Annotated in this window: 47 protein-coding genes, 14 tRNA genes and 2 pseudogenes (2 of these 63 cut by a window edge); 41 read left to right on the top strand and 22 right to left on the bottom strand. The window is 61.9% G+C overall.

Annotated features, from left to right (window positions below; all coding sequences use genetic code 11):
• The 16 genes from ybgF to nadA form a co-directional block, all read left to right on the top strand.
• Positions 1–403: the 3' portion of a tol-pal system protein YbgF gene (ybgF, locus tag EL255_RS03585; protein WP_042653375.1), read on the top strand. 398 nt of this gene lie to the left of the window's left edge; the window shows 403 of its 801 coding nt (coding positions 399–801); its start codon lies beyond the left edge, outside the window; it ends in the stop codon at positions 401–403.
• Between the two features lie 174 nt (positions 404–577).
• A tRNA-Lys gene (locus EL255_RS03590) sits at positions 578–653 on the top strand.
• A gap of 32 nt (positions 654–685) precedes the next feature.
• A tRNA-Val gene (locus tag EL255_RS03595) sits at positions 686–761 on the top strand.
• A 60-nt stretch (positions 762–821) separates the two neighbouring features.
• Positions 822–897, top strand: a tRNA-Lys gene (locus EL255_RS03600).
• A 21-nt stretch (positions 898–918) separates the two neighbouring features.
• Positions 919–994: transfer RNA gene (locus tag EL255_RS03605), tRNA-Val, on the top strand.
• 34 nt (positions 995–1,028) lie between these two features.
• Positions 1,029–1,104 (top strand) — tRNA-Lys (locus EL255_RS03610).
• 18 nt (positions 1,105–1,122) lie between these two features.
• Positions 1,123–1,198: transfer RNA gene (locus EL255_RS03615), tRNA-Val, on the top strand.
• A 21-nt stretch (positions 1,199–1,219) separates the two neighbouring features.
• A tRNA-Lys gene (locus EL255_RS03620) sits at positions 1,220–1,295 on the top strand.
• 18 nt (positions 1,296–1,313) lie between these two features.
• Positions 1,314–1,389: transfer RNA gene (locus EL255_RS03625), tRNA-Val, on the top strand.
• 21 nt (positions 1,390–1,410) lie between these two features.
• A tRNA-Lys gene (locus tag EL255_RS03630) sits at positions 1,411–1,486 on the top strand.
• Between the two features lie 18 nt (positions 1,487–1,504).
• Positions 1,505–1,580, top strand: a tRNA-Val gene (locus EL255_RS03635).
• 23 nt (positions 1,581–1,603) lie between these two features.
• Positions 1,604–1,679 (top strand) — tRNA-Lys (locus EL255_RS03640).
• An 18-nt stretch (positions 1,680–1,697) separates the two neighbouring features.
• A tRNA-Val gene (locus EL255_RS03645) sits at positions 1,698–1,773 on the top strand.
• Positions 1,774–1,796: 23 nt separating this feature from the next.
• Positions 1,797–1,872: transfer RNA gene (locus EL255_RS03650), tRNA-Lys, on the top strand.
• Positions 1,873–1,890: 18 nt separating this feature from the next.
• Positions 1,891–1,966 (top strand) — tRNA-Val (locus tag EL255_RS03655).
• Positions 1,967–2,171: 205 nt separating this feature from the next.
• Entirely contained in the window at positions 2,172–3,245 is a 1,074-nt protein-coding gene (nadA, locus tag EL255_RS03660) for a quinolinate synthase NadA (RefSeq protein ID WP_042651300.1), read from the top strand.
• Between the two features lie 103 nt (positions 3,246–3,348).
• On the opposite strand, the gene EL255_RS03665 is transcribed toward nadA, so the two are convergent.
• Both EL255_RS03665 and gap read right to left on the bottom strand, forming a co-directional pair.
• Positions 3,349–4,215, bottom strand: a complete 867-nt coding sequence (locus EL255_RS03665; RefSeq protein WP_042651299.1) for a D-hexose-6-phosphate mutarotase — start codon at positions 4,213–4,215, stop codon at positions 3,349–3,351.
• Between the two features lie 108 nt (positions 4,216–4,323).
• The gene (gene gap, locus EL255_RS03670) at positions 4,324–5,319 is read right to left on the bottom strand and encodes a type I glyceraldehyde-3-phosphate dehydrogenase (protein ID WP_042651298.1); all 996 of its coding nucleotides are present in this window, start codon (positions 5,317–5,319) and stop codon (positions 4,324–4,326) included.
• 339 nt (positions 5,320–5,658) lie between these two features.
• Here gap and malQ point away from each other — a divergent pair, with 339 nt between their 5' ends.
• The 4 genes from malQ (at position 5,659) to msrB (ending at position 12,695) form a co-directional block, all read left to right on the top strand.
• Entirely contained in the window at positions 5,659–7,848 is a 2,190-nt protein-coding gene (gene malQ / locus EL255_RS03675) for a 4-alpha-glucanotransferase (RefSeq protein WP_042651297.1), read from the top strand.
• Positions 7,849–7,930: 82 nt separating this feature from the next.
• Positions 7,931–10,108 (top strand): 1,4-alpha-glucan branching protein GlgB, encoded by a 2,178-nt coding sequence (glgB, locus tag EL255_RS03680; protein ID WP_042651296.1) that lies wholly within the window; start codon positions 7,931–7,933, stop codon positions 10,106–10,108.
• Complete coding sequence (gene glgX / locus EL255_RS03685) at positions 10,108–12,249, top strand: glycogen debranching protein GlgX (protein ID WP_042651295.1); 2,142 nt, start codon at positions 10,108–10,110, stop codon at positions 12,247–12,249. The genes glgB and glgX overlap by 1 nt, the downstream gene beginning before the upstream one ends.
• A gap of 56 nt (positions 12,250–12,305) precedes the next feature.
• Entirely contained in the window at positions 12,306–12,695 is a 390-nt protein-coding gene (gene msrB, locus EL255_RS03690) for a peptide-methionine (R)-S-oxide reductase MsrB (RefSeq protein WP_042651294.1), read from the top strand.
• 91 nt (positions 12,696–12,786) lie between these two features.
• Here the strand turns inward: msrB and chrA are convergent, their stop codons facing one another.
• The 3 genes from chrA to EL255_RS03705 form a co-directional block, all read right to left on the bottom strand.
• Positions 12,787–13,926 carry a chromate efflux transporter gene (gene chrA, locus EL255_RS03695; protein WP_042651293.1) on the bottom strand — a complete coding sequence of 380 codons (1,140 nt, stop codon included), beginning with the start codon at positions 13,924–13,926 and terminating at the stop codon, positions 12,787–12,789.
• 124 nt (positions 13,927–14,050) lie between these two features.
• Positions 14,051–14,497 (bottom strand): nucleotide triphosphate diphosphatase NUDT15, encoded by a 447-nt coding sequence (locus tag EL255_RS03700; RefSeq protein ID WP_042651292.1) that lies wholly within the window; start codon positions 14,495–14,497, stop codon positions 14,051–14,053.
• A 199-nt stretch (positions 14,498–14,696) separates the two neighbouring features.
• Positions 14,697–15,698, bottom strand: a complete 1,002-nt coding sequence (locus EL255_RS03705) for an NADP-dependent oxidoreductase (RefSeq protein ID WP_042651291.1) — start codon at positions 15,696–15,698, stop codon at positions 14,697–14,699.
• Between the two features lie 230 nt (positions 15,699–15,928).
• On the opposite strand from EL255_RS03705, the gene EL255_RS03710 reads away from it, so the two are divergent.
• The 3 genes from EL255_RS03710 (at position 15,929) to EL255_RS03720 (ending at position 17,074) form a co-directional block, all read left to right on the top strand.
• On the top strand, positions 15,929–16,354 hold the full coding sequence (locus EL255_RS03710; protein ID WP_042651290.1) for a MarR family winged helix-turn-helix transcriptional regulator: 426 nt from the start codon (positions 15,929–15,931) through the stop codon (positions 16,352–16,354).
• 25 nt (positions 16,355–16,379) lie between these two features.
• The gene (locus tag EL255_RS03715) at positions 16,380–16,610 is read left to right on the top strand and encodes a hypothetical protein (protein WP_042651301.1); all 231 of its coding nucleotides are present in this window, start codon (positions 16,380–16,382) and stop codon (positions 16,608–16,610) included.
• Positions 16,611–16,756: 146 nt separating this feature from the next.
• Positions 16,757–17,074, top strand: a complete 318-nt coding sequence (locus EL255_RS03720; RefSeq protein WP_042651289.1) for a hypothetical protein — start codon at positions 16,757–16,759, stop codon at positions 17,072–17,074.
• Between the two features lie 98 nt (positions 17,075–17,172).
• Here EL255_RS03720 and EL255_RS03725 read toward each other — a convergent pair whose 3' ends face one another.
• Together EL255_RS03725 and EL255_RS03730 are read right to left on the bottom strand one after the other, a co-directional pair.
• Positions 17,173–17,649: an Lrp/AsnC family transcriptional regulator gene (locus EL255_RS03725; protein ID WP_042651288.1), complete on the bottom strand. Its 477-nt coding sequence runs from the start codon at positions 17,647–17,649 to the stop codon at positions 17,173–17,175.
• 399 nt (positions 17,650–18,048) lie between these two features.
• Complete coding sequence (locus EL255_RS03730) at positions 18,049–18,669, bottom strand: helix-turn-helix transcriptional regulator (protein ID WP_042651287.1); 621 nt, start codon at positions 18,667–18,669, stop codon at positions 18,049–18,051.
• Between the two features lie 444 nt (positions 18,670–19,113).
• Here EL255_RS03730 and EL255_RS03735 point away from each other — a divergent pair, with 444 nt between their 5' ends.
• Both EL255_RS03735 and EL255_RS03740 read left to right on the top strand, forming a co-directional pair.
• Positions 19,114–20,352: an MFS transporter gene (locus tag EL255_RS03735; RefSeq protein ID WP_042651285.1), complete on the top strand. Its 1,239-nt coding sequence runs from the start codon at positions 19,114–19,116 to the stop codon at positions 20,350–20,352.
• A 176-nt stretch (positions 20,353–20,528) separates the two neighbouring features.
• On the top strand, positions 20,529–21,350 hold the full coding sequence (locus tag EL255_RS03740) for a Cof-type HAD-IIB family hydrolase (protein ID WP_042651284.1): 822 nt from the start codon (positions 20,529–20,531) through the stop codon (positions 21,348–21,350).
• Between the two features lie 40 nt (positions 21,351–21,390).
• Here EL255_RS03740 and EL255_RS03745 read toward each other — a convergent pair whose 3' ends face one another.
• Positions 21,391–21,954, bottom strand: a complete 564-nt coding sequence (locus tag EL255_RS03745) for a DUF2799 domain-containing protein (protein ID WP_042651283.1) — start codon at positions 21,952–21,954, stop codon at positions 21,391–21,393.
• 206 nt (positions 21,955–22,160) lie between these two features.
• On the opposite strand from EL255_RS03745, the gene EL255_RS03750 reads away from it, so the two are divergent.
• From EL255_RS03750 to EL255_RS03760, 3 genes are all read left to right on the top strand, one after another.
• Positions 22,161–23,000, top strand: coding sequence for an isopenicillin N synthase family dioxygenase (locus EL255_RS03750; RefSeq protein ID WP_042651282.1), 840 nt, complete (start codon positions 22,161–22,163; stop codon positions 22,998–23,000).
• 213 nt (positions 23,001–23,213) lie between these two features.
• Positions 23,214–24,527, top strand: coding sequence for a sodium-dependent transporter (locus EL255_RS03755; RefSeq protein WP_042651281.1), 1,314 nt, complete (start codon positions 23,214–23,216; stop codon positions 24,525–24,527).
• A 441-nt stretch (positions 24,528–24,968) separates the two neighbouring features.
• Entirely contained in the window at positions 24,969–26,282 is a 1,314-nt protein-coding gene (locus tag EL255_RS03760) for a sodium-dependent transporter (protein WP_042651280.1), read from the top strand.
• Positions 26,283–26,455: 173 nt separating this feature from the next.
• Here the strand turns inward: EL255_RS03760 and EL255_RS03765 are convergent, their stop codons facing one another.
• Positions 26,456–26,920 carry a hypothetical protein gene (locus tag EL255_RS03765; RefSeq protein ID WP_126623261.1) on the bottom strand — a complete coding sequence of 155 codons (465 nt, stop codon included), beginning with the start codon at positions 26,918–26,920 and terminating at the stop codon, positions 26,456–26,458.
• A gap of 10 nt (positions 26,921–26,930) precedes the next feature.
• Entirely contained in the window at positions 26,931–28,307 is a 1,377-nt protein-coding gene (locus EL255_RS03770) for an aminotransferase-like domain-containing protein (RefSeq protein WP_126623262.1), read from the bottom strand.
• A 118-nt stretch (positions 28,308–28,425) separates the two neighbouring features.
• Here EL255_RS03770 and EL255_RS03775 point away from each other — a divergent pair, with 118 nt between their 5' ends.
• From EL255_RS03775 to EL255_RS03785, 3 genes are all read left to right on the top strand, one after another.
• A complete protein-coding gene (locus EL255_RS03775; RefSeq protein WP_042651810.1) occupies positions 28,426–29,022 on the top strand; it encodes a LysE family translocator in 597 nt (198 codons plus the stop codon).
• Positions 29,023–29,124: 102 nt separating this feature from the next.
• A complete protein-coding gene (locus EL255_RS03780) occupies positions 29,125–29,715 on the top strand; it encodes a LysE family translocator (protein WP_042651828.1) in 591 nt (196 codons plus the stop codon).
• An 87-nt stretch (positions 29,716–29,802) separates the two neighbouring features.
• A complete protein-coding gene (locus EL255_RS03785; protein WP_042651811.1) occupies positions 29,803–30,495 on the top strand; it encodes an aspartate/glutamate racemase family protein in 693 nt (230 codons plus the stop codon).
• A gap of 92 nt (positions 30,496–30,587) precedes the next feature.
• Here the strand turns inward: EL255_RS03785 and EL255_RS03790 are convergent, their stop codons facing one another.
• Entirely contained in the window at positions 30,588–32,378 is a 1,791-nt protein-coding gene (locus EL255_RS03790; RefSeq protein WP_042651812.1) for an AMP-dependent synthetase/ligase, read from the bottom strand.
• Between the two features lie 183 nt (positions 32,379–32,561).
• Between EL255_RS03790 and EL255_RS03795 the strand changes: the two genes are divergently transcribed.
• Positions 32,562–33,104, top strand: a complete 543-nt coding sequence (locus EL255_RS03795; protein ID WP_042651813.1) for a thioredoxin domain-containing protein — start codon at positions 32,562–32,564, stop codon at positions 33,102–33,104.
• A gap of 13 nt (positions 33,105–33,117) precedes the next feature.
• Here the strand turns inward: EL255_RS03795 and rimI are convergent, their stop codons facing one another.
• Complete coding sequence (gene rimI / locus EL255_RS03800) at positions 33,118–33,567, bottom strand: ribosomal protein S18-alanine N-acetyltransferase (protein ID WP_042651829.1); 450 nt, start codon at positions 33,565–33,567, stop codon at positions 33,118–33,120.
• Positions 33,568–33,711: 144 nt separating this feature from the next.
• Entirely contained in the window at positions 33,712–34,128 is a 417-nt protein-coding gene (locus EL255_RS03805; protein WP_042651814.1) for a DNA polymerase III subunit psi, read from the bottom strand.
• A 299-nt stretch (positions 34,129–34,427) separates the two neighbouring features.
• Between EL255_RS03805 and EL255_RS03810 the strand changes: the two genes are divergently transcribed.
• Positions 34,428–36,035 carry an ATPase RavA domain-containing protein gene (locus EL255_RS03810; protein WP_042651815.1) on the top strand — a complete coding sequence of 536 codons (1,608 nt, stop codon included), beginning with the start codon at positions 34,428–34,430 and terminating at the stop codon, positions 36,033–36,035.
• Positions 36,036–36,124: 89 nt separating this feature from the next.
• Complete coding sequence (gene viaA, locus EL255_RS03815; protein ID WP_042651816.1) at positions 36,125–37,579, top strand: ATPase RavA stimulator ViaA; 1,455 nt, start codon at positions 36,125–36,127, stop codon at positions 37,577–37,579.
• A gap of 432 nt (positions 37,580–38,011) precedes the next feature.
• Here viaA and EL255_RS03820 read toward each other — a convergent pair whose 3' ends face one another.
• The 3 genes and pseudogenes from EL255_RS03820 to EL255_RS21420 form a co-directional block, all read right to left on the bottom strand.
• Positions 38,012–38,212 carry a hypothetical protein gene (locus EL255_RS03820; RefSeq protein ID WP_126623263.1) on the bottom strand — a complete coding sequence of 67 codons (201 nt, stop codon included), beginning with the start codon at positions 38,210–38,212 and terminating at the stop codon, positions 38,012–38,014.
• A 197-nt stretch (positions 38,213–38,409) separates the two neighbouring features.
• Positions 38,410–38,726: pseudogene (locus tag EL255_RS03825) on the bottom strand (IS5/IS1182 family transposase); the annotation flags it as partial.
• Positions 38,720–38,839 (bottom strand): annotated as a pseudogene (locus tag EL255_RS21420) (diguanylate cyclase); the annotation flags it as partial. The pseudogenes EL255_RS03825 and EL255_RS21420, both read right to left, overlap by 7 nt.
• Positions 38,840–39,034: 195 nt before the next feature.
• On the opposite strand from EL255_RS21420, the gene EL255_RS03830 reads away from it, so the two are divergent.
• Both EL255_RS03830 and prfC read left to right on the top strand, forming a co-directional pair.
• Positions 39,035–40,909 carry a diguanylate cyclase gene (locus EL255_RS03830; RefSeq protein WP_232018900.1) on the top strand — a complete coding sequence of 625 codons (1,875 nt, stop codon included), beginning with the start codon at positions 39,035–39,037 and terminating at the stop codon, positions 40,907–40,909.
• 257 nt (positions 40,910–41,166) lie between these two features.
• Positions 41,167–42,756: a peptide chain release factor 3 gene (gene prfC / locus EL255_RS03835; protein ID WP_126623457.1), complete on the top strand. Its 1,590-nt coding sequence runs from the start codon at positions 41,167–41,169 to the stop codon at positions 42,754–42,756.
• Between the two features lie 97 nt (positions 42,757–42,853).
• Here prfC and EL255_RS03840 read toward each other — a convergent pair whose 3' ends face one another.
• The 3 genes from EL255_RS03840 to EL255_RS03850 form a co-directional block, all read right to left on the bottom strand.
• Positions 42,854–43,315: an acyltransferase gene (locus EL255_RS03840; protein WP_042651818.1), complete on the bottom strand. Its 462-nt coding sequence runs from the start codon at positions 43,313–43,315 to the stop codon at positions 42,854–42,856.
• The gene (locus EL255_RS03845) at positions 43,308–44,237 is read right to left on the bottom strand and encodes a bifunctional helix-turn-helix transcriptional regulator/GNAT family N-acetyltransferase (RefSeq protein WP_042651819.1); all 930 of its coding nucleotides are present in this window, start codon (positions 44,235–44,237) and stop codon (positions 43,308–43,310) included. Before EL255_RS03845 ends, EL255_RS03840 begins: the two co-directional genes overlap by 8 nt.
• A 322-nt stretch (positions 44,238–44,559) precedes the next feature.
• Positions 44,560–45,597 carry an alkene reductase gene (locus tag EL255_RS03850; RefSeq protein WP_197720912.1) on the bottom strand — a complete coding sequence of 346 codons (1,038 nt, stop codon included), beginning with the start codon at positions 45,595–45,597 and terminating at the stop codon, positions 44,560–44,562.
• A 179-nt stretch (positions 45,598–45,776) separates the two neighbouring features.
• On the opposite strand from EL255_RS03850, the gene EL255_RS03855 reads away from it, so the two are divergent.
• Together EL255_RS03855 and EL255_RS03860 are read left to right on the top strand one after the other, a co-directional pair.
• Positions 45,777–46,346: a TetR/AcrR family transcriptional regulator gene (locus EL255_RS03855; RefSeq protein WP_042651821.1), complete on the top strand. Its 570-nt coding sequence runs from the start codon at positions 45,777–45,779 to the stop codon at positions 46,344–46,346.
• 128 nt (positions 46,347–46,474) lie between these two features.
• The gene (locus EL255_RS03860; RefSeq protein ID WP_042651822.1) at positions 46,475–47,860 is read left to right on the top strand and encodes a DUF2252 domain-containing protein; all 1,386 of its coding nucleotides are present in this window, start codon (positions 46,475–46,477) and stop codon (positions 47,858–47,860) included.
• A gap of 158 nt (positions 47,861–48,018) precedes the next feature.
• Here the strand turns inward: EL255_RS03860 and EL255_RS03865 are convergent, their stop codons facing one another.
• A complete protein-coding gene (locus EL255_RS03865) occupies positions 48,019–48,354 on the bottom strand; it encodes an endonuclease domain-containing protein (protein WP_042651823.1) in 336 nt (111 codons plus the stop codon).
• Positions 48,355–48,638: 284 nt separating this feature from the next.
• Positions 48,639–49,556 (bottom strand): LysR family transcriptional regulator, encoded by a 918-nt coding sequence (locus EL255_RS03870; RefSeq protein ID WP_042651824.1) that lies wholly within the window; start codon positions 49,554–49,556, stop codon positions 48,639–48,641.
• 146 nt (positions 49,557–49,702) lie between these two features.
• Here EL255_RS03870 and aguA point away from each other — a divergent pair, with 146 nt between their 5' ends.
• Together aguA and EL255_RS03880 are read left to right on the top strand one after the other, a co-directional pair.
• On the top strand, positions 49,703–50,800 hold the full coding sequence (aguA, locus tag EL255_RS03875; protein ID WP_042651825.1) for an agmatine deiminase: 1,098 nt from the start codon (positions 49,703–49,705) through the stop codon (positions 50,798–50,800).
• A 179-nt stretch (positions 50,801–50,979) separates the two neighbouring features.
• A complete protein-coding gene (locus EL255_RS03880; protein WP_042651826.1) occupies positions 50,980–52,683 on the top strand; it encodes an amidase in 1,704 nt (567 codons plus the stop codon).
• 80 nt (positions 52,684–52,763) lie between these two features.
• On the opposite strand, the gene EL255_RS03885 is transcribed toward EL255_RS03880, so the two are convergent.
• Positions 52,764–54,587: a cytidine/deoxycytidylate deaminase family protein gene (locus EL255_RS03885; RefSeq protein ID WP_084228230.1), complete on the bottom strand. Its 1,824-nt coding sequence runs from the start codon at positions 54,585–54,587 to the stop codon at positions 52,764–52,766.
• A gap of 529 nt (positions 54,588–55,116) precedes the next feature.
• On the opposite strand from EL255_RS03885, the gene EL255_RS03890 reads away from it, so the two are divergent.
• Positions 55,117–56,196, top strand: a protein-coding gene (locus EL255_RS03890; RefSeq protein WP_126623264.1) for an IS3 family transposase whose coding sequence is annotated in 2 segments (ribosomal slippage) — positions 55,117–55,435 and positions 55,435–56,196 — 1,206 coding nt in all (it continues 125 nt past the right edge of the window). Because the reading frame shifts where the segments join, the coding sequence is not laid out codon by codon here.

Raw genomic sequence — 56,196 nt, forward strand, 5'->3', positions numbered from 1 at the left:
CGCAGCTGCGGCCAACTACTCGACCAATCAGGACGAGAACCAGGCCTACGATGCTGCCGTGAACATGGTGCTCAAGGAGAAGAACTACGACAAGGCCATTCCCGCCTTCGAAGGGTTCATCAAGCAGTACCCGAGCTCCAGCTACGTGCCCAATGCCCATTACTGGCTCGGCCAGCTGATGTTCAACAAGGGTGACAGGAGTGGCGCCGCGGCCCAGTTCTCCACGGTGGCGAACAAGTACAGCAAGTCGCCAAAGCGGGCCGATGCCCTGCTGAAACTCGGCATGCTGGCACAGCTCGACGGCAAGAAAGCGGAAGCCAAGACCTTCTATGAACAGGTGATCAAGGGTTACCCCAACACCTCGCCGGCCCAGCTGGCCAAGCAGAGCCTGAGCAAGTTGTAGTATTGCTGTAGGTCACTGTTTTCGTAACAGTCTTGTAAATACGACGGCGCTTTGTATGCGCAGTGAACAAACAGATTTAATTTAAGAATTTTCTATTGCGCCAGGATGATAAATCCGTAATATAGGCCGCCGTCAGAGCCGGTGCAGTAATGCAGTCGGACCTGGTCGTGGTGAGGGTCGTTAGCTCAGTCGGTAGAGCAGTTGACTTTTAATCAATTGGTCGCTGGTTCGAATCCAGCACGACCCACCATTTCTTCACTCAGGGTGAAGACAGAATTCCCAGGTCGTTTAGCTCAGCTGGGAGAGCACCTCCCTTACAAGGAGGGGGTCACTGGTTCGAGCCCAGTAACGACCACCAGTTTTGTAAGTAAAGCGTTAGAGCTGTTTGCCGAAGGTGAGCAGTGTCAGGTGAAGGTGGGGGTCGTTAGCTCAGTTGGTAGAGCAGTTGACTCTTAATCAATTGGTCGCTGGTTCGAACCCAGCACGACCCACCAATCTGGCAACATAGAATCCCAGGTCGTTTAGCTCAGCTGGGAGAGCACCTCCCTTACAAGGAGGGGGTCACTGGTTCGAGCCCAGTAACGACCACCACTTTCTTGAAATAGAAAGAAAAAATGATACAGATGGGTCGTTAGCTCAGTCGGTAGAGCAGTTGACTTTTAATCAATTGGTCGCTGGTTCGAATCCAGCACGACCCACCATCATTTAGCCTTATCCCAGGTCGTTTAGCTCAGCTGGGAGAGCACCTCCCTTACAAGGAGGGGGTCACTGGTTCGAGCCCAGTAACGACCACCAGTTTGTAAAAATGATATAGATGGGTCGTTAGCTCAGTCGGTAGAGCAGTTGACTTTTAATCAATTGGTCGCTGGTTCGAATCCAGCACGACCCACCATCATTTAGCCATATCCCAGGTCGTTTAGCTCAGCTGGGAGAGCACCTCCCTTACAAGGAGGGGGTCACTGGTTCGAGCCCAGTAACGACCACCAGTTTGTAAAAATGATACAGATGGGTCGTTAGCTCAGTCGGTAGAGCAGTTGACTTTTAATCAATTGGTCGCTGGTTCGAATCCAGCACGACCCACCATCATTTAGCCTTATCCCAGGTCGTTTAGCTCAGCTGGGAGAGCACCTCCCTTACAAGGAGGGGGTCACTGGTTCGAGCCCAGTAACGACCACCAAGTTTGTAAAAAATGATATAGATGGGTCGTTAGCTCAGTCGGTAGAGCAGTTGACTTTTAATCAATTGGTCGCTGGTTCGAATCCAGCACGACCCACCATCATTTAGCCATATCCCAGGTCGTTTAGCTCAGCTGGGAGAGCACCTCCCTTACAAGGAGGGGGTCACTGGTTCGAGCCCAGTAACGACCACCAAGTTTGTAAAAAATGATATAGATGGGTCGTTAGCTCAGTCGGTAGAGCAGTTGACTTTTAATCAATTGGTCGCTGGTTCGAATCCAGCACGACCCACCATCATTTAGCCTTATCCCAGGTCGTTTAGCTCAGCTGGGAGAGCACCTCCCTTACAAGGAGGGGGTCACTGGTTCGAGCCCAGTAACGACCACCATATTTCGAGCCGATCGCTTGTGATAGAACGTCAAGAGCCCGCAGCATAGCGGGCTTTTTTGCATCCAGCGCCTGCCGGCCACCGGCGCGGCCGAGAAATTCACGAACCTATTTAGGCACTTGTATCTCGCCAGATTTGTTGGTGGGCTTGCGCTCGGCTTCTGGTTATAATTTTTGCCTTTCCAAGCGTTGATGGAACAGTCGCAATGAGCAATGCACTGAGCAGTGTCCCTCCGGCTATCGAGATGGACTACCCCTTTCCGGCCAAGCCGGCTCCGCTGACCAGCGAACAGAAAGCGGCCCTGATCACCGAGATCAAGGCCCTGCTCGAATCGCGTCAGGCGGTACTGATAGCCCACTATTATACGGACCCCGAGATCCAGGCGCTGGCCGAGGCCACGGGTGGCTTCGTCGGTGACTCCCTCGAGATGGCGCGCTTCGGCCGGGATCACGCGGCCCAGACCCTGATCGTGGCGGGGGTGCGTTTCATGGGGGAAACCTCCAAGATCCTGAGCCCTAACAAGCGGGTGCTGATGCCGACCCTGGAGGCGGAGTGTTCCCTCGATCTGGGTTGCCCCATCGACCAGTTCTCCGCCTTCTGCGATGCTCACCCCGATCACATAGTGGTGGTCTACGCCAACACCTCGGCGGCGGTCAAGGCGCGCGCCGACTGGGTGGTGACCTCCAGCATTGCGCTGGAGATCGTCGAGCATCTCGACAGCCAGGGTCACAAGATCATCTGGGGCCCGGACAGACACCTCGGGGCCTACATCGAGAAGCAGACCGGGGCCGAGATGCTGCGCTGGCAGGGTCACTGCATAGTGCACGACGAGTTCAAGGCCAAGGCCCTGCGCGAGCTCAAGGCCCAGAACCCGGACGCGGCCGTGTTGGTGCATCCGGAGTCACCGGCCTCGGTCATCGAGCTGGCCGATGCGGTGGGCTCCACCAGCCAGCTGATCAAGGCGGCGAGGGAGCTGCCCCAGCAGATGCTGATCGTGGCCACCGATCGCGGCATCTTCTACAAGATGCAGCAGGCCTGTCCGGACAAGGAGATGGTCGAGGCACCGACCGGGGGCGATGGTGCCACCTGCCGCAGCTGTGCCCACTGCCCCTGGATGGCGATGAACGGCCTGGTGGCGATCAAGGAGGCTCTGACCGATGGTGCCGAACGCCACGAGATCCTGGTCGATGAAGCGCTGCGGCTGAAGGCGTTGATCCCGCTCGATCGGATGCTGAACTTTGCCGCCGAGCTCAGGCTCAAGACCCAGGGCAATGCCTGATCCATTAAGGCATCGCATGTAGAGAGGGCACCCAATGGGTGCCCTCTCTTGTTATTGCTGTCGCTCGCAGCAGGGGCACATGGCGCGCCGCGGTTCCCTGGGATCAGATGATCACGGTGGAGAGGCTGTGTTCCTCGCCAGCGGCGACCGTGACACCGGCCTCATCGGTGATGGCGGTCTCGACACAGAGCATGGTGCGATAGCCGTCATCGCTCATGTCGGCCATGGCGGTGGCTCCTTCCAGCCAGGGGGTCCACACCACCACGCTGTCGTGATTGCCGCTGGTCACCCCGATGCGATGATCCCCATCCTGGACGACAACTGTGGTCTCTGCGTCCAGATAGATGCGATCCAGGGCGCCTGAGAGCGTCAGGGAACCCTGTTGCTGCGCGTGCTGGCCGCCGACCACCTTGTCCAGGTAGGGTTCGCCCAGACCGGTCACGCTGACGGCCTCTGGCGCGCTTATCTGCAGATAGGTATGCAGGGCTCCGCTGTAGACGAGGGGTTCCTGCCCGGTGTTGCGGGTGGTCAGCACCAGGGAGAGCTCCTTGCCGACCAGCACATCCAGATCCAGCTCGAAGGGGTGGGGCCAGAGGGTGCGGCTGGCATCGCTGTCGGTCAGGGAGAGGTGCACCAGAGTGCCCTCCTCGTGGTCGGAGACGCCATCCAGCGTCCACAGGCTGGTGCGAGCGAAGCCATGGGCAGGCTTGCCGCTGCCAACGCGCGCGGGGGCGGGGCCGAACCAGGGCCAGCAGAGCGGAATGCCGCCGCGGATGGGCTTGCTGCCATCCAGCACGGCCTTGTCGCTGAGCCAGAGGGAGGCGGGCTCGCCGTGGCGCTGATAGCTCAGCACATGGGCGCCAAACAGGCTGATCTCGGCCTTGGCGTAACCATTGTCGATAGAGAGCAAGGGTTGGCCCGTCTCGTGGCTGAGGCTGCAGTGGGCGGTCAGAGTGCGTGTCGGTTGCATGAAGACTCCTGTGCTCGCGCACATTCAAGGAAGAGGTCGGCGGATCCAGAATACAAAAAGGCGGCCAATGGCCGCCTTTTTTCAAGCTACTTGATTGCGCATCCCAAATTACTTGGAGATGTGAGCGATCAGGTCCAGAACTTTGCTGGAGTAGCCCATTTCGTTGTCGTACCAGGATACAACTTTAACGAACTTGTCGTTCAGTGCGATACCAGCTTTGGCATCGAACACGGAAGTCTGACGCTCACCCAGGAAGTCAGTGGAAACCACTTGATCTTCGGTGTAGCCCAGCACGCCCTTCATGGAGCCTTCGGAGGCTGCTTTCATGGCTGCGCAGATTTCGGCGTAGGTAGCGGCTTTCTTCAGGTTGACGGTCAGGTCAACAACGGACACGTCCGGAGTCGGTACGCGGAAAGCCATACCGGTCAGTTTGCCGTTCAGTTCCGGGATAACGACGCCAACAGCCTTGGCAGCACCGGTAGAGGACGGGATGATGTTCTGAGCCGCACCGCGGCCACCGCGCCAGTCTTTGGCAGACGGACCATCAACGGTCTTCTGGGTAGCAGTGGTAGCGTGGACGGTGGTCATCAGGCCGGATTCGATACCGAAGGTATCGTTCAGAACCTTGGCGATCGGGGCCAGGCAGTTGGTGGTGCAGGAAGCGTTGGAAACGATGTCCTGGCCAGCGTAGGTAGAGTCGTTAACACCCATGACGAACATCGGGGTAGCGTCTTTGGACGGGCCAGTCAGTACGACTTTCTTGGCACCGGCAGCGATGTGCTTACGTGCAGTCGCGTCGTCCAGGAACAGACCGGTGGCTTCGGCAACAACGTCAACACCGATGGCATCCCACTTCAGGTTTGCCGGGTCACGCTCAGCGGTAACACGTACGGTTTTGCCGTTGACAACCAGGTTGCCGTCTTTGACTTCAACGGTGCCATTGAAGCGGCCGTGAGTGGAGTCGTACTTCAGCATGTAAGCCATGTAGTCAACGTCGATCAGGTCGTTGATACCAACCACTTCGATGTCGTTGCGCTCAGCGGCCAGACGGAAGACGAAACGGCCGATGCGGCCAAAACCGTTAATACCTACTTTGATAGTCATAATTGGTTACCTAACTGTTCAGTAGTCAAAGAAAATTCCGTTTGTAAATTTACTAGAACTCACCCGTGAGTCAACCAACAATCTGCGCGAAATTGCGCTATATCATGAAAAACTGTGAAATTTATTTTCGGTTTATGTAACTGACTACCAACTTTTGTCGAAAGTGTCATCGGCTGGTTCGCGTCACAGAGATCAACAATAGTGCCTGTCTGGTCACACATCCAGCCAGGGAGATATGTAAAAATGTGCGCGGTTTAGCATGGCCAAAGAGCCACTGTTCAAGTACCACCCATAAAAATTAATCATATAGATAGAATCCACAGCGGGAATTCTCAAACTATGACCACCCTGATTGAACAGCTGGCTGCCGCCAAAGGTATCGCCAGCGAGTATGTTGATGCCTGGGGCCAGCCGGCTCTGGTATCCGAAGAGAGCAAGGCCGCCATGCTCGGCGCCATGGGTTACCGCGTCGATGACGAGGCCGCCCTGAGCGAGCAGCTTGAGCAAGAGCATCGCCAGCACTGGTTGCGTCCACTGGATCCCGTGATGGTGGTGCGCAGCGGCGAACCCATCAGCCTTGAAGTCCGTCTGCCCATCGAGTTCGTCAACGACGCCCTCCACTGGCAACTCAGCCTGGAGCAGGGCGCGCTCCTGACGGGCCAGATCACGCCGATCGAGGGTGAACTGGTCGGCGTCGCCGAATTTGAAGAGATGGAGTGCCAGGCCTATCGCGTGGCGTTGGCGGTGCAGCCCGAGCTGGGCTATCACCAGCTGACCCTGCTGGAAGAGGGCAATGACGAGCCGCTGGCCAGCATGCGCCTCATAGTCGCCCCCAAATCCTGTTACAAGCAGGCTCCCATTGCCAACGGCCGCAAGGTGTGGGGCCCGAGCGTGCAGCTCTATTGTCTGCGCAGTCGCCACAACTGGGGCATGGGGGACTTCAGCGATCTCGGCCAGCTGGTTGAGAAGGCTGCCGCCTGGGGGGCCCACTTCGTCGGCCTGAACCCCATCCATGCCCTCTATCCGGCCAATCCGGAGAGCGCCAGCCCCTACAGTCCCTCCTCCCGTCGCTGGCTGAATCTGGCCTACATCGACGTGGAGGCGGTGCCCGAGTTTCTGGCCAACGACAGCCTCAAGGCGGAAGTCGCCAATCCGGCGTTCCAGCAGCACCTTGCCGCCCTGCGGGCCAAGGAGAGCGTGGACTACACCGGTGTCATCGAGACCAAGCTCGGCATCCTGCGCCAGGTGTTCGACCAGGCCAGCCTGGGTGCCGTACGCCAGGCCGAGTTTGAGCGTTTCGTGGCCGCCGGCGGCGACAGCCTGCAACAGCAGGCGGCGTTCGATGCGCTGCAGGCGCACTTCTATGCCAAGGGCGAAAACGCCTGGGGCTGGCCGGTGTGGCCCGATGCGTTCCGCGATTATCACAATCCCGAGGTGGCGGCCTGGATAGCCGATCACAGCCAGGATGTGAACTTCTATCTCTACCTGCAATTCCTGGCGGACGAGCAGCTGGCGCAGGCGGATGCCCGTGCCAAGGCGGCCGGCATGGTGATGGGGATCTACCGGGATCTGGCGGTGGGTGTCTCCGAAGGATCCACCGAGATCTGGGCCAACCGGGATCTCTACTGCCCCAAGGCCTCGGTCGGCGCGCCGCCCGACATCCTGGGCCCGCTCGGTCAGAACTGGGGCCTGCCCCCGATGAACCCGAGCCAGCTGTTTGAGGCGGCCTATCAGCCGATGGTGGACCTGTTCCGTGCCAACATGCGTTCCTGCGGGGCGCTGCGCATCGACCACGTGATGGCCCTGCTGCGTCTGTGGTGGGTACCGCCCGGAGAGTCCGCCGCCAAGGGGGCCTACATTTATTATCCGGTCGACGATCTGCTGGGGATACTGGCGCTCGAATCCCACCGCAATCAGTGTCTGCTGATCGGGGAAGATCTCGGCACAGTGCCGGAAGGCATAGACGTTACCCTCAAACAGAACGGCGTGCACTCCTACAAGGTGTTCTTCTTCGAACGCTCCAAGGCCGACGGTGGCTTCATCTCGCCGGCGCACTACACCGAGCAGGCGATGTCGGCGCTGACCACCCACGACATGCCGACCCTGAAGGGGTTCTGGCATTGCGACGATCTGGCGTTGGGTCGCGAGCTGGGATTGTATCCGGATGAAGACGTTCTGAAGACACTGTATGCTGATCGTCATCAGGCCAAGCAGCGGATCCTCGACAGCCTGCATGCCCATGGCGTCATCTCTGGCAACATCAGCCATGATGTGAACTGGGTCGGCATGAACACCGAGCTCAACCATGGCCTGCAACTGCACATGTCCCGTGGCAGTTGCGCCCTGTTCAGCACCCAGCTGGAAGACTGGCTGGAGATGGACAAGCCGGTCAACGTGCCGGGCACCAGTTACGAGTACCCGAACTGGCGTCGCAAGCTCTCGAAGGATCTGGAAGATATTTTTGCCGATGAGGCACTCAAGGTGCTGGCAGGCAAGATGAGCCAGGCCCGTGATGAGGCCAGTCGTTGAGCCACTGTCGCCAACCTGTGACTCACTCTCACCCACTCCGGCTTCGGCCGGAGTGGGTGTTCAGCCATGAAAGGAAATGTCGATGCCCGTTGAACGTTTGGTTGCCGCCCGCTGTGCCGATCCCTTCTCCCATCTAGGCCTGCTGGCTAACCCGGATGGACCAGGCCTGAAACTGACCGCCTGGTTGCCCGATGCCCTCGAGGTTCGCGTCCAGGATCTCAAGTCCGGCAAGCTCGTTGCCACCCTGACTGCCGCCGATGAAGCGGGCCTTTTTGAAACTGTTTTCACCCGTCGCAAGAACCCCTTCCCTTATCAGCTGATCGCCAGCTACCCCGATGCCAGCACCGAGTGTGTCGACCCCTATCAGTTTCAGGCTGCCGCCTGGGAGGGACTGGCGGAGCTGACGTTCCAGCCGGAAAACCTCTATCACACCCTGGGCGCCCAACTGCGCACCGTGGAGCACCTCGGCCAGCGGGTGGAGGGGGTGCGCTTCGCCGTCTATGCGCCGAGTGCCACTGCGGTGAGCCTGATCGGCGACTTCAACTTCTGGGACGGTCGCCGCCACCCGATGCAGCGCAGCCAGTGTGGTCACTGGGTGCTGTTCGTACCCGGCCTCAAGGCGGGGGATCGCTACAAGTTTGAGCTCAAGGATCCGGCCGGCCATCGGCTGCCCCACAAGAGCGATCCGGTCGGCTTCTACTGCGAGCAGTATCCGTCCTTCGCCTCCGTCATCTATGACCACGAGCAGTACGGCTGGCAGGATGCCGCCTGGCGCGAGAGCCAGCGCACCGACAAGCGGGAGCAGCCGCTCTCCATCTATGAGCTGCACGTGGGCTCCTGGAAGCGTCATCCCAACGGCGACAGCCTGAGCTGGCGCGAGCTGGCGGTGGAGCTGGTCCACTACGTCACCGAGATGGGGTATACCCATATCGAGTTGATGCCGGTCTCCGAGCACCCCTTCAGCGGCTCCTGGGGCTACCAGCCGGTGGGCATGTTCTCGCCCACCAGTCGCTACGGCAGCGCCGATGACTTCAAGTATTTCGTCGACCAGTGCCACCAGGCCGGCATCGGTGTGATCCTGGACTGGGTGCCGGCCCACTTCCCGTCGGATGCCCACGGCCTTGCCCGTTTCGACGGCACGCCGCTCTACGAGTACGAGGATCCGCGCCGTGGCTGGCACCCGGACTGGAACTCCTACATCTACGATTTCGGTCGCAACAATGTGCGCCAGTTCCTGGTGGCGAGCGCCCTGTTCTGGCTCGACAAGTTCCACATCGATGGCCTGCGGGTGGATGCGGTCGCCTCCATGCTCTACCTGGACTACTCCCGCAATGCCGGCGAGTGGGTGCCGAACGTCGACGGTGGCAACCACAACTACGAGGCGATCAGCCTGCTGAAGTGGACCAACGAAGAGGTGTACGGCAAGTATCCCCACACCATGACCATCGCCGAGGAGTCCACCGCCTTCGCCGGCGTCTCCCGCCCCACCTTCCTCGGCGGGCTGGGGTTTGGCTTCAAGTGGAATATGGGCTGGATGCACGACACCCTGAGCTACATGCAGAAGGAGCCGGTGTATCGCCGCTATCACCACAACGACATGACCTTCTCCATGGTGTATCACTATGACGAGAACTTCATCCTGCCGCTGTCCCACGACGAGGTGGTGCACGGCAAGCACTCCCTGCTCTACAAGATGCCGGGGGACGAGTGGCAGCAGGCCGCCAACCTGCGCGCCTACATGGGCTTCATGTACGGTCATCCCGGCAAGAAGCTCAACTTCATGGGCACCGAGATAGCCCAGAGCAACGAGTGGAATCACGACGCCCAGCTGCCCTGGCACCTGCTGCAGTATCCCAAGCACGGCGGCCAGCAGCGGCTGATCCGCGATCTCAACCGGCTCTATCGTCATGAAGTTGCCTTGTATCAGGGCGATTATGAACAGCGCGGCTTCCGCTGGCTGGATCACAACGATGCGGACAACAGCGTCTTCGCCTGGCTGCGGGCCGACAAGCAGGGCGCTAATCCCATCATGGTGGCCTGCAACTTCACGCCGGTGCCGCGCCTCGCCTATCGGCTCGGGGTGCCGGCGGCGGGCCACTATCGGGTGGTGCTCAATACCGACAGCGAGCATTACTGGGGCAGTAACTATGATGTGGGTCTGACCTTCGTCGCCGAGCCGACCCCCTGGCAGGGGATGGCGCAGAGCATAGTGCTGGATCTGCCGCCGCTCGCGACCTTGTTCATCAAACAGGAGTCCTGATGTTTGCAATGGAAAAAGGGCAGGACCACCCGTTGGGGGCCCTGCTCGACGAGACAGGTTGTCACTTCTGCATCTGGGCGCCCCAATCGGACAAGGTGGAACTCTGCCTGTTCGACGAGCAGGAGCAGGAGCTCGCCCGGCTGGCCCTGCCCGGCCGGCGTGGCCAATACCGGTTCGGCTATGTGCGCGGCGTCAAGGCCGGCCAGCGCTACGGCTACCGGGTCCATGGCGCGCCCCAGGAGGGCATGCTGTTCGATCCCGAGAAGCTGTTGATCGACCCCTACGCCAAGGCGCTCAGCCGGGCGACCCACTGGGATGACAAGCTCTATCAGGGGGACAGCGCGGCCATGGTGGCCAAGTCGGTGGTGGTGGCTGACGACTTCGACTGGCAGGGGGTCGGCAAGCCCGGCATCCCGCCGGAGCGCGTCGTCATCTACGAGACCCACGTCAAGGGCTTCACCCGCCAGCACCCGGGCGTGCCGGCGGCGCTGCGCGGCAGCTACCTCGGCATCAGCCATCCGCTGATGATCGAGCACCTCAGCTCCCTCGGCATCACCTCGGTGCAGCTGATGCCGGTGGCCGCCTTCATGTCCGAGCCGAGGCTCGAACAGCTGGGGCTCACCAATTATTGGGGCTACAACCCCATCGCCTTCTTCGCCCCCGAGCCGCGCTATGGAACGGGGGAGGCGGTGACCGAGTTCAAGACCATGGTGCGCGAGCTGCACCGGGCCGGGCTCGAGGTGATACTGGACGTGGTCTACAACCACACCGCCGAATCCGGCTTCGATGGCCCGGTGCTGTCGCTCAAGGGCTTCGACAACGCGGGCTATTACGCCTTCGAGGCGGGCGCCCATGGCCCCGACTACCACCGTCACGCCAACGTGACCGGCTGTGGCAACAGCGTCAACCTGGATCATCCCAACAGCCTGCGGCTGGTGCTGGATGCCCTGCGCTACTGGGTCACCGAGATGCAGGTGGACGGCTTCCGCTTCGATCTGGCGGTCACCCTGGCGCGGGAGGCGGGGGAGTTCGATCCCATGAGCGCCTTCTTCAAGGCCATGATGGCGGATCCCGTGCTGGCACGGGTCAAGCTGATTGCCGAGCCCTGGGACATAGGCCCCTTCGGCTACCGGCTTGGCCAGTTCCCGAGCCAGTGGCTGGAGATCAACGACCGCTATCGCGATACAGTGCGCGCCTTCTGGCGCGGGGACGCGGGCAAGATGGGGGATCTGGCCACCCGGCTGGTGGGATCGCGGGATCTGTTCCCGAAGAACTGGCGCGCCCCCCATACCAGCGTCAACTACCTCTGCTATCACGACGGCTTCACCCTGGAGGATCTGGTCTCCTACAACCAGCGCCACAATCAGGCCAATGGCGAGGACAACAGAGACGGCCACGGCAACAACCTCTCCTCCAACCATGGCGTCGAGGGGCCGACGCTGGATCCCAGGATCAACAACCTGCGCCAGCAGCAGAAGCGCAACCTCATCGCCACCCTGTTGCTCTCCCAGGGCACTCCGCACTTCCTGGCCGGGGACGAGATGGGTCGCAGCCAGCTTGGCAACAACAACGCCTACTGCCAGGACAACCAGATAAGCTGGGTCAATTGGCAGTGGCGGCCGGAGGATGAGCGGCTGCTCGCCTTCACCCAGCAGATGATGGCGTTGCGGGCCGAGTCCGGGGTCTTCTCCAACCTGCAGCTGAGCGACGACAGCTGGAATGGCACTGCCACCAGCTGTCATAGGGTCAACTGGTACCATCCCGATGGCCATCAGCTGACGGATCAGGACTGGCACTCCCCCATGGGCCAGGCATTCGCCATGGACATCGGCATGATCGACTGCGAGGGGGAGCGCTGGTATGTGCTGTTCAACGCCAGCGACTACGACATCCAGTTCCGGCTGCCACCGCCCGGGGAGGGGCTGGAGTGGATCCAGACCATAGACACAGCCACCAACGATGGCCTGCCCTTCCTGCCCGACGACATCAAGCGGCAGGTGACGGTGGGACGCGCCCACTCCCTCAAGTTGCTGGAGCGGGTCGCCCTGTCGGCGGCGACCCTGGCCAAGGAAGGGGTGGTGGCCGTGCCGGATGTTGCCGTCTTGTTGCCAACGGGATCACAGTTCCCGCTGGCGGGGTAGAGTCGGGGCGTCCGAGTGGGTATGCTGGGCGCCGTGATAAATGGCAAGGAGTCAGTATGAGCGGCAACAATCCCGAGCAATGGCGCAATCGACTGAGCGCCGAGCAGTTTCATGTCTGCTGGGAGAAGGGCACAGAGCGCCCCTACAGCGGCGCCCTGCTCCATAACCGCAAGAGCGGTGACTACCTCTGCGTCTGCTGCAAGAGCGTGCTGTTTCACTCGGATGCGAAGTTTGACTCGGGCTGTGGCTGGCCCTCGTTCGACAAGGCCATCGAGGGCACAGTGACCTACACCGAGGATGGCAGCCACGGCATGAAACGGGTGGAGATCACCTGCAGCCAGTGCGGCTCCCACCTCGGCCACGTCTTCCCCGACGGACCGACCGAGACCGGCCAGCGCTACTGCATCAACAGCCTGAGTCTGGACTTCGAGCCCGACCCCGAGTAAGCCATCAGGATGCGAAACAACAACGGCGCCTCTTTGCGAAGAGGCGCCGTTATTTTATGGGGCTGGCGTGATGGCCGCGCAGGCCGGCGGGTCAGATCTGCAGCAGGGCGGCGCCGACCAGCAGTCCGGCGAGCGCCAGTATGGGCAGCCTGATGACGCGCAGCAGATAGAAGGCGATGGCGGCGAGCGCCAGATCGGCCGGTGCCAGCACGGCGCTCTGCCACACCGGCTGATAGAGGGCGGCCAGCAGCAGCCCCACCACGGCGGCGTTGATGCCGGCCACGGCCCCCGCCAGCCTGGGGTGGGCCAGCCAGCTCTGCCAGCAGGGGCCCAGGGCCCACAGCAGCAAAAAGCCCGGCAAAAATAGTGCGAGGGTTGCCAGCAGGGCGCCCGCCAGCGGCGTGGCGGGCAACAGCTGGGCGCCGAGGTAGCTGGCCAGGGTGAACATGGGGCCGGGCACCAGCTGGGCCAGGCCATAGCCGGTCAGGAATTGCTGCTGGCTGAGGCTGTGGCCGACGCTCTCCTGCAACAGCGGCAGCACCACGTGGCCGCCGCCAAACACCAGACTGCCCGCTCGATAGAAGTCGGCGACCAGCTGGCTGGCGGGACCCTGGGCCAGCAGCGGCAGGCCGACAAACAGCAGGGCAAACAGCAGCAGGGTCGGCCAGTGGGGGGCGCGACGGGCTTGTGGCGCCGCAGGAGAGGCGCCGACCGCCTCCCGCTGGGCGCAGAGCAGGGCCGCCCCCAAAAGCATACCCAGCTGGGTCAGCAGGCCGGGCTGCCACCAGAGGGCGGCGGCGGTCGCCACCATGACCCCCTGTTGCAGCACCGTCTTGCAGAACTGGCGGCTCATGGTGAGCACGGCATCGGCCACCACCACCAGCGCCAGCAGCTTGAGGCCGTGCAGGGCCCCATCCAGCCAGAGGTTATTGCTTAGCTGGCCCACGCCGATGGCGGCGACCAGCAACAGCAGGAAAGAGGGCAGGGTGAAGCCGATGAAGGCGGCGAGCGCTCCCCCAAGGCCCGCCCGGTGGCGGCCGATGGCGAAGCCGAGTTGGCTGGAGGCGGGGCCGGGCAACAGTTGGCACAGGGCCAGCAACTGGGCAAACTCGGCCTGGCTGAGCCAGCCAAGCCGCGTGACTAAGGTGCGCTGGAAATAGCCAATGTGGGCGGCGGGCCCGCCGAAGCTGATACAACCCAACCACAGAAATTGAATGAATACCTGCCCCACCTCGTCACTCCCTGTTCGTCATCATCGACACCGGGGGATGATATGACAAAGCGGTGACTCTTTTATGACAAATCGGGGTGTGCTGCAGGCAGATAGCAGTGCCCGGCCAGCCAGCAGGCGATGGTCACTCTGTCGGCTGGCCTGGTTGTGGCAGATAGCAGCGCCCGGCCAGCCAGCAGGCTATCGATTGGCGACTGGCATCGAAGTGGGGCTCGGGCAGCTCGCGGGGATCGCACCAGCGCCAGCCCTCGCATTTTTCCGGCTCCAGCAGCTGCGGCTCGCCCTCCACCTCGGCCAGCAGGGTGACCGAGACGTAGTGCAGCCCGCTCTCCCGCCAAGTCTCCAGGTTGTTGGTGACGGCGATGACGCTGGGGCTGGTGATGACGAAGCCCGTTTCTTCGGCCACCTCCCGGATCGCGGCCGACTCGAAGCTCTCCCCCAGCTCCAGATGACCGCCGGCGATGGACCAGTAGGGGGCATGGCTGCCCTTGCGCTTGCCGAGCAGCACCTGGCCCTTGGCATTGGTCAAGATAACGCCGACACCGACGCGAGGATAAGGGGTGGAAGACATACGAGAGGCTCCTTGCTGGGACGAGATTTCACCATAAAAACGGGCCCACCTTAGGTCGGATGGGCCCGTTGTGCAAGTCGTCCGCGAGTCGGGGCGGGGGAGTTAATCCAGTCTGTTCAACTGCTTGCCACAGTGGCACCTTCGGCAGGGGCAAGGGATGCTGGCCGCGACCGTGCGGCTCCCGCGGCCGGTGGCGGGCTTAGAGCCTGACCAGCATCTTGCCGGTGTTGCGTCCCTCGAACAGCCCGATGAAGGCCTGGGGCATGCTGGCCAGCCCCTCGCTGACGGTCTCCTCGGCCTGCAGGGTGCCCGCCTCGAAGGCGGGGATGGCCTCGGCCAGGAAGTCACCATAGTGCTGCCAGTGATCGGAGACCAGCAGCCCCTGCATCAGGATGCGCTTGCGGATTATTTGGGAGAGATTGCGCGGCCCGCTCGCCCCCCCCTCGCTGTTGTACTGATCGATGAGGCCGCACAGCACGATGCGCCCGTGCAGGGCCATGTGGTTGAGGGCCGCCTCCAGCATGGCGCCGCCCACGTTCTCGAAGTAGACATGGATCCCTTCCGGGGCGAGCCTGGCCAGCTCGGCATCGAGATCCGGCGTCGCCCGGTAGTTGATCACGGCATCGGCGCCCAGCGTCTCGAGGTAGGCGACCTTGTCGGCCGAGCCGGTGGAACCTATCACGCGAGCCCCGGCTCGCTTGGCGAGCTGCACCGCCATGGTGCCGACCGCGCCTGAGGCGGCCGAGACCAGCAGGGTCTCACCGGCCTGCAGGCGGGCGACCTTGTGCAAGCCCGCCCAGGCGGTCATGCCCGGCATGCCGAGGGCGCCGAGGAAGAGCTGGGCCGGCAAGCCGGTCTTGGGCAGGCGGGTGAGCTGCGCGGCATTGGCGACGAAGCTATCCCGCCAGCCCTGCATGCTGCTGACCCTGTCCCCTGCGGCGAAGTCGGGGTGGCGCGAGGCCAGCACGGTGCCGATGGCGCCGCCGTCGAGGGGGCCGTTGAGCGGGAAGGGGGGCACATAGCTCTTGGCCTCGCTCATGCGGCCGCGCATGTAAGGATCCACCGACAGCCACTGGTTGGCGACCAGCACCTCAGCCTCCTGCAACTCGGGCAGCGGGACCTCTCTCAGGGCGAAGTCGGCGGGGGTGGGCAGGCCGCTCGGGCGACGCAGCAGTTGGATCTGATGACTGAGCTGACTCATGGTATTTCCTCCAGTGGGGGGCCGCTCGGCGACAGTGGATCACACTGCCCACCTGGGCGATGGCCCGGGTACGACAGGGCGTTTGCAGATCGGGCTCGCCGACTTGCTTTGTGTGCAAATTAAAACCAGACTAGTCCCGAATGCGCGTGTTGACAACTGTTTTGCGTGCAAATTATTCGGCCCCCCAGGGTCCTGGGGTATACTGGGCCCACTTGCCAACGAGGTGCCTCATGAGTGAATTGAAAAAGCAGGTCTGTTTTGCCCTCTACAGCGCCTCCAATGCGGTGATGCGTGCCTACCGGCCGCTGCTGGACAGACTGGATCTCACCTACACCCAGTATCTGGTGATGCTGTCGCTCTGGCGACGGGACGATGTCAGCCTCAAGGAAATAGGCCAGGAGACCGGGCTGGATGCGGGCACCCTGACCCCCATCGTCAAGCGCCTGGAGAGCAAGGGCTGGCTGACCCGGGCCGTCTCCCTCGAGGATGAGCGGCAAAAATGCATCTGCCTGACCGAGGCGGGGCGTCAGCTACAACAGGAGGTCAGTGCCTGCTGCCTGGCAGACAACTTGCGTAACCAACTGGATCTGGACGATGCTGAGCTGGCCCAGCTCAAGCAGCTCTGCGATCGTCTCGCGGCGCAGCTGGGACGCTGAATCCCCCATGCCCAGGAGCCCTATGATGAAACCCTTGCTTCCTCTGCTCGTGTTGTTGCTGAGCGCCTGTACCAACGGTGCTCACCCGCCTTCCTCCCTGGAGATCGATGATGCTGACGCCTGGCAGGCCATCTGCAAGGACGGCGTCCGGGTTCGGGCGATCACAGATGAGGGGATCTGTGCGGATCATCGCGGCGTGGCCATGTGGATGAATAAGCCAAGAGCCGAGCGAATGGCAGAGAAAGCCGCCAAATAGTGTGACCCAGGCACCATAAAATGACAGAACCGGCCCCTTGGCCGGTTTTTTTCGCGATCTCGCCTGCACTTTGCCACCTTGTTCATGGTGCGCTCATTGTTCTCTTCCCATACTGGCCCCACAGTTTCAAAGAGAGGAGAAGCAAGATGCAGTCATCCATCGTCGGGCTCTCCATTCTGTGGGGGCTGGCCAGTTTTGGTGTTCAGGGGGATTTCATCGAGAGCCGTGATTCCGTTGCGCCGTCCTGGCAAGCCGAGTCCAGAGTGGAGATGGAAGGTTATCTGATAGAGTCGTTGGGAGAGGATCGCTGGTTGTTCGACAACGGCAGCGAGAGCCTGCTGGTCTCCCTGCCTGAGGGGCAATGGGTCCCTGCCGGTGAGCGGCTGCGATTGAGCGGCGAGCCCCAGCAGGAGCAGGCCGGCTGGCTGCTGCAAGTGCAGGATATCAGCCAGGTTGCCGTCTGATCCCGGTCAAAGCATGACAGTCGATGAATAGAAAAGAGGAGGCCCAGGCCTCCTCTTTGCATGCTGACGCTGCCGTGCCTGAGCGCAGCGGCTGGCGGTTAACCCAGATGATTCAGCGGCAGCGCCGTCTTGTGCTTGATACGGCGCAGCACGAAGCTGGAGCGCACGCCGGTCACGCCCGGGATGTGGGTCAGCTTGTCCAGCAGGAAGTGCTGGTAGTGCTCCATGTCCCGCACCACCACCTTGAGCTGGTAGTCGGCGTCATTGCCAGTGATGAGGTCGCACTCCAGCACCTCGGGCAGCTCCCTGATGGCGGTATCGAAGTTCTCGAACCGCTCCGGGGTGTGCCTGTCCATGGAGATGTGGATGTAGGCGGTGAGCGTGAGCCCCAGCTGGCGGGCGTTGAGCAGGGTGACATGGGTATCGATGAGACCGGCATCCTCCAGCGCCTTGACCCGGCGCGAGCAGGGGGAGGGGGAGAGGCCGACCAGCTCGGCCAGCTCCAGGTTGCTGATGCGACCATTCTCCTGCATCAACTCCAGAATGTGCCTGTCTATACGATCAAGTTTCAGCATTCTCCATTCCTCGTTGCAATTAATAATTCACTTTTCCTAGATTAAGGGTGAACTATTGCAAAAACAACTGAAAATACCTGCTACTTCGCAACCACTCACCGGGACGGGAGGGATATGATGGTTGCATCTTCCGGTGGCAAGACAGATACCCAACCAGGTCTCTGTGGTGAAGGACCTTACCGGGTCACCCGCCCCATCAGCCGTCCGACCTTATCGGGAAGCGACGGGCTGGAATGAGAGCACCCCCTCCCCGAAGGCAACAAAGCAGGCATCCCGGCGCCTGCTTTGTTGTTTCTGGCGTTCAGCCCCTCAGGACGACGGAGTGATGCGATGTTGTTGTCGGCGTTCGGCCCGTCAGGATCCCGGGGTGATGCGATGCTGTTGTTGGCGTCCGGCCCCTCAGGACCCCGGGGTGATGCGATAGAGACAGCGCCGATCGCCGTCCAGCAGATACTGTTCCCGCTCCACCCTGGCCGGCGCCAGCAACTGGCGAAACAGCGCCAGCTCGCTGCGGCAGAATCCCCGGCAGGCCTGCGCCGCGGCGCAGATGGGGCAATGACTCTCCCACCATAACCAGCTGCCATCCTCCTCCTGGCGCATGTCCGCCATATAGCCTTCCCGGGTGCGCAGCTCCTTCAAGCCCGCCAGTCGATCGGCCAGCGCCGGCTGGATCAGCTGTGCCTGATAGCGGCCCAGCTGTTGCTGCTCCCGCTGCTGGATCAGGCGCTCCATGCCGACCTCGCCAAACAGCTGCTGGATGTTGTCGATAAGCTGCAGGGTCAGCTCGCTGTGGCTGTCGGGGAAGCGCTGCCAGGCCTGCTCGGTCAGGTGCCAGAGCCGCACCGGGCGACCACGACCACGGGCCTCGTCATTGAATCCAATCCAGCCTTCGGCCTCCAGCGCGATCAGGTGCTGGCGGGCGCCCATGGAGGTCATCTGCAGCTGCTCGCCGAGCGCGGCCGCGCTCTGGGGGCCATGGGTCTTGAGCAGGAACAGGATTTTATCGGTGCTGGCGTTCATTCGGTGGCTCTCGTTATCGACAGGCGTGCTCTGGGGGATCTATGGCATCTCGAGCAGGAACAGGATCTTGTCGGTGCTGGCGTTCATTCGGTGGCTCTCGTTATCGACAGGCGTGCTCTGGGGGATCTATGGCATCTCGAGCAGTAACAGGATCTTGTCGGTGCTGGCGTTCATTCGGTGGCTCTCGTTATCGACAGGCGTGCTCTGGGGGATCTATGGCATCTCGAGCAGGAACAGGATCTTGTCGGTACTGGCGTTCATTCGGTGACTCTCGTTATCGACAGGCGCGCTAAGGATCCAGGGTATCGGAAGAGGATCTTGTCGGTGCCGGTGTTTATGGGGTCATTATGGATAGCGGGCTCATTTAAATCAATAATTCACTTTACTTAATAATGCGCCTTGCTCAGTATAAATAAACTAATGAATTTATTTAATGAGGCTGACATGGATGGGATCAAGGGAAGGGCGACCCTCTGGGTATTGGTGATGACGGTGATACTGGCTATAGCGGGCTTCAGCCTGCCGTCGCCCGTGCTGGCGCCGCTGATGCTGGATCCGGCCCAGGGGATGCTGACGGCGGAGGCGTCGGACTGGAGTCGCAAGGTGTGGCTCGGGGTCATCATGGGGCTCTATCCGCTGTTCCAGTTGCTGGGGGCCCCCTGGCTGGGGCGACTGTCCGATCGCTATGGCCGCAAGCCCATACTGCTCGTCTGCCTGGTCGGCGTGCTGGCCGGTTATGCCCTGATGGCACTGGGGATCGCCTGGCGTTCCCTGCCGTTGCTGCTGCTGAGCCGGGTGCTGGAGGGCTTCTTCAACGGCGACATCGCCATAGTGCAGGCGATGGCGGCCGACATGAGCACCACCAGGACCAAGGCGCGCAACTTCGCCAGGATCAACATCGGCATGAACCTGGGCTGGGTGCTGGGCCCCATGATAGGGGGCTATGCCGCCGTAATGTCGGGGGATTACAGCCTGGCGGCCTGGTTGGCGGTGGCCATGACGGCGGGCAACCTGCTGCTGGTGCTCTGGCTGATCCCCAATCGGCCACCGGTGCCGCCAGCGCAGGAGCTGGAGCCCCTCTCGACCCGCCAGCTGCTGGTGCAACCCCGCCTGCTGCCCTACTTTGTGCTGACCCTGCTCAGCTACGGGGCTGTGCAGCTCTATTTCAGCTACTTCAACGTCTGGTTGGTGGAGCGGCTGGCCTGGGATCCGGTGCAACTGGCCCAGGGGGCGGTGCTGGTGAGTGTGCCCATGATGCTGGGTTCCTGGCTGGGGGCGCTGCTCGCCCGCCACTGGCGTGGCAGCAGCCTGGGGATAGTCGGTCATCTGTTGATGGCGGCGGGCATGCTGATGTTCGTGCTGCCGGGCCAGTGGTGGGGGCTGGCGCTCACCTTCATCCCGGCCGGCATCGGCATGAGCCTGGGGGAGCTGGCCACCTCGGTTGCCGTCTCCAACCGCAGCCACCCCCAGCAGCAGGGGCAGGCGATGGGGCTCTACCGCGGGCTGGCGGTGGGCAGCGAGATCCTGGCGGTGCTGGTGGGCAGCCTGGTGCTGTTGGTAGGCACCGAGTGGCCCTTCTATCTGGCAACGATCTTCGGGCTGATCTGTGCCCTCGGCTTCTATGGGCTGCGCCGGGCGGCGGATCGGCGTGAACGGGTGGCCGCCTGCGCCGAGCCGGGCTGAGCCCGGGCGGGACTGGATCACAGATCGGCGGCGGGGCGGCAGGCGGGACTTGCATCGTGGCGCCGACTCTGGGACGGTATGACTCTTTGCTCCGCCCTGCCTCGCGCTGAGCCGAGCCGGTATCAGGACATAGAACGAAATGGCGCTGCTTTGTGCCAGCGCACGTTGGAGGAGATATGAGTCATTACCAGGCCATCGCACTGGATATGGATGGCACCCTGCTGACCCGGGATCACAAGATCTCGTCCGCGACCCGGGCCGCCCTGGCCCAGGCGCGAGCCCACGGCATCAAGGTGCTGCTGGTGACGGGTCGCCACTTCATGACGGCGCGCCCCGTTCACCATGAGCTGGCGCTCGATACCCCCATCATCTGCAGCAACGGCGCCTACCTCTACGATCCGGCGCAAGACAGGATCCTGGCCGGCGATCCGCTGGCGGTGGCCCCGCTCACGGCGCTGCTGGCCGAGGTCGAGGCGCAGCAGATGGAGGCGCAGTTCCACCTCGACGACGGCATAGGTTACATCGGCTGCGACGAGTATGTTGCCCGGATACAGCGCCGGTCGGATGACCTGCCGGCGCACCTCAAGATCTCCCTGCTGCCGGCCCAGGATCTGGCCGCCTGGCTGCAAAGGCCCATCTGGAAGCTGGAGCTGTTCAGTCAGGATCCGAGCCGCCTGCACCGCTTCGTGAGCGAGGTGGTGCAGGGACTGCCCTTTACCCAGGATTGGGCGGCCCCCTACGCGGTCGAGCTGGTGCAGCCCGGTTGCAGCAAGGGCAACCGGCTGGCCCAGTGGGCCGCGAGCGAGGGGATAGCGATGGAGAACGTGGTGGCCTTTGGCGACAACAACAACGACATCAGCATGTTCGAGCAGGTCGGGCTGGCGGTGGCCATGGGCAATGCCGCCCCCCAGATCCAGGCCCATGCGGACCGGGTGACCGCGGATCACAACGAGGATGGCATAGCGCTGGCGCTGCAGCGCTGGGTGCTGCCGTCCTAAGAGGCCGCGGGTTGAGGGGAGGGGACGCCTCCCCCGAGGCTCAGCTCCCGAAGGAGAACTGGATCACCCGATCCGGGAAGCGGATCCGGTTGTAGTCGCGGCGCACTCCCTCGTAATGGCGGATGGCGCGATCGCGCTGGGCGCGGTAGTAGTCCCGCTGCTTGCTGTCACTCTCATTGCGGATCTGCTGATCCAGCTGGTTGATGGTCCGTTCGGTCTGCTCCAGATCGCGCTGGAGCTCGCCGAGCCGCTGCTCCAGCAGGAACTCCTTGCGGCCGCGCTCGAACTGGGTGAGGAAAGTCGTGTCATGGGGGCAGACCCCCAGGTATTCGTTCCCCTCCCGCCCCTTGCTGTAGGCCAGCTCGGGGATGCAGTAGAGCTCCAGCCCCTTGGCGTAGCCTCGCTTCCACTCTGCCTCGTCCACCTTGAGACCATATTCGCCGCAGCTTTTCGCGTAGTCGCGGGTGGCCGCCCGGGTCTTGCCCTGCTCACCATCCTGATAGCCCAGGTTGTACCAGCTCATGGCGCGGCACTCCTCCTCCGACAGCGAACTGCAGCCGGCGAGCAGGAAAGGCAGGGTCAGTAACAGGATCTTGGGGGACATGGGATGGGCTCCGGACGGGATGATACCGGCATTCTAGAGAGGAAGCGGGGGCAGGACAAGGGCTGGCAGTGCGCCGTGCCAGTCTCGCCATCATGATGTTTTTATCAGTATTTTCAATCTGTTGCAGCCGTGGCGCCGGCAACCTTTTCTTGCCGGGGGAGGCAGGGTAAACTGCGCCTACTTTTAACTGGCACGTAACAAAAACAATGAAAGTCCTGACCGTCGATTATCGCTCGCCCGATGCGGCCCAACGCTTCACCGAATCCCTGCGCACCACCGGCTTCGGGGTCTTGACCCACCACCCCATCCCCAGGGAGCTGGTGCAGTCCATCTATGACAACTGGTATCGCTTCTTCATGAGCGAGCAGAAGCAGGATTTCCTGTTCAACCGCGAGACCCAGGATGGCTACTTCCCGCCGTCGGTGTCCGAGGTGGCCAAGGGCAACACCCAGAAGGATCTCAAGGAGTACTTCCACCTCTACCCCTGGGGTCTGATGCCGGAAGAGCTCAGGGCCCAGGCGATGGAGTACTACCGCCTCGCCAACGATCTGGCCGCCGAGCTGCTCTCCTGGGTGGAGCAATACACCCCGAGCGATATCGCCGCCCACTACAGCTGCCCGCTCTCCTCCATGATCGAAGAGAGCCAGAAGACCCTGCTGCGGGTGCTGCACTATCCGCCGTTCGACGGCACCGAGGCGCCGGGCGCCATCCGTGCCGCCGCCCACGAGGACATCAACCTGCTGACCATACTGCCCGCCGCCAACGAGCCGGGCCTGCAGGTGAAGGGCTCGGATGGCGAGTGGATGGACGTGCCCTGCGACTTTGGCACCCTGATCATCAACATAGGTGACATGCTGCAGGAGGCCTCCCACGGCTACTATCCCTCCACCACCCACCGCGTCATCAACCCGACCGGCGGCAGTGCCAGCAAGTCCCGCATCTCATTGCCGCTGTTCCTCCATCCGCGCCCGGACGTGGTGCTCTCCGAGCGTCACACCGCCCACAGCTACCTGATGGAGCGGCTGCGGGAGTTGGGAGTCATCTAGTCGCCCGCGCAGTAGCGACCAGCATAAAAACCGGAGCAAAAACGCTCCGGTTTTTATTGGTTGGCAGGATTGCGCGTATAACCGAATTTTATTGGTTATTGATGCCAATAAATCGTTTTTAAGCCAGATAAGCGTCGTTGTGATTGCGCGGTCTCGACCGTACTCTGAGCGCCATTCCGGGCCCCTGTGGCGGGCCCATCGATTGGAGTTCTTATGAAGCAGTCCCAATGGTCATCCCGGCTCGGTTATATCCTGGCCGCCGCAGGCTCGGCGGTCGGTCTCGGCGCCATCTGGAAGTTCCCCTATGTGACCGCCGCCAACGGTGGCGGCGCCTTCCTGCTGGTGTTCCTGCTGTTCAGCTTCACCCTGGGGGGGGCGGTGCTGATGGGGGAGACCCTGCTCGGCAGCCTGAGCCGGCGCGGGGTGGTGGGGGCCTTCGAGGCGCTGCTGGGCAAACGCTGGCGCTGGGTCGGTGCCATGGGCCTGCTGTGCAGCCTGCTCATCTTCAGCTTCTACAGCGTGGTGGGCGGCTGGACACTTGGTTACACCGGCATGGCGCTGGCGGGTAGCCTGCAACACGGAGATGGCGCGGCGCTGACCGCCCGCTTTAACGACTACGTCGGCGATCCGCTCTGGCCTGTGCTGACCCATCTGCTGTTTGCCGCCCTCACCTGGTGGTTCGTGCGGGGCGGGGTACAGCAGGGGGTGGAGCGCACCCTGCGCTGGATGATGCCGGCCCTGTTCATCATGATGCTGCTGCTGGTGGTGTTCGGCCTCACCCTGCCCAATGCCATGGCCGGGGTGCGCCACTTCCTGATGCCCGACTTCAGCAAGCTCGGCATGTCCGGGGTGCTCGATGCCATGGGGCTGGCCTTCTTCTCCCTCTCCATCGGGCTCGGCATCCACACCACCTATGGCGCCTATCTGCCGAGCAGCGACGGCGTGGGCCGCTCCAGCCTCTGGGTGGTGCTGCTGGCCAGCCTGATCGCCGTGCTGGCGGGACTGATGATCTTCCCGGTGCTGGCGGCGACCGGCATCGATCCCGCCGCCGGCCCCGGCCTCACCTTTATGACCATGCCGGCGGTGTTCCAGCAGTTGCCGTTCGGCCAGGGGCTGGCGGTGGTGTTCTTCGCCCTGCTGGTGGTGGCGGCGCTCTCCTCGGCCATCTCGCTGCTGGAGCACCTGCAGTGCTTCGTTTGCGAGAGCCTGGGCTGGTCGCGGCGGGCGGCCTGCAGCCTGATCACCGCGCTGGTGATGGCAGGCGGCATCCCGGTCAGCCTGTCGTTCGGCCCCTGGGCCGAGGTGACCCTGTTTGGCAAGAACATCTTCGAGCTGCTGGATTTTGTCACCTCTAACCTGCTGATGCCGCTGTTCGGGCTGGCCCTCACCCTGTTGCTGGGCTGGCGGCTGGGTCGCAAGGCCCTGCCCCAGGGGTTGGCGCCGCACTGGCGTGGCCTGGTGATGGGCTGCTGGCGCTGGCTGGCGCCGCTGCTGATCGGCGGCATCCTGGTGCGGGGGCTGCTGTAACCCGGCTTGGGGCAGGCTGGTCTATAGGCCCGTTTGCCCTCTGGTGGCCAGGGTCGCCGCCAGGGGGGCAGGCCATCCCAGGTGACGGTATTGACTGCATCGAAAAATCCATAAAACGGCTGATATTGAAATTTAAATTTATAAAATGCAGATATTTTTGATCAATATTCTGTTTTATGGAGAGACAGGGAGGATTGGCTGTCAACTTCTCTTGCCGTGGTTTAGGCTGTGGCTCCATTTTTGCGCTCGAGTCACCCGCCCTATGTCACCCCTCATCGCCCGATCTGGCCGATTTTTTAGCTCGCAAGAGAGGTGACCTTGCACGCGCAGTCTGTCTGAATGTTCATTGCAAAGGTCGCCGCCAGGCGGCCTTTTTTGTTGCGACCCAGGTTGCACTCACCCATGGAGTATCGATTCGATGTTGTCTTCCCCGGAGGTTGTATGAGCCAGGTTCAGTGGTCTTCCCGTCTCGGTCATGTGCTGGCGGCGGCCGGCACGGCCATCGGCCTCGGCGCCATCTGGAAGTTTCCCTATGTGACCGCCACCAACGGCGGTGGCGCCTTCCTGCTGGTGTTCCTGCTGTTCAGCTTCACCCTGGGGGTGGCGGTGCTGGTGGGGGAGACCCTGCTCGGCAGCCGTAGCCAGCGCGGGGTGCTCGGCGCCTTCAACCGGCTGGTGGGGCCGAACTGGCGCTGGATGGGCTACATGGGGATACTGTGCGGCTTCTTCATCTACAGCTTCTACAGCGTGGTCGGCGGCTGGACCGTGGGCTATGCGGCGCTGGCGGTGATGGGCAAGCTCAACCTGAGCGAGGGTTCGGCGCTGACCGCCCTGTTCAACGGCTATGTCAGTGATCCCTGGTGGCCGGTGCTGACCCATCTGGTGTTCGCCGGGCTCACCTGGTGGTTTGTGCAGGGGGGCATCCAGAAGGGGGTGGAGCGGGCGCTGCGCTGGATGATGCCGGCCCTGTTCATCATGATGTTGCTGCTGGTGGCGGTGGGGCTCTCCATGCCGGGCTCCATGGCCGGGGTGCGCCAGCTGCTGCTGCCGGACTTCTCCATGCTGACTGGCCAGAGCGTGCTGGATGCGCTGGGGTTGGCCTTCTTCTCCCTCTCCATTGGCCTGGGGGTGCACACCACCTATGGCGCCTACCTGCCCAATAGCGAAGGTGTGCTGCGCTCCGGGGTCTGGGTGGTGACGCTGGCGAGCCTCATCTCGGTGCTGGCGGGGCTGATGATCTTCCCGGCGCTGGCTTCCACGGGCATTGACCCGACTGCCGGGCCAGGGCTCACCTTTATGACCATGCCCGCGGTGTTCAGCCACCTGCCGTTCGGCCAGGGGCTGGGGGTGGTGTTCTTCCTGTTGCTGCTGGTGGCGGCGCTCTCCTCCTCCATCTCCATGCTGGAGCACCTGGTGCGCTTCACCACCGAGGAGTGGGGCTGGTCCCGTCGTGGCGCCTGCCGGGTGCTGACCCTGCTGATCATGGCCTCCGGCATTCCGGTCAGCCTGTCGTTCGGTCCCTGGAGCGAGCTGACCCTGTTTGGCAAGACTATTTTCGATCTGCTCGACTACCTCACCTCCAACCTGATGATGCCGCTGTTCGGCCTGGTGCTGACCCTGCTGCTGGGCTGGCGACTGGGAGACAGCATCTTGCCCGCCGGCCTGTCACCCGTGCTGCGGTTCTGCCTGCTCTGGTGCTGGCGACTGGTGGCGCCGCTATTGATCGGCGGAATCCTGGTGCGGGGCCTGTTCTGACCCCGAGTCGATCGGGTTGCGGATAGCCAGAAGGCGCGGGTGACTGGTGATGTCATTGCCGATCGCCGGGATCCTGGTGCGGGGTCTGTTCTAAGGTCGGCTGGCAAACAGGGACAATAAACACAAGGGGTTGGCCACTGGCCAACCCCTTGTCACATCTGCCCGCGGTGCGGTTATTGCAGACCGGGCCCCATGGCCGAGAAGCGGCAGTCAGACTGATAGAGGCGGCGGCGACCCTGGTGGTCATCCGCCTGCCAGACCAGATCGAGTTGACCGAGGCGGCCGAGGTGGCGCAGCTCGAACTCGTAGCGCAGGCAGGGATTATCCAGGGGCAGCCGGGCCATGCCGGTCGGCAGGCGATAACGATAGCGCAGCAGGGGGCCGTCCAGCAGCTGGCTCTGCTCTGGCACCAGCCCTTCCGCGGTCGGGGCGGGGGCGCTCAGGTAGCGGCGCAGGGCGGCGGGGGCATCGATGGCTTGCTGGTAATGGAGCCCGTTCATGGCGGCCAGCTCCTCCTCCAGCCGCTCCAGCTCACCCTCCAGCCCGCTCAGGGTCTGGCCCAGTTGCTGATGGGCGGGCGAGGCGCAGCCCCCCAGCAGCAGGGTCAGCAACAACAGGGTGGCGCGGGGTGGGAACATGAAGACTCCTTTATAGCAAGGGATTGGTCGGCGGCGCGGCGCGCAGCAGGCTGGCGAGCCGCTCCAACCCCTCGGCGACCCGGGAGTCGGTGGCGGGCTGGCTGAGGCTGAGGCGTACCCCCTGGGGGGCGGCAAACTGGCCGGCAGCAAAGTGTTCCCCGCTGGCCACCCCGACGTCAAGGGCGTTGGCCGCCTCGGCGAACTCCTGGCTGCGCCAGGGCTCGGGCAGCGGCAGCCAGGCGTGCATGGAGCCCGCCTGCCAGCGGGCGCCCGGCAGCAGGTGGCGCAGCAGCTCGCCACGGCGCGCCAGGATGCGTCTCTGCTGCTCGATGAGCGGCATGATCTGGCGCTGGCTCACCAGCTTGCAGGCCAGCTCGATTAGCAGCGGGCTCACCATCCAGCTCGACAGCCGCATCGCCTGGGCGAAGCCGTTGCGCAGGGCCGGCGGGGTCAGCACGAAGCCGACCCGCAGCCCGCCACAGGCGATCTTGGCCAGGCTGCCGAGGTAGATGACCCGCTCCGGCGCCAGGTTGACCAGGGGCGGGAGCGGGATCTCGGGCAGCAGGCCGTTGACGTCGTCCTCGATGATCAGCAGATCGTGGCGGCGGGCGATGGCGACTATGGCCTCGCGCCGCGCCAGGCTCATGATGGCGGTGGTGGGGTTCTGCAGGGTAGGGGTCAGATAGAGCAACTTGGCCCGCCGCTGGCGGCAGGCGGCATCCAGGGCCGCGGGGATCAGTCCCTCCTCGTCCATGGGCAGGCCCACCACCTGGTTCTTCAGCTGGCGGGCATTGCCCAGCATGCCGGGGTAGCTGAGCCCCTCGCACAAAATGGTCTCCCCCACGCAGCCGGTGGCCAGCAACGCCAGCATGATGCCGTGCTGGGCGCCGTGGCTGAACAGCAGCCGCTCCTCGTTGCCGTTGATCCCCTGCTCGGCCAGCCAGTCGACAAACAGCTGCCGCTGCGGGAGCCGTCCCGCCTCCTTGTCATAGCCGAGCAGGCCGTTGAGATCGCCGTCCGCGAGTTCGGTCAGTATGGGCCTGATGATGGCGGCCCGATCCAGCTGGACCGGCAGGTTCTGCCACAGCTCGATGCGGTGATTGTCCTCGTTGCGGATCACCCATTCGTTGGCCGGATCGGTGCCCGCCTCCTTGACCCAGGTGCCGTGGCCCACCCTGGCGGCCAGCAGGCCGCGCCGCTCGGCCTCGGCGTAGGCGCGGGTGATGGTACCGACCGTCACCCCCAGCCGGTCCGCCAGCGCCCTGTGGGTCGGCAGTCGGGTCTGGGGGGGCAGGGTGCCATCGGCGATGGCCTGCTCTATGGCCTTGACCAGTTTCAGGTAGAGGGGCCCCTCGAAGGGGGCGAGGTCCGGAGTCCAGATTGTCATGGTGACAATAAATCCATTGATCGCATAATTGTCTCAATATAGCGTGAATGTCAGCCCCTAAACAATCTGGAACTGCATATTGTACCGATACAATGTGCAGCCATATGGAGATGACCCTATGACCCTCGAATGGTATGTCACCCTGGTGGGATTCGCCCTGCTCACCTGCGGCACCCCGGGCCCGAACAATCTGATGCTGACCGCCTCCGGCGCCAACTTCGGGGTGCGCCGCACTCTGCCACACCTGATCGGGGTGGCCGTGGGTCAACCCGTGCTGCAGCTGGTGCTGGCGCTGGGGCTCTATCCTCTGTTCGAGCGCTGGCCCTTGCTGCGGCTGGGGCTGCAGATCTTCGGCAGCCTCTATCTGCTGTGGCTGGCCTGGCGCATCGCGGTGGCCGGTGCCCCCGGCGATCCGGCCAGATGGGCACGTCCGCTGACCCTGCTGGAGGGGCTGGGCTTCCAGTTCCTCAATCCCAAGGCCTGGATGATGGGCATCTCCGCCATCAGCCTGTTCAGCCTGGCGGGCACTGCCTACTGGCCGAGCCTGTGGGGTATCATGCTGATCTTCCCCCTGGTCGGCTTCCCCATCTGCTTTGTCTGGGTCCTGTTCGGTCACCAGCTCGGCAACTGGATCAGCTCTGATCGCGGCTGGCGCCGACTCAACGGCAGCCTGGGAGTGCTGACCGCCCTCTGCGTGGTGATGCTCTGGTATTAATGGCTGTCTGATTATTCATGCAAAGAAAATGCATCGGTGAGCTTGTCGTCAGGACGCTGACTCTGCATATTAGGACGCTTGCTCTATATCGATGAGGTTGAGATGGATCTGAACTGGTTGCTGCCCCTGGCGGGATTTGCCCTGATTACCTGTGGCACGCCGGGCCCCAACAACATGCTGCTCACCAGCGCCGGGGCCGCCCAGGGGTTTCGCCGCTCGGTACCGCTGCTGGTGGGGGTGGTCGGCGGCATCAACCTGATGATCCTGGCCACGGCGCTGGGACTCGGGGTGATGTTCGAGAAGCTGCCGCTGCTGCACGAGGGCCTCAAGCTCATCGGCTCGGCCTACCTGTTCTGGCTGGCCTGGAAGGTGGCGACCGCCAGCGGCCCGGCCGAGGGCAGCCGGCCTCTCATTCCGGCCCATCAGGGGGCCATGCTGCAACTGCTCAACCCCAAGGCCTGGATGATGGCGCTCTCCGCCATCAGCGGCTTCACCCTGGCGGGGGAGTCGTACTGGCCGTCCGCCGGCTGGGTGCTCGGCATCTTCTTCGTCACCGGCCTCTACACCGGTGCCTTCTGGGTGCTGTTCGGTGCCCAGGTGCGCCGACTCATCCGCACCGCCAGGGGCTGGCGTCGTTTCAACCGAACCATGGGGATCGCCACGGCGGCCTGCGTGCTGATGATCTGGATTTAGGCCCTCGGCCTTACCTTCTGTCTTGTTGGCCCTTCGGGGCCTTTTTTGTCTGTGGGTGGCCGTCACCCGATGTGAAAAGGAGCGGTTATGAAATGTATCGGTCTGCTGGGTGGCATGAGCTGGGAGTCCAGCGTCAGCTATTACCAGGCGCTCAATCGGGGCGTGCGGGCGCGACTCGGTGGTCTGCACTCGGCCAGGGTGTTGCTCAACAGCGTCGACTTCGCCGAGATAGAGCGGCTGCAGCACGCCGGTGACTGGCCCGCCACCGCCCGCCTGCTGGCGGCCGAAGCCCGTGCGCTGCAGGCGGGGGGCGCCGATTTCTTGCTGATCGGCACCAACACCATGCACAAGGTGGCGCCCGAGATAGCCGCCGCCATCGACATTCCGTTGCTGCACATCGCCGACGCCACCGCCCAGCGCTTGCTGGCCGATGGCGTGCAGCGGGTCGGGCTGCTCGGCACCTGCTTCACCATGGAGCAAGATTTCTACAAGGGGCGACTGGAAGATCAGTTCGGGCTGGAGGTGCTGGTGCCGCCGGCGGCCGAGCGGGAGCGGGTGCATCGCATCATCTATGACGAGCTCTGTCTGGGGCAGATCCTGGCGTCATCGCGGGCCGAATACCTGGCCATCATAGCGGCGCTGGCCGAGGCGGGGGCCCAGGCGGTGATCCTGGGCTGCACCGAGATAGCCCTGCTGATGGGGGAGGCGCAGGCCGCGGTGCCGCTCTACGACACCACCGCCATTCACGCCGACGCCGCAGTGGCGTGGGCGCTTGGCTGAAGGGGCCACCCAAAAAAGAGCAAAAAAGAGAGGCGCCGCGGCGCCTCTCTTTTTATTGGTGTGTAGTCAGGTCGGATCAGGCGTGGCTGTGCTCAGACATGGCTATACATGGCTTCGATCTCGTTCTGGTACTTGGCCTCGATGATCTTGCGGCGCAGCTTCATGGTCGGGGTGATCTCCCCCAGCTCCATGGAGAAGGCGCTCGGCAGCAGGGTGAACTTCTTCACCTGCTCGAACTTGGCCAGCTCCTGCTGCAGCTCATGGATGCGTGACTCGAAGAACTCCACCACCCGGGAGTGGCGCAGCAGCTCGGTCTTGCACTGGTACTGCAGGTTGATGGAGCGGGCGTACTCCTCCAGCGACTCGAAGCAGGGTACGATCAGCGCCGACACGAAGTGGCGGGCGTCGGCGACGATGGCGATCTGCTCGATGAAGCGATCCTTGCCGAGGGTGCCCTCCACCAGCTGCGGTGCCACGTACTTGCCGTTGGAGGTCTTCATCAGCTCCTTCAGCCGCTCGGTGAAGTAGATGTTGCCCTCGGCGTCCAGCTCGCCCGCATCGCCGGTGCGCAGGAAGCCATCCTCGGTCATCACCTCGGCGGTGGCCTCCGGCTTGTTGTAGTAGCCGCGCATCACGGTGGGGGAGCGCACCAGCAGCTCGTTGTTCTCCCCCAGCTTCACCTCGATGCCGCCAAGCGGCGTGCCGATGGAGCCCAGCCTGAACTGTTGATCCTCATAGCAGCAGACGGTGGCCGTGGTCTCGGTCATGCCGTAGCCGTACTTGAGGTTGAGCCCCATGGCCTGGAAGAAGAGGTTAACATCGTCGGCCAGGCGGGCGCCGGCCACCGGCAGGAAGCGGGTGCGGCCGCCGAAGCGGGCGCGCAGCTTGCGAAACACCAGCCGTTCGGCCAGGGCGAGCTTGGCGTAGAGCAGGGGGGAGGCGGACTTGCCGGCCTGACGGGTCGCCACCATCTGCTTGCCGACCCCGGTGGCCCAGCCGAACAGGGCGCGGCGCAGGCGCGGTGCCTGGGCGACCTTGGCCTGGATCATGGCATAGGCCTTCTCGTAGAGGCGCGGCACGGCGCACATCACGGTCGGCTTCACCTCGTCGATGACCTCCATCACCTTCTGGGGATCGCGGATGTAGACATTCTCGGCGCCGCAGTAGAGCACGTAGTAGGTCCAGGCGCGCTCGAACACGTGGCTGAGCGGCAACATGCAGAGCGACACATCCTGCTCGTTCAGATCCAGGCGGCTGTCATGCATCTCGAAGCAGGCGGCGATGTTGGCGAAGTCGAGCATGACGCCCTTGGGCTCGCCGGTGGTGCCCGAGGTGTAGATCAGGGTCAGCAGATCATCCATCCGGTAGCGGCATTCGCGCTCGCGCAGCACCAGCTCGCTTGGCTGATGGTTGCCGGAGACCAGGAAGGTCTGGAAGTGACTGGCCTGCGCGCAGCCGCGCAGATCGACGCCGCCATCGAGGGCGACGAGCTGGCTGATCTCGCCCTCATTCAACAAGACGAGGGCCTGATCGAACTGTTGCTGCTCGCCCACGAACAGCAGCTTGATGCCGGCGTCGCGCACTATGTAGCGCAGTTGGTCCAGGGTGCTGGTGGGGTAGATGGGCACGCTGACCCCGCGGGCGGCGAGGATGCCGAGATCGGCCTGGGTCCACTCCGGCATGTTGCGAGCATAGATGCCGACCATCTCGGTGGGCTGGTGGCCGGCCCGGATCAGGGCCTGGGCGCAATAGTCCATCGCCTGTCCCAGGGTGCGCCAGCCGATGGCACGCCATTGGCCATCCTGCTGGACGCGCAAGGCGGCCTTGTTGCCAAGACGGGCAATGCGCTCACGCATCAGTCGAACCAGATGAAGCTGCGACATGGTCAATCATCCTCAAGTAACAGTTGTACGCCCGTGAGGGCACTAAAAATCGGACTGGAGTTTAAACTCTACCATTCCGGCTTACAAGTGTGCGCTGTTTGCTTGGGATCACAAAGTCGTCAAGTCGGTTTGGCTCAGGCATGATGGGGGCTGACAGACTGGATTCGTTCAGGGAGGTGTGCCATGAGTGTCGGGATCAAGAGCCTGGTTACTGGGGTCTTGCTGGTACTGGCGGGCGCCGGCGCGCTCTGGTTCGTCCTGGGGCCACCGGCCGGGGAGGACAATCCCTGGCTCAGCGGGGCCGAGGGCTATGAGCAGGCGCAGCAACGGGCGCTGAGCGAGGGTTACCCCCTGCTCTATGTGATAGAGCACGCCAAGTGTCGACGCTGCAAGACGCTCGATGCCCTGCTGTGGCGCGCCCCCGAGATGCAATCCACCCTGGCCGGCCTGGTCAAGGTGCGGCTCAACCCGGATGCGGGGGATGGCAGCGAGCACATACTGCGCCGCTTCCCGCCGGTGGCGACGCCGCCAGGCGTCTATATCCAGCGACCGGGAGAGCCGCTTCGGCCCATCAAGATAGTGGTGGATCTGCAGCAGGTCTGGATGCCCGGAGTCACCTACGGCCGCGGCTTCTTCATGCCGCTCTCGGGGGCCGGTTTCGACGCCGTGCTGCGGGTGACCCTCAGCCTGGAAGACCCGGCCATCGACAATGCGCCGCTGCCTTAGCTAAGAGAAAGGCTCAGCCGAAGTCGAACAGCCGTGACATCAGCACGGCGTCTTCCCTGTCCTGGCCGGTGCCGTAGTAGTCGGCGCGGCGGCAATATTCGGCGAAGCCTTCACTCTCGTAGAGGGATATGGCGCGCTTGTTGCCGGCGCGTACCTCCAGGAACCAGGCCTCGGCGCTCTTGGCCTTGCTGCGGGCGAGGTACTCCTTGAGCAGTGCGCGACCCAGCCCCTTGCCCTGAAAATCGGGGTGGACGCAGATGTTCATCAGTGAGCTGTCGCCCGCCACCAGATCCGCGATATAGAAGCCGGCGGGGCGCCCCTCTACCAGCATCAGGCCATTGAGATAGCGCGGCCCGAAGCAGGAGAGCAGGTTGGCCTGGCTCCAGGGCTCCTGGTGGGCGGCCTGCTCTATGGGGTAGATCAGCTCGAAATCGGTGTCGAGCAGGGGGCGAAAGCTGGGCATGGGGTCAGACATGGGAACTCCGGATCGGATTCGTGCTTGCGAGCGGGGCCGCGGCCATGCCATGGTCTTGGCACTAGGGGCCCGGGGTCGCAAGCCGGGATGAGTAAGACGGCATAGGGGCCGGCAGGCCGCTGATCGGTTGGCTCAGCCGGGCGTGTGCTGGCGCAGCTGCTGCCACAGCGCCCGCTTCTGGGCCGCATCCGGGGTCAGCGGGCAGATCAGGGCGTCGGGCCAGCGCGCATCGGCGGCCGTCAGCCAGAGCCGGGGCGGAGTCAGCCCCTCGGGCAGCCGATCCAGCACCGCGACCTCGTCGGTGCGGATGCCGAGCCACTGGCAGATGTCCGCCAGCAAGCTCGGGGCGGGCCGCCCGGGGGCCAGCAGCCAGAGCTTGCCTTCGGGCATCACCGCTACCGCCGGCGTGCGGGCTGCGCTATCTTCCTGAACGGGCTGAACGGGCGCGGGCGCGTCACCCAGCAGGGTCGGCACTCTCAGTTGCCAGCTCGGTATGCCCATCCGGGCCAGGATGCGCTGACGCAAAGGGTCCAGCAGGGGATCTTGCATGGCGAAGGCTCACTCTTGATCTGCGTTGGGGTAAATCGTGACGGGCAGAGTACACTTTCGCGGGTTTTGCTGCACCCCGGAGTTTGCGTTTGATCCTACGGGCTCAAGCCGTCATGGGGATGCGGCGCACGCCAGCCCATGTTTACGGGTAGATGCGATCCCTCTGATTCGCTATGTTAACCCTGTTTCCCGGCGCCCTGCGGCGGGGATGACCAGAATCAACAGACCATTGCAGTGGTGCAGGGCCAGAGGCCGGACTGCGCAGCCACTCATGACCACCCAGCTTCGGAACCGTGCCTATGCCGCCTTTAGCCCAGAATACTGTTCGTGCCGTCCCCATTCATGAGCGTCTGCCCAGATTGCTGGCGGCCCTCGGCGAGGGACTCTACGAGCGGCAGGACGCCTTGCGGCTCGGTCTGCTGGCCGCCCTCAGCGGTGAGAGCGTCTTCCTGCTGGGCCCGCCCGGTATCGCCAAGAGCCTGATCGCCCGCCGTCTCAAGCTGGCCTTCCACGATGCCCGCCACTTCGAATACCTGATGACCCGCTTCAGCACGCCGGAGGAGGTGTTCGGCCCGCTCTCCATCCAGGCGCTCAAGGAGGATGGCAAGTACCTGCGGCTGACCCGCGGCTACCTGCCGGAGGCCGAGGTGGTGTTCCTCGACGAGATCTGGAAGGCGGGCCCGGCCATCCTCAACACCCTGCTCACCGCCATCAACGAACGCCAGTTCCGCAACGGCGACAGCCAGCACCCCATCCCCATGCGGCTGCTGGTGACTGCCTCCAACGAGCTGCCCGCGCCGGACAGCGGCCTGGAGGCGCTCTACGATCGCATGCTGGTGCGGATCTGGATGGACAGGGTGCAGGAGAAATCCAACTTCCAGGCCATGCTGGCGAGCGATGGCCAGTCCAGGCAGAACCTGCCGTCCTCGATCCAGATCCAGGGGGAGGAGTATGAGGCCTGGCAGGAGCAGATCGAGCAGGTGCGGCTGCCCGCCGCCTGCTTCGAGCTCATCTATCAACTGCGCCAGCAGCTCGACAGCCAGCTCGGCCATAGCTGCTACGTGTCGGATCGACGCTGGAAGAAGGCGGTGCGGCTGATCAAGGCGAGCGCCTTCTTCAACGGTCGCGACGAGGTCGCCCCGCTGGATCTGCTGCTGTTCAAGGATTGCCTCTGGCACGATGAGGCCTCCCGCACCGCCCTGCTGGAGATGATCGGCGAGTTTTCCCGCCTCTACGGCTACCAGCAGCTGGCCATGACCCGTCAGCTGCTCTCCCTGCGCGAGCAGTTCAAGCAGCTGAAGGGGGCCGTGTCCCAGCGGCTCGGCTGCAAGGCGGTCAAACGCAAGCAGTGGTTCGGCCGCCGCGCCCGTGGCATGCAGCTGCCGCTGCTCAACGCCAAACCCTTCGGCAAGCAGGTGCACTTTCACCTGCTCACGCCGGCCCCGCTCGATGGCGGCGACCCCGAGCGCCTGACCGAGACCCTCACCTTCGATCGCACCCTGCTCTCTCACTGGCACCCCACCGGCGAGGCGCTGGTGGGCTGGCAGCTTGGCAATCCCAAGGAGGGCCACTACGAGCTGGTGCTGGATGAGCAGCTACGGCTGCACGTGCTGGATATCCAGCGCCAGCCGGTGCCTCTGGTGCTGGTGGAGCGGACCGCGATCCCTGAGCTGGTGATCACCCCCTGGCAGGCCGAGCTGGACGTCCTGGCCGCCGAGGTGGGCAAGGTGCAGCAGGCCCTCAAGGGGCAGCGCAGCCTGTTCGAGCGCCATCAGCAGCACCTGTTCATCGGCGATCACTGGCTGCAGCAGGTGGAAGACAGCTTCTTCGTGCTGAACCGGGATCTGGACCTGCTGCGCGGCGATCTGCTGCAGTGGCGGGATCGCCTGCCCAGGCTGGATGCGTGAGGCTGACCATGGGTGACGCGACTGCAATGAGCAAGCCGGGGCCGTGCCTGTGCAGCTGATGGCGCGGGATAGCGGGATGAGGGCTCATCATGCTTGAGATCGGCATGATGGATCTCGGGCTCCTCATGGGGGAGGGGGAGCTGGCGGGGGAGATGGCGCTGCTGCTGGCCTCGACCCCCAAGATCTCCGAATTCCTCAAGCGCTCCCCGCTGCAGGGCAAGCTGCTCAAGAAACGCATCCAGAGCTGGAGTGAACAGCTCGGCGAGGAGATGCGCCACAAGCCGGTGCCGGTGGCGCTGGAGCGGGAGTATCTGCTCTATCAGGCCCATCGCTTGCTGCCCCTGTCCGAACTGGTGGGGCGCCTGCCCAGCCTGCTGGAGGCGCTGGAGCAGCACAGCCCCTTCGCCGGCGATGCCCGCAGCTTGGTGCGCCAGATCATGGTGCAGCCGACCGAGAGCCTGCGTCAGCTGTTCATCGAGAAGTGGCGGGGCAGCCTGGTGGGCAGCCTGTTGCAGCTACAGCAGCAGATCGCCGAGGCGGAGCGGGAGAAGCAGCGCCAGGAGATAGAGGATCAGCTGCTGGCGAACCGCACCCTGGCCGATGCCCTGGATCCGCACCAGATCTCCGCCGGCGGTCTCTGGGATCTGGCCCAGGGCAGCTGGCACAAGCGCAGCCTGGTGCTGGTGAAGCAATATGCCCGCATGTTGCAGCAGGAGCCCCTGCTGGCGGAGATCGCGGCCCTGCTGGGGCGCAGCGAGCGGGATCGGCGCACCGACGCCCGGGTCCTGCCGCCGGTGCCGGTGCACGAGCTGGAGGAGGTGCAGACCGACGACGTGCCGGACGATCTGGTGGGGGTGCATCCCGCCAACGATCTGATGCGGCTGCTGCCGAGCGAGGCGGTGATGCTGGCCCTGCCTGAGCTGGAGCTGGAGTTCTATCGCCGCTATCTGGAGCGGCGCCTGCTCAGCTACCAGTCGCGGGGCACCCTGCCACGCCAGCGTCTCATGCTGCGCAGCCCGGAGCAGGGCGGGCAGGAGCCGCAGCCGCGCGGCCCCTTCATCGTCTGTGTCGATACCTCGGGCTCCATGGGCGGCTACCCGGAGGAGTGCGCCAAGGCGCTGTTCCTGGCCCTGCTCAAGGTGGCGATGGACGAGCAGCGAGGCTGCTATCTGATGCTGTTCTCCACCGAGGTGGCGACCCTGGAGATCACCGCCGAGACCGGGCTCGACAAGGCGGAACGCTTCCTCTCCATGAGTTTTCACGGCGGTACCGATCTGGTGCCCTGTCTCGAGAAGGCGCTGATCCGGCTCGAACAACCGGACTTTGCCAAGGCCGATGTGCTGGTGATCTCGGACTTCATCGCCCAGAGCCTGCCCCATGCCCTGCTCGATCGCATGAACCAGCGGCGCAAGCAGGGGACCCGCTTCCATGCCGTCGCCATGTCCAGGCACGCCAAGGCGGCGATCCTGCGGGTGTTCGACAACAGCTGGCTGCTCGACTGCGGCCTGCGTGGCCGCCTGCTGCGGCGCTGGCAGAGAAAATAGATTTTATTATTTTATCTTTTTTGAGAGTCTTAAAAATATAACAAATTGCCTCAGTGTAATGTTTTTTTAATATTAGCAATAAATATTGAAAGCTATTTTTATCTAGTATTTCCCATAGGTGGTATATTATCGTTAAGGGAGTCTGGCAATGAGGTTTATTATGGCGCGCTCTCTATTTGGTAATGAACTAATTAGGGGGTAAATATTATCTTTTTTGCCGATCAAAGATGAGTTTCTACCTTTAGAAACGCATCTTTCTCTTACTATAGACAGGCCAAATAAATTGGCCTAGAACCCTTGTCCTAGCTGACATGTGATAGCAAGAAGGAGGCATAACAACTGCTCCGTCTTTTAGTCATAGAACTATGCGGCTCGGGGTTAACGCTCTCTTAACTGAATAATATTAGCTAATTGAGGTCCCTTAGTTCTTCATTAGATCAATGAAATAGGGCGTTGCGACTTTCTAGCAACTCCCATACGTGACGGATTCGCCAACGTTGCGTTATCTTTCGAATACTTCGCTCGCATTTCACCCGTAAGAGTGAACAGGCGAGCGATAAATTCGCTATCGCGAATAGCTCCTGCTTCATGCATTTCTACTAAATCCTTAATTGCTTTAATTTGATTGTTCATTTTATAGTCTCGCTGATTAATTTAATGAAGTAGTTAATTCCAGCTCTTGATTCCGAAGAGAATCAACAGATTGAAATTACAATAATTAAATTACATTGGCAACGTTAAATGTTTAAATAAATGCCGAGATGGATTTACATTGGCGTTGTTTCCCAAATCAGCCATCAAGGCATTACTTCCTCAACCCCAAGTGACCGCTACATACGGGGCTTTCTGACAGGTAGACCAAGGGCGTTCAGTTTGTCTATCGCGCTCATACATGCCATTACTTCTCCCACTTGGCCGTTGTAGTTACGCAGACTGATTTTTCTGTTATCAACTGTTTAAACCGGCACATCACCGTCTCAGCCAGTGAATGACGGTGATACCTCGGCACCAGCTTCCAGTGAGCCAGTCCTTGTTTGAGCATCACCAACACAGCCTCATTTCTCAGATGTTCCTTTTTCCATCGCCCCGCATTCTTGCGAGGCGATATAAAGACGGTAACTCCTTTACGAGCTATCAGCTGATGGCTTTGCTGTCATAGGCGGCATCCAGCTTCTCACGGGCATCCTCGGCCACCCGCTTCAGGCGCTCATTCTCCTGCAGCAGCCTGTCATAGGCCTCCCGCAGCTCTTCATATGTCATCCATAGGCCCTTACCCGTTCCAGCTTTGTCTATAGTCGATGCAGATTTTCCTCCTGTAAAGAATGAGATAGCGGGAGTGAGAGCGAGTCGATGCTGGTTGTCAGCGCCCTGTGGTGACTGTGCGGCCACCACAGGGCGGGATATGATGGGCATCTGCATTGCGTCAGCGCTATCGAATGGGGAAACGGAACCGGCATGAAGATCCTGATGAACCTGATCCTGCTGCTCGGGCTGTGCGCCACCCCGGCCCAGGCGGCCCAGGCCCTGCTCGCGGAACCCGCGCTGTCCCGGGAGCTGCAGCAACTGGAGGACGATTTTCATCCCGCCAGGGAGTTTCGGGAGCGGGTCGCCAGCCTGGTGGCCCAGAGTGACAGCTACCCACCGGACGTGCAGGGGCGGATCGCCCGCCTGCAGTGCTGGGCCATGCCCGCCGAGCGGGACAGCGAATACCGGCGCATCGTGGCCTTCGCCAGCCAGGAGCTGGCCAGCGCCCGCGCCCGCAAGGACAGGATCACCGAGAGCGGCCTGCTCGCCTGCCGCGCCCTCCATCAACAGCTGCTCGGCAACATGGCCCAGGCCAGTCAGGATTACGACGACGGGCTGACCCTGGCGCGCCGGCTGGGGGATGACCGGCAGCGCGCCGATATCCTCAGCCTGCGTGGCGAGATGTACTCCTATCAGGGGGAGATGGCCGAGGGGCTGATGGAGCTGATAGATGCCCATCGGCGCTACGAGGATCTCGGGCTGGACAACAAGGGGCGCGAGGTGCTGGCCAAGATCGCCAACGCCTATCGCCGGATGGGGCTCTATGAGCGGGCGGAGGGCTACTTTCAGGAGCTGGAGCACGACTACCGCAGCCGCAACGAGCAGGAGCACCTGATCGACATCCACTCCCAGCAGGGGCTGCTCTACAGCGAGATGGGGGAATATGACAGGGCCCTGCCCCTGCTGTCCCGGGCCGAGCAGTTTTACCAGGCCCAGCATCGGGACGGGATGCTGGCCTGGAGCCAGATCGAGATGGCGACCATCTTGCTCAACCAGGGCAAGACGGCGGAGGCCATGAGCAAGCTGGAGCAGGCCTCCTCGCTGCTGAACCAGCGGGAGGGGGCCGACACCGTGACCCGCGGTCACTGGCACATAGTGATGGCCATGGTGCTGGATGCCATGGGGCAGTCGGCCAAGGCGCTGGCGCACCTGGCGCAGGCCGAGCCGATCTTCGGCAGGGAGCAGAACCTGCGCTTCCTCGCCTGGGTCCACGAGGTGCGGGCCAGGGTGCTGGAGCGACAGGGGCGCATCAAGGAGGCGCTGGCCAGCCTCAAGCAGTTCGTGAAGGCCAATCAGGATCTCGAGCGGGTGCTGCAGGAGCAGCGCTCCTTGCAGATGCGCTTCGAATTCGATCTGGCTCGCAAGGAGCTGGAGAACCAGACCCTCAAGACCAAGCAACTGCTGCAGGAGGAGAAGCTCAAGCAGCTGCAGGAGCGACGGCAATGGCAAGCGCTGGTGGCTGGGCTGTTGGTGCTGGTGATGGCCATGCTGGTGCTCTATCAGCTCGGCCGCACCCGCAAGATGCGCCGGCTCGCCATGACAGATGAGCTCACCGGCATCCACAACCGGCGCCAGATCCAGGCCAAGGGGCGCAAATGGTTCAGCCAGGCGCGCGAGAGCGGCAAGCCGCTGTGCGTGCTGCTGCTGGACATCGACCACTTCAAGCGGGTCAACGACCGGCTGGGCCACCACGTCGGCGATCTGGTGCTGACCGCCGTGGCCCAGTGCATCGAGGATCAGCTGCGCAGCCTGGACAGGGTGGGGCGCAACGGCGGCGAGGAGTTCCTGGTGCTGCTGCCGGAGACCCGGCTCGACGAGGCGGCCGAGGTGGCGGAGCGGATCCGGCTCGAGGTCGCCCGGCTGCGCATCGAGGGGGTCCCAGAGGATCATCCGATCCGGGTCAGCATCGGCTGTGCCCAGTACCGGCCGCAGGACGACAACCTGGGGGAGCTGATCCGCCGCGCCGACGAGGCCATGTACAAGGCCAAGCAGACCGGGCGCAACCGGGTGGTGAAGGCCGAATGATCCCGCCAAGGCGGCGTCCCGCGCCCCCATCATACCGGGCTGGGTATTTTTCACTCGCGCGGGTATAATGTCGCGCAATTTTGCTTTGGCTCAGGCGAGAAAACCCATGTAACGCAACGCTCCTCCTTCTTTCCACCGGCTTGGCCAGATGCCAGCCAGCGTGGTGCTGTTGCGTGTATGTGTGCCGTGAGTTGAATGCGGCAGCCCGGATTTATTCCCACGGTGGCCAAGGCCACCGCTCAATAGAAGAACGTCGAATCATGTCAGCTGAATTTCTGAGTGAAGTCTCCAAGAGACGCACCTTTGCGATCATCTCGCACCCGGATGCGGGTAAAACCACCATCACCGAGAAAGTCCTGCTGTTCGGACAGGCCATTCAGCGCGCCGGTACCGTCAAGGGCCGTGGCTCAGGCCAGCATGCCAAGTCCGACTGGATGGAGATGGAGAAGCAGCGCGGTATCTCCATCACCACCTCGGTGATGCAGTTCCCCTACAGCGAGTGTCTGGTCAACCTGCTCGATACCCCGGGTCACGAGGACTTCTCCGAAGATACCTACCGTACTCTCACAGCCGTGGATTGTTGCCTGATGGTCATCGATGCCGCCAAGGGTGTCGAAGACCGTACCCGCAAGCTGATGGAAGTGACCCGGCTGCGCGATACCCCCATCCTCACCTTCATGAACAAGATGGACCGCGAAGTGCGCGATCCCATGGAAGTCATGGACGAGGTGGAGCGCGAGCTGAAGATCATGTGCGCCCCCATCACCTGGCCCATCAGCTGCGGCAAGTCCTTCAAGGGGGTCTATCACCTCTACAAGGACGAGACCTACCTGTACCAGACCGGTCAGGGCCACACCATCCAGGAGAAGCGGGTGGTGAAGGGGCTGCACAACCCCGAGCTGGATGCCGCCATCGGTGAAGACCTGGCGGCCCAGCTGCGCGGCGAACTGGAGCTGGTGCAGGGCGCCTCCCCCGAGTTCGATCACGAGGCCTTCATCGCTGGCGAGATGACCCCGGTCTTCTTCGGTACCGCGCTCGGTAACTTCGGTGTCGACCACATGCTGGACGGTCTGACCGACTGGGCGCCGTCCCCCATGCCGCGCAAGGCCGAGAGCCGTATCGTTGCCGCCACCGAGGAGAAGTTCTCCGGCTTCGTGTTCAAGATCCAGGCGAACATGGATCCGAAACACCGCGACCGCATCGCCTTCATGCGCATCGTCTCCGGCACTTACAGCAAGGGCATGAAGATGCGCCACGTGCGCATCGGCAAGGACGTGAACATCTCCGACGCCGTCACCTTTATGGCCGGTGATCGCGAGCAGGCCGTCGAGGCCTGCGCCGGCGACATCATAGGGCTGCACAACCACGGCACCATCCAGATCGGCGACACCTTCACCCAGGGTGAGGATCTGAAGTTCACCGGTATCCCGAACTTCGCTCCCGAGCTGTTCCGCCGCATCCGCCTGCGCGACCCGCTCAAGCAGAAGCAGCTGCTCAAGGGGCTGGTCCAGCTCTCCGAAGAGGGTGCGGTGCAGGTGTTCCGTCCGCTCATCAGCAACGATCTCATCGTCGGTGCGGTCGGTGTGCTGCAGTTCGATGTGGTGGTTTCGCGTCTGAAGAGCGAGTACAACGTCGAGGCCCTGTACGAGGCGGTCAACGTCTCCACCGCCCGCTGGGTGGAAGGGACCGACGTCAAGAAGTTCGAGGAGTTCAAGCGCAAGAACGAGCTGAACCTGGCGCTGGATGGCGGTGACAACCTCACCTACATAGCCCCGACCATGGTCAACCTGCGCCTGGCCCAGGAGCGTCACCCTGACGTGCAGTTCCGCCAGACTCGCGAGCACTGATACGCCGCGATGCCGTGATCACGGATAAACAAGACCCCGCCTCGGCGGGGTCTTTGCTTTATGGGGTTCTCGGGCGTCGGTCAGGGGCGCCGGGCGCTCAGAAGGCGCGCAACAACCGGGCGGGATTACCGGCATAGGTGCCGGGGATCAGGATATCCCGGGTCACGACAGCCCCGGCGCCGATGACGGCACCCCGGCAGATCCGCACGGGCAGGATGGTGGCATTCGATCCTATGGCGACGCCGTCTTCGATGACAGTCCGTCCCCAGCTGGCGGGATCCGGATCGGGCGCCCCTCCCCGAAACAGATCATTGGCAAACATGACCCCGTGGCCGATGAAGCAGCGCTCGCCTATGGTGACCTGTTCGCAGATGAAGCTGTGTGACTGGATGCGTGAGCCGCGGCCAATCGACACATGGGCCTGGATCTCCACGAAGGGGCCGACGAACACATCGTCGGCCAGGGTGCAGCCGTAGAGGTTGACCGGCTCGATCAGCGTCACGCGCTCACCGAAGCTGACATCGCGGATCCCGGCGGAGCGCAGTATGGGTTCATTCATGGCGGGCGCCCTGTTCCAGCGTCATCACCATGCAGATCTCGCAGGCGTCGTGGCCGGTGCAGCCGAGCGGGCCGGGCAGGTGTTCGAAGCCCAGCGACTCATAGAGCGCGGTCGCCTCCCGCAGCACCGCCGTGGTCTCCAGGTAGCAGCGCCGGTAGCCGAGGGTTCTCGCCTCAGCCTGGGCCTGCAGCACCAGCCGTCGCCCCAGTCCCAGTCCGCGCAGGGCGGGCAGGAAGTACATCTTCTGCAGCTCGCAGGTCTCGGTCTCCCCCGCCAGCGGGGCTATGCCACCGCCGCCGAGGATGGTGCCGTCCGGCCCCTCGATGACCCAATAACGGCTGCGCTCACCCTGATAGGTTTCATGGAGGAAATCGAGATTCGGATCCGTCACCCCATAGCCCTTGTCGGCGGTGAGGCCGTATTCGGCGGAGACGGCCCGCACCACGGCGGCGATGGCGGCATTGTCATCCGGGGTGATGGGGCGAATGCGATAACCCTGCTGGCGGCGGGCGCGGGAGAGGGCGCTGCGATAGAGGCGCAGGCCGTCCCACAGCTGTTCACACTCGGCCTGGCTGAGCTGGGCCAGGGCTTGCTCGGTGGCGCCGTCCATCTCCTGATGCAGAGCCTGCAGCTGGATCTCGCCGGCCCGGGTGAGCCGTGCCTCCTTGCTGCGCCCATCCGAGGGGTGGGGGTGCCAGTCGATGAGGCCCCGTTCGGCGAGGCGAGCCAGCGGCCGGCTGGCGTTGGACTTGTCGATGCGCAGCCGCTCGGCCAGCTGCTGGTTGGTGGCGGGGCCGCTCTCCAGCTCGATCAGCAGGTGGGCCTCGAGGGGGGTCAGGGCCAGTGCGCCGCACTGCTGGGAGAGCATGCCGAGTTCGCGTACCAGCTCCCGTGACAGGGCGCGCAGGGGACGGGGATCCATGTGTCATTGTCCTTTTGGTTGTAACCAGCAACCAATATAGCCAACAGGTTGTTACTGGCAATCGCTTTCTTGGGAAGTGAGGCTGGCGGACAGACATAAAAAAAGGGCCCGGGAGGGGGCCCAAACATTGGAAACCCGCGCCGGGGCGCGGATCCCATCCTTGGTCAGAAGAAGAGCCGGTGACACCGGTTCGGCCAACGTGGCGTCGGCCGTGGTGTCACCCGCGGTTCGATTTTCTTTTTATTCCCGGCTTACACCAGCTCAGCCAGCATGGCGTCGGCCGTGGTGTCACCAGCGGTTCGATTTTCTTTTTATTCCCGGCTTACACCAGCTCAGCCAGCATGGCATCGGCATAGGGCACCAGCGGCTCGGCCTGTTTCACCTTGCTTAGGTAGTCCGGGTTGGCGATGAGCGGGCGGCCGATGGCGATGAGATCGAAGCGATCGGCCTTGATGGCTTCGGCAGCGGTCTCGGCACTGTAGTTGCCGACCCCGACCAGGTGGCCATCGTAGTGGGCGCGCAGGTAGTCGGAGGCGCGACCATCCAGGTAGTCGAAGGTGAGGCTGTCATCGAAGATGCCGAGGTGCACATAGGCCAGGGTGCGGCGGTTGAGCTCGGCCAGCAGATGGTCGAACACGGCGCGGTCGCGTTTGTCCCCTGCCAGATGCACATAGGCACCGGGGGAGAGGCGCAGCCCCACGCGTTCGGCGCCGATGCGGGCGCTGATCGCATCCACCACCGCCAGCGCGAAGCGACTCATGTTTTCCGGCGTGCCACCGTACTGGTCGTCGCGCAGGTTGCTCGAATGGTGCAGGAACTGATCGATGAGATAGCCGTTGGCACCGTGGATCTCGACCCCGTCGAAGCCGGCTTCGATGGCGTTGGCCGCGGCCGTGGCATAGTCCTCGACCAGCTGCTCGATCTCGGCCACCGTCAGGGCGCGCGGCACCTGATAGACCAGCTCGCGCATGCGCGGCACAGTCCCCTCATGGGCGACGGCAGACGGCGCCAGCACCTCGGCATGGTGGAAGAAGGGGTGAGAGAGGCGACCCACGTGCCACAGCTGGGCGAAGATCTTGCCACCCTTGGCATGGACGGCGCCGGTGACCTGTTTCCAGCCCTCGATCTGCTCCGGGCTGTAGAGCCCAGGGGTGTTGGGATAACCCTGTCCGTCCGGGCGTATGATGGTGGCCTCGGAGATGATGAGGCCTATGTCGGCCCGGCGCGCATAGTAGGCGGCCATCTGCTCGGTGGGCACCAGACCGGGACCGGCCATGCAGCGGGTCAGCGGGGCCATCATGAAACGGTTGGCCAGGGTCAGGGTGCCGTTGAGACGGTAAGGTTGAAACAGGGTATCCATGGTCATCGTCCTCGGGAATGATTCTTGAACGTGCATTCAAGACTCTTTTTGTTTTGCACGCAAGTATTTTTTGAGCGAATATTTAACCAGGATTGGTCTTGCCTGACCGCTGGGGTAAACTTGCCGCCCTTTTCTACCCTCATCGCCAAGGCGCGATGAGGCCTGCCAACGGAGACCCCATGCGCATCGCCGAATTTGATCGTGACCAGGTCCTGCGACATGCCATGGAGGCATTTCGCGCCAGGGGCTATGCCAAGACCACCATGCAGGAGCTGGTGGCCGCGACCGGGCTGCACCCGGGCAGCCTCTATGCGGCCTTCGGCAACAAGCGCGGCCTGCTGCTGGCGGCGGTCGATCACTATGTGCAGGAGAAACGCACGCTGCGCCACGCCAGCTTCGATCGACCCAGCCCGCTGGCCGGGCTGCGGCACTACTTCCAGCAGCTGGTGAACGATGCGCTGCAGGGCTCCTGCCTGGTGACCCGCGCCCTGATGGAGCTGGCGGAGCAGGACGAGGAGCTGCACCTGCGCTTCAAGGCCATCTATGCCGAGCTGGAGTCCGATCTGACGCTGATCCTGCAACGGGCGAGGGAGCAGGGGGAGCTGGCCGCGGACAGTGACATCCCGACCCTGACCGCCTTCCTGCAGATCAACATCCAGGGGCTGATCACCTTCGCCCAGTGCCGCCCCGACCGCCCCCTGCTGGACGCCGTGGTCAGCCACCTGATGGCCGCCCTGACGCCTCGCTAGATCCTCTGTCGTGCCTATAGCGCCATTTTTTCTCCCGGCGCTTGCCCCAGTCGGTTCCCTCTTCCATCTTCATGTGAGGTCTGATGGCGGGGGAGAAGGATATGATAAGGAAGGCAAGGTCCCGGGCTATGCTGGCGCATTTCACCTCGCCACGGCTCTCCATCGCGGAGCGTTTCGCCGCCGGCAAACAGCTGCGTGAGCAGGTTCCCCGTGAATCGCATGCACTGCTGCCGGAGGTCCTGCCCGGGCGGGATCCCATCGCCGTGCTCAAGGCGCAGGCCGCCACCCGCTTGCAGAAGCTGGTACCGGTGCGCCATGCCAGGATGCAGACCTCCCCCTTCGCCTTCCTGCGCGGCGCGGCCGCCATCATGGCGGCGGATCTCGTCGACACGCCCCGCTCCGGCCTGATGGTGCAGGCCTGTGGCGACATGCATGTCGCCAACATCGGCCTCTATGCGAGTGCCGAACGCAATCTGGTGCTGGCCATCAACGACTTCGACGAAACCCACCTCGGCCCCTGGGAGTGGGATCTCAAGCGGCTGGCCGCCAGCGCCCTGGTGGCGGCCGAATATATCGGGGCCGATGCCGCCCGCCAGCGGGAGGCGGCCAGGATGATCGCGGCCAGCTACCGCATCAGGCTGCGGGAATACGGGAAAATGGGCTTCATGCGGGTTTGGTATGATCACATCGATCAATCCACAGTGCTCGACGCCTTCTCCACCGATGCCCATCAGCGCATCGAGGCCACCTTCCTCAAGGCCCGTGGCCGCAACCATCTGCAGGTGCTCGGCAAGATGACCGATCTGGTGGACGATCAGCACAGGATCCGCGAGATCCACCCCTTCGTCATCCGTGAGACCCATACCGAGGATGGGGAGCCCGTCTACGAGGTGCTCGGTGAGCTGCTGGAGGCCTATTTGGATTCCCTGCCGGAGGACAGGCGCATCCTGCTGCAGCGTTACCGGGTCGTGGACGTGGCGCGCAAGGTGGTGGGGGTCGGCAGCGTGGGCACCCGCTGCTGGGTGATCCTGCTGACCGGGGCCGACGACGATGATCCGCTGTTCCTGCAGGTCAAGGAGGCGCAGCCCTCGGTGCTGGCGCCCTATTTCACCTCGGCGGACGACAGCGGCAGCCAGGGGCGGCGGGTGGTGCGGGGTCAGCGCATGATCCAGGGCTCACCGGATATCTTCCTCGGCTGGTGCGAGCTGAAGGGCCGCCACTTCTACGTGCGCCAGCTGCGGGACATGAAGGGGGGCATAGACATCAGCCCGGGCGCGGTCAAGCCGCGCCACTTCGTCGAGTATTGCCAGCTGTGCGGCTGGGCGCTGGCGCTGGCCCATGCCAAGTCGGGGGATGCGGCGCAGATCGCCGGCTACCTGGGCAAGTCGGAGGTGATGGATGAGGCCATCGCCGACTTCGCCGTGGCCTATGGCCAGCGCACCCGTGATGACCACGCCACCCTGCTGGCGGCCATCGCCCGTGGGGATCTGCCGGTGGCCAGCGAGATGCGTTGAGGCATACCGGTTGAGCCATTTTATCCTTCAATCGTATCGGCGCGGCAGTTGAGGGCCCTGTCAGGCTGGTATGCACAGTGGTTGATTGATCGTCATCGGGCTTTATTTGCTCCCTTCTCCCCTTGCGGGAGAAGGGCTGGGGATGAGGGGTGATCCAGTCACTGCAATGAGAACCGAATAAACGCCAACACGGCATCCATCTGGCCCAGTACCTCGTTATTCCACACCCTGATCACCCGAAATCCCTCGCCATTGAGATAGGCCGTTCTGGTGTCGTCATGCCGTTGACCCTCAGGCTGATGATGCTGCGAGCCATCGACCTCGATCACCAGCCGTTGTTCCACACAGACGAAGTCCACTATGTAGGGGCCTATCGGTAACTGACGGCGGAATTTGAGGCCCATCAACCGGCGATTGCGCAGCTGAAACCAGGGCAGCTGCTCTGCCAGCGTAGCCTCGGCTCTTAGTCGCTTGGCAAAGAGGTGGGTCTTCATGGGATTGATCCAGCGCTGTTTGACTCACTAGGTATAGCCACTCTCTATATCGCTGAGTTTGTTCTTCGCCGTTGTCCCTCACCCTAGCCCTCTCCCGGAGGGAGAGGGAACCGATCGAGGTACAGTTTGGATCGAGCTCCATCATGAGGCTAGTCGGTTTGCTGGTTATCCACGCTCGCACTGTTGGCGACGTATCGCTCCCTTCTCCCCTTACGGGAGAAGGGTTGGGGATGAGGGGGCGGTATCAAGATTAGTGCTACCTAAGCCAGACATCACTCGTTCCGTTAGTCCGGCTCCTGGCTCACCAGCTCCTTCATCAGATCCTTCAACCAGACCAAGGCGGGTTGCTGGGCATGGACCGGATGCCAGACGCAGTTGAGGTGGTAATCGGGCACCGCTTCGGGCAGCGGCAGGCTCTTCAGCGGCCAGTGGCGGGCCAGCAGCTCGGCCACCATGCTGGGCAGCACCAGCAGGTGGTCGCTCTGGCTGACGATGGCGGCGGCGGACATATAGCTCTGGCTGTTGACCGAGATGGTGCGACTAAAGCCCTGGGTCTGCAAGAACCTGTCCAGGCTCGCCTCCGAGGTGCCGAGCGGCGAGTGGAACACGTGGGGCATCTCGATCAGCTGTTGCAGCGTGATCCGCTCCTCGGGAAGTGCCATGCTGGCGCGCACCAGCCCGGCCAGCGGCTCGGTCAGCCAGGTCTCCTTGCCCAGATAACCCGGCACCTGCATGTACTCATCGAACCCCAGCACCAGATCGATCTCGCCGCTGGCGAGCTCAGCCTCCGGCAGGCTGTCGCGCAGGATGCGGATCTCTATGGTGACCCCGGGAGCCAGATCCTTGAGGCGCTGGATCAGCGGCGGGATCAGCACGCACTCCACATAGTCGGTGGTGCAGAGCACGAAGCGGCGCCTGGAGTGGAGCGGCTCGAATTCCTCTTCCTCGCTGAGATGTTGCTCCAGCAGCCGCAACGCCTGCTGCACCCCCAGGTGCAGCCGCTGGGCGCGGGGGGTCGGCAGCATCCCCTGGGGGGTGCGCACCAGCAGCGGATCCCCGAAGAAGGTGCGCAGCCGGCCGAGGGCGTGGCTCATGGCAGGCTGGCTGATAAACAGCGATTCGGCGGCGCGGGTGACGCTGCCCTCCGTCATCAGGTTGTCAAAGGCGAGCAGCAGATTGAGGTCGAGCTGGTGCAGTTTCATGGGAGGATTATTCGCCGTGCTTATGGGACAATCCATCCTATTCATTTGATGGATGGGAGCGCAACTTCTTACACTGCGTCCCACTCTTATTTTTCCAAGGTTCCCGGGTAAATTGGGGGGCCTCAATCCATGCAAGGAGCCTTGCGATGAGCATCAAGACCATGAACACCACTCCGGCCGCCGACGGCTTCACCATGCCCGCCGAGTGGGCGCACCAGCAGGCCGTCTGGATGATCTGGCCGTTTCGCCCGGACAACTGGCGGGTAGCCGGTCGTTTCGCCCAACAGACCTTCGCCAAGGTGGCCGACGCCATCGGTGGTGCGACGCCGGTCTTTATGGGGGTGCCCGCCGAGTTTATGGAGCAGGCCCGCGCCATCATGCCCGCCCATGTCACCCTGGTCGAAATGGCCAGCGATGACTGCTGGGCCCGTGACAGCGGCCCGACCGTGGTCACCAACCGCGCAGGCGAGTGCCGCGGGGTGGATTGGGGCTTCAACGCCTGGGGCGGCCTCAATGGCGGTCTCTACCATCCGTGGAACCAGGACGAAGAAGTGGCCGCCAAGATGCTGAGCCAGCACGGCATGGCGCGCTACGATGCGCCGCTCATCCTGGAAGGGGGCTCCATCCACGTCGATGGCGAAGGCACCTGCATGACCACCGCCGAGTGCCTGCTCAACGCGAACCGCAACCCGCACCTCAGTAAGGAGCAGATCGAAGCCTTGCTGCGCGATTACCTCGGCGTGCAGAGCTTTATCTGGCTGGACGAGGGTGTCTACATGGACGAGACCGACGGCCATATCGACAACATATGCTGCTTCGTGCGCCCGGGCGAAGTGGCCCTGCACTGGACCGACGACGAGAACGACCCGCAATATGCCCGCTCCCAGGCCGCCTTCAAGGTGCTGAGCGAGACTCGGGACGCCAAGGGGCGTGAGCTGAAGATCTGGAAGCTGCCCCAGCCGGGCCCGCTGTTCTGCACCCAGGAAGAGTCCGCCGGTGTCGAGAGCGGCAGCGGCGTGCCGCGCGAGGCCGAGGGTCGTCTGGCCGGTTCCTATGTGAACTTCCTCATCACCAATGATCGCATCGTCTACCCGCTGCTGGATGTCGCCACCGATGGGCAGGCCCAGCAGATTCTGGAAGAGATCTTCCCGCAGCATCAGGTTGTCGGCGTGCCCGCCCGCGAGATCCTGCTGGGCGGTGGCAATATCCACTGCATTACCCAACAGATCCCCTCAGGCAAGTAAGAACCGGTTCCAAGCCAGCCGAGGTTGGTATTCAAAACCCCACGCTGTGGGGTTTTATCTCTTGATGGTGTGATGGTCGAAGACGCTGATGCGGCGACCACCATCACCAACAATCACCTGCGATATGTCCGCTTTGCGGCAGATATCGCACAGCGTCACCCTTTTACAGGAGATCCAGCATGATCGAAGTGACCGAGGTTTCCATTGCCGAGCTGCGTCAGGCGCTCGAATCCGGCCGCACCACCGCGGTCGAACTGGTCAAGGCCTATCTGGCCCGTATCCATGCCTACAACGGCCCCGAGACGCAGACCAAACTCAATGCGGTCGTGGTGCACAATCCCGATGCGCTGAAAGAGGCGCAAGATTCTGATGCCCGCCGTGCCCGTGGTGAAACTCTGGGGCCGCTGGACGGCATCCCCTACACCGCCAAGGACAGCTATCTGGTCAAGGGGCTGACCGCCGCCTCCGGCAGCCCGGCGTTCAAGGATCTGGTCGCCCAGTGCGACGCCTTCACCGTCGAACGGCTGCGCGCCGCCGGTGCCATCTGCCTGGGCAAGACCAACATGCCGCCGATGGCCAATGGTGGCATGCAGCGCGGCGTCTATGGCCGTGCAGAGAGCCCCTACAATGCCGACTACCTGACTGCGCCCTTTGCCTCCGGCTCCTCCAACGGCGCTGGTACTGCGACTGCGGCCAGCTTCTCCGCCTTCGGTCTTGCCGAGGAGACTTGGTCGAGCGGTCGAGGGCCTGCCTCGAACAACGGCCTGTGCGCCTACACCCCGTCCCGCGGCGTGATTTCGGTGCGCGGCAACTGGCCGCTGACCCCGACCATGGACGTGGTGGTGCCCTACGCCCGTACCATGGCCGACCTGCTGGAAGTGCTCGATGTGGTGGTGGCGGACGATACCGACACCCGTGGCGATCTCTGGCGTATGCAGCCCTGGGTGGCGATCCCCAAGGCCTCGGAAGTGCGCCCGGCCTCCTACCTTGAGCTCGCCGCCCAGGCCGACACCCTCAAGGGCAAGCGCCTCGGCGTGCCGCGCATGTTTATCAACAAGGATGAGCTGGCTGGCACCAGCGAGAATCCCGGCATCGGTGGCCCGACCGGCCAGCGCATCCACACCCGTCCCTCGGTGATCGCGCTCTGGGAAGCGGCCCGCAAGGCCCTTGAAGCGGCTGGTGCCGAGGTGATTGAGGTGGACTTCCCGCTGGTCTCCAACTGCGAAGGGGACAGACCCGGCGCGCCGACCGTGTTCAATCGCGACATCGTTAGCCCCGAGTTCCTCAATGACGAGCTGTGGGAGCTTTCCGGCTGGGCCTTCGACGACTTCCTGCGCGCCAACGGCGATCCCAAGCTAAGCAAGCTTGCTGACGTGGATGGCCCGAAGATCTTCCCCCACGATCCGGGCACCTTGCCGAACCGCGAGGGCGATCTGGCCGCCGGCATGGACGAGTACGTCAATATGGCCAAGCGCGGCATCAAGCTGTGGAATGAGATAGCCACCGTGCCGGACGGCCTGCGCGGCCTTGAAAAGACCCGCAAGCTGGATCTGGAAGACTGGATGGACGAGCTCAAGCTCGACGCCGTGCTCTTCCCCACGGTCGCCGACGTCGGCCCGGCCGATGCGGATGTGAATCCGGCCTCCGCCGACATTGCCTGGAGCAACGGCGTCTGGGTCGCCAACGGCAACCTCGCCATTCGCCATCTCGGCGTGCCGACCGTCACAGTCCCCATGGGGGTGATGGCCGATATCGGCATGCCGGTGGGCCTGACCTTCGCCGGTCGCGCCTATGACGACAATAACCTGCTGCGCGTCGCCTCCGCCTTCGAGTCCACCGGCAGCAAGCGCAAGGTGCCGCCGCGCACTCCGCCGTTGGGTTGATTGGTGTTGTGAGTTAAATATCACTAATTTGTCTGGTGATAGAGAAAAAACCACCCGCATAATGGGTGGTTTTTTTGTTCCTATCCTTTAGTTTTAGATGCTTCTATTTCTAATAATTTTATCTTTTCAGCGAGAGATGCATTTTCTGCCTTTAAAGTTTCGATTTCGGTCTGTAGTATTTTCTTTTTATTAGGTATGTTTAGATTTAAGCCTATTTCCAATTCATCTTTATATGGAATGATTGGCTCAAATAATTGCTGATATGCTCGCCCTACCGCACCTGAGAAAAGTTTAAGGTTTGGTATGTTTTTACCACAATTTAATATATGGTCATTAGCTATACCGGGATATGGGTCTATAAAAACAACAGTGTTTATACCTAATTGATATGCTTTTTTTGCACAGAGTTCACATGGGCTTGCTGTTGTATATAATCGTCCCCCTTTAATGGACATTCCACCATGCTTTGAAATTTGCAAAAAAGCATTTTCTTCTGCGTGTAAAGCTCTTGTGTGAACTTGATTTTTTTCTCCATCAATAGAGTTTTTAATATCTTTAAAGCAAAATGAAACAGGTTTTCCACCAAAATGTATACTTTTTCCTGGTTGGAATGAATATATTTCACTAATTCTTTCTTTGAAAATAGTATTGTTTTTTTCAAAAAAGCTGAAAGCCGATTCATCTTCGTTGTTTATTAAGTCCTCGACTCTTCTTAGATTACATGGCGTTTGTCCTTGAGCGACATTGTTCCAGCCAATAGACTTGATAGATAACTCCGCATCAGTAACAACTGCCCCAACCTGACGAGATAAACATCCTGAATTTAGTTTTGCATTAAATGCAATGTGCATGCATCTCTCATCTTGAGATGGTGTAATAATGCCAGGATGCATGATCAATGAAAGATATTTTACAAGTTGTATTTTTAGTTCCTTGAGCTTGCCAGCATTATCTGGGTTATAGAGGTGGATATCTGAGATCTCTATACAGCGTTGAATATCTAAGGACCAGAATCTATCCTCACCCTTTAACGAACTGGGGTTTTCTCTTTCGTCGATACCAGAAACTTCTAAATTTGATATTCCGGGTTGGCTGAGTAAACGGTTAACTCGCATTTGATGTTCGGTTGAAACTGATATGAGATAGAATGCCGAATATCTTTCCTTAAAGAAAAATGCCTCATATGGATTTCTTATGGCATCTAAAACAACACAAACATTCTCATTTGTTACTTTGGATTTATGCCTTAATATTTTTATTAATTTATTTGCTCTTTGAGCAAATAAATATATTTTCTCTCCATCATATCTGTCACTATCTGCGCGGCCTGACTTTCTTATATTGTTACCTACTAGTTGATATAGTTTTGTGTAAGACCCAGATTGGATTTTATTTAGAAATCTTTTAAGTTTGCTTGTAAAATCAGGAACTTGTTTGAAATAGAAATCATATGTTACTGTATTATAGAGGTTGTCTTGTTTATTTTGAGCAAATTCTTTCGCATGTATACGAGCTTGATGGTGTTCATCATAATAGGCTTTTATTTTTTCATCTAAGCTTGGGTCGTTATCACCGACTTTCCCATCTAAAACAGATTTGTAAAGTGCATCGAATTGTTCAAATGAAAGTTCTAAAATAAAAGTTGATACGATATCACTCATCCTGACGTGGTAAAATTTTACCCATTGCATTTTTAGGTAATCATAAACCACCTTATATTTCCTCTCCTCATCATTAATAAATAGACTGGATTTAGGCCTTGGTGGGTTAAACTCTCCAAAAGTGTCATGAGTAAGAAGATTAGCTAACGTTGTACATCCTGAACCTGTTCGTCCAGTTAGACCTAAAACAATAAATCGCCTTCTCTCTTTATATATGGTGTCTAGTCCGCTAGTAGTAGTCATAAAAACCTCTGTAAAATTTACTTATATATATGTCAGTTGTAATTTGCTGTGCAGTTTACCGCTGTATGGGCTTTGCATGAAGCCTTTGTGTGCGGAGGTGTGAGGCTCCGCATCTTCATGACAGGAACGGAGGTTCGAATAGCGAAGCGTATTCGGACGATCGCGAAAGGGAGGTCGTTGGTTTCCAAGGTTTCTTGATTGTATTGTCATCACCATGGTCGCGGTAAACGGACGATTACGCTGCGCTTATCGTTCCTACATCAAGGCGGTGATTGCATGCTTTGACCATTAACCTCTCTCCATTCCCCACACTGCCAACCGCACTTTCTGTCGTGGTTTCTTCCGGGACTTCCCCCAGACTTCACTTTGTCTTCACAGAAGCTCATTTTCCCCTCACAAATCCCCCGTATCTTCTGCTCACTGCTTAAAAGGCCCGGCTAGATTGGCCCCTGGAGGATCCTGACACTTCGCCCCTCTTAACTTAAGAGGTAGTCTTGGAACTATGTTCAGTACTAGTCGCAACGAGAAGATGGTCGAAGTGTTAACAGGAGCCGAGCGCCGTCGACGCCGGACTCCGCAAGAAAAAATCACCATTGTGCAGCAGACCTTTGAGCCCGGGATGACCGTCTCTCATGTTGCTCGCTTGCACGACGTCAACGCCAACCAGCTTTTCAAATGGCGCAAACAATTCCAGGAAGGCTCTCTCACGGCGATCACCGCCGGTGAGGATGTTGTTCCAGCCTCAGAGTTGGCTGCTGCCATCAAGCAGATCCGAGAGCTCCAGCGTCTGCTCGGGAAGAAGACCATGGAGAACGAGATCCTCAAAGAAGCCGTGGAGTATGGCCGAGCAAAAAAATGGATTGCGCATGCGCCCTTGTTGCCGGGGGACGACGATTAAGTGCTGTGAGCCAGGCCCTTAATGTATCGCGTGCGCAGCTATCCGTTCGTGTTCATCGAAAACCGGGTTGGCAAGATGGTCGTCATCATCGCCAGCGTGATGATGCTGCCTTACTTGGCCGGATCATGGAGGCGATGGCAGAGCTTCCCTCCTATGGCTATCGCCGAGTCTGGGCGCTGTTACGGCGTCAGTCAGAGGCAACACGACAGCCTGTGGTAAACGCCAAGCGGGTATATCGCGTCATGCGCGATCATGGCCTGCTGCTCGAAAGAAAACCGGCAGCATCATTGACCCAGCAGGCACATAAGGGGCGTGTTGCCGTCAAAGAGAGCAATCGACGTTGGTGCTCAGATGGCTTCGAGTTTCGCTGCGATAACGGTGAGAAACTACGTGTCACGTTCGCCATGGACTGCTGTGACAGGGAAACCTTGGACTGGGCTGCCAGTACTGGGGGTTACGACAGTGACACGGTGCAAGATGTCATGCTGAGGTCTGTCGAACGTCGCTTCGGGGATGTGTTGCCGGCATCACCGGTGGAGTGGCTGACTGATAATGGTTCGGCGTATCGAGCCCATGAGACTCGCGCGTTTGCACGAGAAATCGGCTTGGAGCCCAGAACGACTGCGGTGAGAAGCCCACAGAGCAACGGTATAGCGGAGAGTTTCGTGAAGACGATGAAGCGAGACTATATCGAGATGATGCCGAAACCAG

This window comes from Aeromonas encheleia (assembly GCF_900637545.1).
GTDB lineage: Bacteria > Pseudomonadota > Gammaproteobacteria > Enterobacterales > Aeromonadaceae > Aeromonas > Aeromonas encheleia.

Coding starts and splice junctions, on each gene's coding strand:
- nadA (WP_042651300.1), top strand. CDS start 2,172: ATGAGCAATGCACTGAGCAGTGTCCCTCCGGCTATCGAGATGGACTAC.
- EL255_RS03665 (WP_042651299.1), bottom strand. CDS start 4,215: ATGCAACCGACACGCACTCTGACCGCCCACTGCAGCCTCAGCCACGAG.
- gap (WP_042651298.1), bottom strand. CDS start 5,319: ATGACTATCAAAGTAGGTATTAACGGTTTTGGCCGCATCGGCCGTTTC.
- malQ (WP_042651297.1), top strand. CDS start 5,659: ATGACCACCCTGATTGAACAGCTGGCTGCCGCCAAAGGTATCGCCAGC.
- glgB (WP_042651296.1), top strand. CDS start 7,931: ATGCCCGTTGAACGTTTGGTTGCCGCCCGCTGTGCCGATCCCTTCTCC.
- glgX (WP_042651295.1), top strand. CDS start 10,108: ATGTTTGCAATGGAAAAAGGGCAGGACCACCCGTTGGGGGCCCTGCTC.
- msrB (WP_042651294.1), top strand. CDS start 12,306: ATGAGCGGCAACAATCCCGAGCAATGGCGCAATCGACTGAGCGCCGAG.
- EL255_RS03700 (WP_042651292.1), bottom strand. CDS start 14,497: ATGTCTTCCACCCCTTATCCTCGCGTCGGTGTCGGCGTTATCTTGACC.
- EL255_RS03705 (WP_042651291.1), bottom strand. CDS start 15,698: ATGAGTCAGCTCAGTCATCAGATCCAACTGCTGCGTCGCCCGAGCGGC.
- EL255_RS03710 (WP_042651290.1), top strand. CDS start 15,929: ATGAGTGAATTGAAAAAGCAGGTCTGTTTTGCCCTCTACAGCGCCTCC.
- EL255_RS03715 (WP_042651301.1), top strand. CDS start 16,380: ATGAAACCCTTGCTTCCTCTGCTCGTGTTGTTGCTGAGCGCCTGTACC.
- EL255_RS03720 (WP_042651289.1), top strand. CDS start 16,757: ATGCAGTCATCCATCGTCGGGCTCTCCATTCTGTGGGGGCTGGCCAGT.
- EL255_RS03725 (WP_042651288.1), bottom strand. CDS start 17,649: ATGCTGAAACTTGATCGTATAGACAGGCACATTCTGGAGTTGATGCAG.
- EL255_RS03730 (WP_042651287.1), bottom strand. CDS start 18,669: ATGAACGCCAGCACCGATAAAATCCTGTTCCTGCTCAAGACCCATGGC.
- EL255_RS03735 (WP_042651285.1), top strand. CDS start 19,114: ATGGATGGGATCAAGGGAAGGGCGACCCTCTGGGTATTGGTGATGACG.
- EL255_RS03740 (WP_042651284.1), top strand. CDS start 20,529: ATGAGTCATTACCAGGCCATCGCACTGGATATGGATGGCACCCTGCTG.
- EL255_RS03745 (WP_042651283.1), bottom strand. CDS start 21,954: ATGTCCCCCAAGATCCTGTTACTGACCCTGCCTTTCCTGCTCGCCGGC.
- EL255_RS03750 (WP_042651282.1), top strand. CDS start 22,161: ATGAAAGTCCTGACCGTCGATTATCGCTCGCCCGATGCGGCCCAACGC.
- EL255_RS03755 (WP_042651281.1), top strand. CDS start 23,214: ATGAAGCAGTCCCAATGGTCATCCCGGCTCGGTTATATCCTGGCCGCC.
- EL255_RS03760 (WP_042651280.1), top strand. CDS start 24,969: ATGAGCCAGGTTCAGTGGTCTTCCCGTCTCGGTCATGTGCTGGCGGCG.
- EL255_RS03765 (WP_126623261.1), bottom strand. CDS start 26,920: ATGTTCCCACCCCGCGCCACCCTGTTGTTGCTGACCCTGCTGCTGGGG.
- EL255_RS03770 (WP_126623262.1), bottom strand. CDS start 28,307: ATGACAATCTGGACTCCGGACCTCGCCCCCTTCGAGGGGCCCCTCTAC.
- EL255_RS03775 (WP_042651810.1), top strand. CDS start 28,426: ATGACCCTCGAATGGTATGTCACCCTGGTGGGATTCGCCCTGCTCACC.
- EL255_RS03780 (WP_042651828.1), top strand. CDS start 29,125: ATGGATCTGAACTGGTTGCTGCCCCTGGCGGGATTTGCCCTGATTACC.
- EL255_RS03785 (WP_042651811.1), top strand. CDS start 29,803: ATGAAATGTATCGGTCTGCTGGGTGGCATGAGCTGGGAGTCCAGCGTC.
- EL255_RS03790 (WP_042651812.1), bottom strand. CDS start 32,378: ATGTCGCAGCTTCATCTGGTTCGACTGATGCGTGAGCGCATTGCCCGT.
- EL255_RS03795 (WP_042651813.1), top strand. CDS start 32,562: ATGAGTGTCGGGATCAAGAGCCTGGTTACTGGGGTCTTGCTGGTACTG.
- rimI (WP_042651829.1), bottom strand. CDS start 33,567: ATGCCCAGCTTTCGCCCCCTGCTCGACACCGATTTCGAGCTGATCTAC.
- EL255_RS03805 (WP_042651814.1), bottom strand. CDS start 34,128: ATGCAAGATCCCCTGCTGGACCCTTTGCGTCAGCGCATCCTGGCCCGG.
- EL255_RS03810 (WP_042651815.1), top strand. CDS start 34,428: ATGCCGCCTTTAGCCCAGAATACTGTTCGTGCCGTCCCCATTCATGAG.
- viaA (WP_042651816.1), top strand. CDS start 36,125: ATGCTTGAGATCGGCATGATGGATCTCGGGCTCCTCATGGGGGAGGGG.
- EL255_RS03820 (WP_126623263.1), bottom strand. CDS start 38,212: ATGAACAATCAAATTAAAGCAATTAAGGATTTAGTAGAAATGCATGAA.
- EL255_RS03830 (WP_232018900.1), top strand. CDS start 39,035: ATGAAGATCCTGATGAACCTGATCCTGCTGCTCGGGCTGTGCGCCACC.
- EL255_RS03840 (WP_042651818.1), bottom strand. CDS start 43,315: ATGAATGAACCCATACTGCGCTCCGCCGGGATCCGCGATGTCAGCTTC.
- EL255_RS03845 (WP_042651819.1), bottom strand. CDS start 44,237: ATGGATCCCCGTCCCCTGCGCGCCCTGTCACGGGAGCTGGTACGCGAA.
- EL255_RS03850 (WP_197720912.1), bottom strand. CDS start 45,597: ATGGATACCCTGTTTCAACCTTACCGTCTCAACGGCACCCTGACCCTG.
- EL255_RS03855 (WP_042651821.1), top strand. CDS start 45,777: ATGCGCATCGCCGAATTTGATCGTGACCAGGTCCTGCGACATGCCATG.
- EL255_RS03860 (WP_042651822.1), top strand. CDS start 46,475: ATGCTGGCGCATTTCACCTCGCCACGGCTCTCCATCGCGGAGCGTTTC.
- EL255_RS03865 (WP_042651823.1), bottom strand. CDS start 48,354: ATGAAGACCCACCTCTTTGCCAAGCGACTAAGAGCCGAGGCTACGCTG.
- EL255_RS03870 (WP_042651824.1), bottom strand. CDS start 49,556: ATGAAACTGCACCAGCTCGACCTCAATCTGCTGCTCGCCTTTGACAAC.
- aguA (WP_042651825.1), top strand. CDS start 49,703: ATGAGCATCAAGACCATGAACACCACTCCGGCCGCCGACGGCTTCACC.
- EL255_RS03880 (WP_042651826.1), top strand. CDS start 50,980: ATGATCGAAGTGACCGAGGTTTCCATTGCCGAGCTGCGTCAGGCGCTC.
- EL255_RS03885 (WP_084228230.1), bottom strand. CDS start 54,587: ATGACTACTACTAGCGGACTAGACACCATATATAAAGAGAGAAGGCGA.